Source organism: Sulfuritalea sp. (assembly GCF_031426875.1).
Classification (GTDB): Bacteria; Pseudomonadota; Gammaproteobacteria; order Burkholderiales; family Rhodocyclaceae; genus Sulfuritalea.
On the sequence record NZ_JASJPC010000049.1, the window covers coordinates 1 to 53,835 of the forward strand.

The window sequence follows — 53,835 nt, forward strand, 5'->3', positions numbered from 1 at the left end:
CTCGCTCCTACAGGGAATGCGCCTTTTCCTTGCGCCTTTTCCTTGTTGACTGACTGCTAGCCGCGCGGCGGATAGCGCTACGCAATCCGGGCCCGGCACGAGCTGCCGGGCTTTTCATGTCCCCTGGCCGCCAAAGTTGGCGCTGGCGCTACGGCGATGCGCGCCGCAGCATTCAAGAATTGGCCAAAAATCGGCTAAAAATCGACCGCCGATCGACCGCAATCTGGCGGTCCCCGACCCTCGCTGATTTGCAAATCCTGACGCAGGTCAGGATTTGTGTTCGCGGGCCATCGGAAGGCCCCGCCAATTGACAAAAGTCAATTCCCACACCTAGCTCATGGTTATTATCGCCGCAAACTTTTTCCGCTTGACCATTAAACCTTAAATCCCTGAAAGGATCTGTTATGAAGCATGCAAGACTCGCTGTCGCCGTTGCTGCCGTTCTTGGTTCCACCGCCGCCCTAGCCCAGCAGGCCGAAGGCAACTGGATGATGCGCATCCGCGCGGTGGATCTCCAGCCGATCAAGAAGTCCGATCCCATCCCTGCCCTGGCGCTTCCCGGCGACGCCGTATGGGTGGAACACAAGTTGATTCCCGAGGTGGACTTCACCTACTTCTTCACCAAGAACCTCGCCGCCGAACTGATCCTGACTTATCCGCAGAAGCTCGACGTGCAGGTCAACGGCGTCGGCAAGGTCGGCACCTTCAAGGCCCTGCCGCCGACGCTGACGCTGCAGTACCACTTCGCGCCCGAAGCGAGCTTCCGTCCCTACGTCGGCGCCGGCATCAACTACACGCTGATTTCCGGCGTGGACCTGCCGGTGGTGAATACCCTGACCGGATCCACCTCCGACCTGAGCAACTCCAGCCTCGGCGGCGCGCTGCAGGTCGGCTTCGACTACAAGATCGGCAAGAACAGCTATATCAACTTCGACATCAAGAAGACCTACATCCGGGCCGACCTGATGGTGGGCGGCGCCAAGGTCAGCAAGCTGACGCTCGACCCGGTGCTGGTCGGCATCGGCTACGGCTTCAGGTTCTAAGCCTTACCTGCGGCAAGGCAAAAGGCCACCTGCGGGTGGCCTTTTGCTTGACGGCGCGACGCGCGTCGCCGGCGGCGAGCGCTATACCGACCCCAGCCAGAACGCCACATCCCGCTTGAGGAACTCGTCCCAGGGCATGTAGTGGGAACCGTCGCAGGAGAAGGTCAGGCCGACCATGCCGTTGAACAGGTTCAAGGTGCCGGTGCGCAGGTAGAAAGTCTCGTCGATGAAGCGCAGCGAGCTCAGCGTGTCGAGAATGGCGCGGATGCGTTCCTTGGGCACCAGCGCGTCGGACGGATAGGGGTGTTTCGGATAGACCAGGCAGGTGTCGGGATCGACCAGCGCCTGGATGTCGAACAGACGGTAGCGATAGGGATCGTCGAGCGTCCAATACACGGCGCGGCTGCTCGAAAAGTGCAGCATGATGTGGTACATGCCGTGATCGACCATCAGCTCCTCGACGACGCCGAGCACGGTGCCCAACTGGCGGTCCATCTCGCTCTCGCTGCGGGTCTGGTGGAAGACCTGGCTGCGGATCGACGGGTCGCCGCGCAATTGCCGCCACTGGTGCTGTTCCTCGAAGCGCGCCCGCGTCAGCGGCAAGTCATGGAGATAGAAATCGGCGCCGAGAAAACCCACCGCGGCACCGGTGGCGCTGCGCACGATCTGGATCGCGGTCAGCCCGGGGCGCCGCTCGCGCAGCGTGATGTAGGAGCGCGACAGCAGGAAGCCCGTGGCCGGCTGGGATTCGCGCATATAGGGACGATGCGAGCGATTGCGGCCGAAATCGGCCTCGCTGACGCCCGCGGCGCCGACATTGTCGGAAATCTGCACGCCATCGATATTCATGACGTAAAGGTAGCGGCAATGCGGCACGCCGGGGAACAGGCGGCCCAGCTCGGCGTTGAGCGCGGCGCGGCTGCCCCAGGCCGCGGCGACGGCCTGCGCCGCATCGCGCAGCGGTTCCTCGATGATCTTCTTCAGCGCCGCGCGTTGCAGGGCAACGCTCTCCTGAAGGGTATTGCCGGCATTCAGCATGATGCGCAAGCTTACCAATTCAACATTTCGCGCCCATTAATTCTACGCATGGCAGGCATCACCCTGATTTTCAGGGCAATCGCATGAACGCGGGAAACACCGTCTCCTCCCCCTTCAAGGGGGGCGAGGAGGGGATTCGCGACGCATGCGTCGCGCCGCCGCAGCCGGCTGGCTGTGCAAAGTCAGCCGTGGTCCGCGCAGCGGCCGGGAGGGGGATGGGGGACGAAACGGGCGTTCCGTCGGCGTGTCGCCATCGGTTTGCCCCATCCCCACCCCAGCCCTCCCCTTGAAGGGGAGGGAGTTGGCGCTTCATGCGATTGCCCTGCCCTGATTTTCGCCCAGGCGTCGAAATCGTCGGAAACTGTATATTCTCGTTTTCTCCCCGACCGACGAGTTACAAGTCATGCACCTGCGACCCGATACCGCGCTGCCCCGGCGCTCGATGCAATGAGCAAGGACTCCCCTGCCCCGGGTTTCCGGCGACGCATGTATGCCAGCCCCATGCAGTTCGTGCGCGACTTGTATTGCGCGCTGACGAAGCTGCGCCCCGTACTCTCGCTGTCATTGAAGTCCGGAATTGCCGCGGATTTTCGCGAACGCATCATGATGGTCGTCACCGGCGTCAATCGCTGCCGGCATTGCGCCTATGGACACGAGTTTCTTGCCGCGCTGGCGGGCGTTTCCAAGTCGGAGATTTCCCGCCTGCTGGCGCAGGACCTGACGAGTTCCCCGGCCGACCAGATTCCCGCGCTGCTGTTTGCCATGCACTGGGCGGAATCCGACGGGCGGCCGGACAGCGCGGCGAAATCCGCTCTGCGAGCCCGCTATGGCGTCGAGGTCGCGCGCCAGATCGAAGCGGCCACGCTGATGATCCACATCGGAAATCGGATCGGCAATACCTTCGATTACCTGCTCAGCCGAATCTCGGGCGGACGCTTCGGACTGCTGACCAGTGAACGCTGATCCGGTCTGCCTGACGGGCGCCGTGCCAGGCGATTTCGCGGTGAGCGTGGCGGAAATCGCCACGCCGCAGCCGCTCACCGATTACCTCGCGGCGATGAAGCTCGCCGACGCCGAGGCCACCGCGCGGCTGGGCAGCCACATGCTGCTGTCGTGGTATGACCGCGACCGGGATTTCGAATCGCCCCAGCATGCCAGCGAATGCCACGCGGCCGGCGCCATGCCCGGCTATGCGGTCTATGGCCTGCACCACGGCGCCACGCTGATGGTGGACATCGAACAGGGCCGCTTCGTTTTCTTCTATTTGCCGCTGGATTGACCCATAGCGCCGTGTCGCCATCCGCTACGGCGAGGAGAGCGTTCTTTGCTCGACCGCCTTGTAGCGCAGGGGCTTCATCAGCGCCAACTCTTGTCGCGGGCCGCGCCCTACTCCGTCCTTAGCGCTTCGACCGGATCGAGCAGCGCCGCGCGCCGCGCCGGCAACACGCCGGCCGCGAGGCCGATGGCGGCGGCCAGGGCTTCGGCCAGCAGCACGAATGATATCGGCGTATGCACCGGCAGCGCCGGGACGAAGAGGCCGATCAGCTGCGCCAGGCCGATGCCGAGCAGCAGGCCGACCAGGCCGCCGATCGCCGCCAGCGCCACGGCCTCGCCGAGGAACAGGCCGAGGATGGTCTGGCGCCGGGCGCCGAGCGCCACCAGCAAGCCGATCTCGTTGGTGCGTTCGGTGACGGCGATGGTCATGATGGTGACGATGCCGACGCCGCCGACCAGGAGCGAAATGCCGCCCAGCGCGCCGACGGCCATGGTCAGCACGTCGAGGATGCCGCCCAGCGTGGCCAGCATCTCTTCCTGGCTGATGATGGTGACGTCGTCGCGGCCGTGGCGGGCGATGATGACCTCCTTGATCGCGGCCGCCACGCCGGCGGCGGGCACGCCCTCGGCCGCGGCGACGCTGATTTCATTGAGGCCGGCGCGATTGAACAGTTCCAGCGCGCGCGCCGCCGGAATGAAGGCGGTGTCGTCGAGATCGATGCCGAGGAACTGGCCCTTGGGCTCCATCACGCCGATCACGCGGAACTGCAGGCCGCCGATGCGCACGCGCGCGCCCAACGCATTCTCGGCGCCGAACAGCTCGTTCTTCAACTTTGGCCCCAGCACGACCTGGGCGCGGGCCGCGCCGGCCTCCTCCTCGGGCAGGAACTGGCCGCTCCTGACCTTGCCCTTGAACACCGTCAGCATGCCCGGCCCGACGCCGTAGACCGAGACGCGGCGCAGGCGGCCGTTGCCGCTGACTTCCGCATTGCCGAACACACTGGGCGTGACGGCAATCACGTTGGGCAGGCGTTTCAGGGCCTCGGCATCCTCCAGCGACAGCGGCCGCGCGCTGCTGGGCAGCCCGGTCATGGCGCCGCCTCCGGTCTTGGTGCGCCCCGGATGGACGCCGACGACATTGGTGCCGAACTGGGTGAATTCCGCCAGCACGTAGCGATGGATGCCCTCGCCGATCGACGTCAGCAGGATCACCGCGGCGATGCCGACGGCAATTCCGAGCAGGGTCAGGAAGCTGCGCAGTCGCTGGGCGCTGATGGCGCGGATGGCGAGCGACAGAAAATCGACGAAGACCACGTCAACCTACTTTCCGCAGATGACGCAGATTTCCACAGACAAACATTCTCGAATTCTTTGAGCCCTCGCGGCCCTGGTAAGCAATGAATTGAACATGCCAAGCTCCTTGATCTATCTGCGTAATCTGCGAAATCTGCGGATCAACTGTCTTTTCCAGGTTCAATGCTTCATCAGCGCTTGCACGGGATCCAGCCTGGCCGCGCGCCGCGCCGGCATGATGCCGAACAGCATGCCGGTGCCGAGCGCCGTGCCGAGTGCCGCGATCACCGCCCAGTCCGGCGGATAGGCGGGAAACACCGGGTACATCTGACGCAGCACGAAGGCGCCGAAAAGGCCGAGGCCGTATCCGGTCAAGGCACCCACCAGCGACAGCATCGCGGCTTCGGCCATGAAGGCGTTGCGGATCGTCGCCGCACGGGCGCCGAGCGCCTTCAGCAGGCCGATTTCGGCGGTGCGCTGGGTCACCGCCACCAACATCACGTTCATCACCAGGATGCCGGCCACGGCCAGGCTGATCGCGGCGATGCCGGCCACGGCGGCGGTGAGCGCGCGCAGCAGCTTGTCGAAGGTGGCCAGCACGGCATCCTGGGTGATCGCCGTGATGTCTTCCTCGCCGCCGTGCCGCAGCTTGAGGCTGGCAACGGCTTCGCGCTTGACGGCCTCGATGCCGTCGCGACTCCTGGCTTCGATGAGGATGCGAAACAGGGTGCTGGTATTGAACAGGCTCTGGGCGACGCTGACCGGGATGAAGACCACCTCGTCGGTATTCAGGCCGCCCACCCCCTGGCCGGTGGCCTTGAGCACGCCAACGACGCGCAGGCGCCGGTCGCCGAGGCGGACCAGTTCGCCCACCGCGGAGCGCCCGGCAAAAATTTCCTCCTGGATCTTGGCGCCGATCACGGCCACGGGCGCGCCGCGGCTCCAGTCGGATTCAGGCAGGAAATGGCCCTGCGCCATCTTGAAGCCGCGTATGTCGAAATAGGTCGAGGTAGTGCCGGCCACCACGACTTCGCGCAGCCGGCCATTGGCGTTGATCTCCGAGTTGCCCGCGGTCAGCGGCGCCACGCGCCGCACCGAGGGCAACCGCGTCAGCGCGAACGCGTCGTCCACCGTCAGATCGCGCGGCGTCGTCGTCAACGCATTGGCCGGACTGAAACCGCCGGTGGCCGAACGTCCCGGCAGGATGATGACCAGATTGCTGCCCAGCGCGGAAAACTGCTCGACCACGTAGCGCCGCGCGCCGTCGCCGAGCGAGGTCAGCACCACCACGGCGGCGACGCCGATGGCCATGGCCAGCACCGACAAGGATGTACGCAGCGGATAGCCGGCTGCCGCATCGCGGGCGAAGCGCAGGACGTCGGCGTTACGCATCAGGCCGCGCCCGCCACCGACCGCGCGCTGTCGCTTTTCAGCTCACCATCCTCCATCATCAGTTGACGGCGGGCGCGGGTGCCGATCTTCGGGTCATGGGTGACGATGATCAGGGTCATGCCACGTTCATTGAGGGCTTCGAGCAGATGGATCACGTCGTCGCCGGTGGCGCGGTCGAGGTTGCCGGTCGGCTCGTCGGCCAGCAGCACGGCAGGCTGCATGATGGTGGCGCGGGCAATCGCGACGCGCTGCCGCTGGCCGCCGGAAAGCTGGTCGGGCCTGTGGTCGGCGCGCTGGTCGAGGCCGAAATCCTTGAGCGCCTGCTTCACGCGCTGCGCCCGCTCGGCCGCAGGAATCCCGGCCAGCATCATCGGTAGCGCCACATTCTCCGCGGCGGTCAGGCGCGGCACCAGGTGGAAGCTCTGGAACACGAAGCCGATGCGCCGGCTGCGCACGGCGGCCTGCTCGTCCGGGGACAGCGTGGTGACGTCGCGGCCTTCGAGATGGTAGGAACCCGCGTCGGGCCGGTCGAGCAGTCCCAGCAGGTTGAGCAGCGTCGATTTGCCGGAACCCGACGGCCCCATGATCGCCACATATTCGCCGGGGTCGATGGCGACGTCGAGCCCGGTCAGCGCATGCACCACGCTGTCGCCGAGATGGAAGACGCGCTCGATGCCGGCGAGCTGGATCACCGCCATGCTATTTAGATTTTTCGTTCGCCGTGGCCGCCGTGGCCCTAGCGCCAACTTTCACGCCCTCGCGTTCCAGCGAGACGACGATGCGCTCGCCCTCGGCCAGGCCTTCGACGATTTCCGTGAATTCCCAGTTGGCGGTGCCGATCTTGACCTTGCGCTCTTCGAGCTTGCCGCTTTCCGCGTTCAGCACCATCACGCGGCCGCCCTCGATCAGCGCCGCGGTGGGCACCCGCAGCACGTTGGCGCGCGTGGCGAGCACGATCTCGACGTCGGCGCTGTAGCCGACCAGCAGACCGCCGCTCGCCGGCATGTCGAAGTCCACCTCGACATCGACGGTGCGCGCCTGTTTCTCGACGGCCAGGACATAGGGTGCGACGCGCCGCACCTTGCCCTGCAAAGGCTGCTTGGGCAACGCGTCGAGCGAGACGCGCACCGGCAGGCCGGCCTTGATCTTCGGCGCATCGATTTCATCCATCGGCGCGTTGATGTAAAGGCAGGTATCGTCGATCAGGTCGATCGCCGGCGGCGTCGGCACGCCAGGCGGCGAAGGCGTCGAGTATTCGCCGAGCTCGCCGACGATTTTCGCGACGATGCCGTCGAAGGGCGCGTAGAGCGTCATGCGGCCCTGCTCGACTTTCGTCACGCCGACCCGCGCCGAGGCCTGGGTGACATCGGCGCGCGCCGTTTCGCAGGCTGCGCTGCGGACATCGGCCTCGCTCTTCGCTGCATCCTCGCGCGCATCCGAAACGAAGCCCTTGTTCTTCAACGAAGTCTGGCGCTCGGCTTCGCGGCGCGAACTGGCCGCCGTGGTGCATACCTCCTTGACCCGCTGCGCGGACACCGCGCGCTGGGCTTCGGCCAGGGTCTGCTGCGCCTTCTGGTCGTCGTTCCAAAGCTTCATCAGCAGCTGGCCTTTCTTGACCTTGTCGCCTTCCTTGACGCCGAGGAATTCGATGCGGCCGCCCATGATGGTCGACAGCTTGGTGCGCTGACAGGCTTCGACCGTGCCGGCACGGGTATTGACCACCGTGGACTCGACGTTGCCGCGATCGACGGACTTCAGCACCACGCTGATCGGCTTGGCCCGCGTGGTCCACAGAAAGCCGCCGACGACGAGGACCAGAACCAGCGCCGCCGGCAGAATGCGGCGCAACAAAAAGGATGTATTCATGGCGCGTGATTATGCCGTGTTTGCCGCGGCCGCGCCCTTCCCCGGAAGGGATAGGGCGGGCCACCAGGAAAACTCAGCGCGCCACGGCCACCGCTTCGATCCAGGGCTCCAGGCGCTGGCCGAAAGCGATGGTGGCCTCGAAGCGCGCGCCGGGCTCGTCCGTCGTGCGCCGCTGGCTGCGCAGCGCCGGTTCCAGCGCCGGACGCAAGGCGTGCGGCACATTGATCTGCGAAACCGCCAGGGCGCTGAGATAGCCGCTGACGCGGGTCTGCTTGTCCCGCGTCACCGTCCGCGGCCGCAGCGTGGCCTTGACGATCAGGTAACGGCCGCGATCCGGGTATTTCGCGCGCAGGGCCGCGCGGTCCAGCCCGGCGTCGATGGCGAACAGCCGGCTGTTCGCGTTCTCCTCGCGCTTCAGCTGTTCCTGGGCGCGCTTGGCCTTGGCGGCAAACTCCTTGCTGTCGGCATTGGCCAGCAGCGCCGCCTCATGGCGCGCGACATTTTGCCGCGTGCGCTCCAGCGCCCGCTGCCAGGCCGGGCCGCCGAGTTCCAGCACCAGCAGCACTTCGCGCGGCAACTGGCGCTCGAAGCGGCGGCGCTCGGCCTGGTCGGCGGCCACGGCCGCGGTATCGAAGCCCAGTGCCGCCATGCGCGACTCGTCGAGCCAGTCCGGCGTGCCGCCGTTGGCGCCGAAACCCGAACCGAAATATTCGCCCGTGCTGGTTTCGATCACGCGCCAGTTCAGCGCCAGCGCCAGGCCGCTGTTCTCCCTGACCATGCCGCCGCGCCAGGGCATGGACAGTTCACGTTGCGAGAGCGTCATGCGGCTGTCCGCCTCGCCGCTGCGATTCAGATAGACGCCCACCAGCGCCACGGCATTGGCCAGCAGGATCAGCGCCGCGCCGGCCGCCAGGACCTTCCAGGGAGTGAGCTTCATGGCGCGGCCTCCGTGGCGCCATGCCCGACACGGCGCAGGCGTTTCAACACCAGCAGGATCAGGATCGCAGCCAGGCCCAGCACCAGGAAGAACAGGTATTTCGGCATGATCTCCCACCACCAGTCGAAGAACTTGGTGTAGAGGAATATGACGAAGAAAGTGATGCCGGTATTGACCATATCGGGCCACTGCCGGCGCGCGCCGATCCAGATCGCGAGGGCGCTGGCGACGAAGCCGGCGAGCTCGTAGGCGCCCTCGATGCTGCGCGCTTCGATGTCGTAGTTGGCCAGGTAGCTGCCGTAGCCCCAGTGGCCCAGCACCAGCATCGGCAGCAGCAGGCTGAGCAGGCCGAAAATCCGGTAGATGGCGGCGAAGCCCGACAGGCGGCGGTGTGCCAGCAGCGCCGGCACGGCGAACAACAGCGCCGCGACCGGGAAGAAATTCTCCGGCCGCTCGCCGAAATGCAGCCAGTAGATGCCGCCCCACTCGCCGACGCGCGCGGCGACGTAGGCGACCACGCAGCAGATGCCCGCCGCCAGCAGCAGACGCAGGTCGCAGGCATAGGCCAGCAGCAAGGCCAGCGCCGCCCAGGGCAACAGGGCGCGGTCGGTCGGCGTGATGTTGAATATCTGGCCGAGCATGGTCAGGTTCAGCACGAAGCAGGCGAAGGCCACCATCGCCGCCAGCTTGGTGAAATAGCCCGAGGCGTCGCGGGTCTGGATCCACACCGTCAGACCAAGGCTGGCCAGCGCCGCGCCGAGCAGGATCGCGACCTGGGCGGTCTCGTCGAAATTGCCCCAGAACTGGTAGAAGAGGAAGAACACGCTGGCCGCCAGCGCCAGCGCGCCGAGGAAGGAGGCCACGCGCATGCCCAGCGACAACTGCCTGGCCTGCGCGTCGCGGTCGATGTCGAAGCGCCCGGCGAAGCTCGCCAGCAGGGCGGCATGGTGCTCGCGCAGCGCCTGCTGCTGGGCCGGATCGAGGTGCAGCACGCCTTCGCTGTCGAGGCGTTCCAGCTCGACCTGGAAGATCGCGATCTCGTCGGCGCGTCGTTGCGCCTCGCTGCGAAGAGGGGTATTCATGGCCGGCGATTATGCCGCGTTTGTTATGATTCGGCTCTCTTTCACCGATTCGACGATATACATTGCAATGGTAAAAATCTTCGGCATCAAGAATTGCGACACCATGAAGAAGGCATTCGCCTGGTGCGAGTCCAATGGCATCAGCTACGAGTTCCACGACTACAAGAAACTCGGCGTGCCGCACGATCGCCTGGTCCAGTGGTGCCGCGCCATGGGCTGGCAGACGCTGGTCAATACCAAGGGCCCGACCTGGCGCAAGCTGACGCGCGAACAACAGGCGATCACCACCCAGGGCCAGGCCGTGGCGCTGATGATGGAACACCCGAGCGTGATCCGCCGCCCGGTGGTGGAGAACGACGCCGGACAGTACCTGGTGGGTTTCGACCCGACCATGTTCGACAGCTTCGTGCGCTGATGGATGCGGTGCACGGCTTTCTGCTCGAAGACCTCGACATCCGCGGCGCGCTGGTGCAGCTCGGCCCGTCCTGGGCGGCGATCGCCGCGCGGCGCAACTATGCGGCGCCGGTGCGCGACCTGCTCGGCGAGCTGGCCGCCGTCACGGCGCTGATCGGCAGCAACCTGAAGACTCCCGGACGCCTGAGCTTCCAGGTACAGGGCCACGGCCCGGTGTCGATGCTGGTGATGGACTGCAATGAACAACTGCATCTGCGCGGCATGGCGAAAAGCGAACTGGCGGCCGACGCCGAAGCCCATGTCGCCGGCGTCGCCGACCTGCTCGGCGACGGCCGCCTGGTGCTGACCCTGCAGCCGCAGTCGGCGCAGACGCCCTACCAGAGCGTGGTGCCGCTGGTGGGCAGCACCCTGGCGACGATCTTCGAGCACTACCTGGCGCAGTCCGAGCAGCAGCCGGCGCGGCTGTGGCTGGCGGCGACCGCCGACACCGCCTGCGGCCTGTTCCTGCAGAAGCTGCCGGGCGCCGACCTGCGCGACGCCGACGGCTGGAACCGCATCGAAACGCTGGCCGCGACGGTGCGCCCCGAAGAACTCTCGCTGCCACCCGAAATCCTGCTGACCCGGCTGTTCGCCGAGGAAAGCGTGCGCCTTTACCCGGCGCGGCCCGCCGCCTGGCACTGTCCGCGCGACGAGGAAAAGGTGCGCAACATGCTGCTCTCGCTGGGCCGCGAAGAAGTCGAGGCGATGCTCGCCGACGCCGAGGCGATCGCCATCGAGGACGAGATCTGCGGCCACGAATACCGCTTCGGGCCCGAGATCGTCGACGAGCTGTTCCCGCCCAGCGGCCGCATCCTGCATTAAGAGTTCATTTCAGTGGGAATCTTGCCCCGCGTTGAATCCAGGATCGGATGGATGCAAGGCGCAGTGCGCAGCCAATGGTTGGTCCCATTGGCAAGCACTGCAACGCCGCAGACGCCGATCCTGGCTTCAACCCGAAGGGCTGCAGGGCGTTGGGCGCGCTGCCACGTTGTCGGTCGCTTGCATGGATGTACCATTCGGCGCTCCCTCCGCCTCGCATCGCATCCCAACGCCCAGCAGCGCGGGGCAAGATTCCCACTGAAATGAACTCTCACATCGACATCAGCGAGGAAGCCGGCGTCCGCTACCTGCATTTCGGTTCGAGCTGGGTGCAGGGCGCGATGCGCATCGCGCGGCCCTTTGCGCTGGAGCTCGACTACACGCGCGAGATGATGGTGCCGCTGCTGCTGCACGGCGACGACTGGCCGCGCAAGGTGCTGCAGATCGGCTTGGGCGCGGCTTCGGTGACCAAGTTCCTGTATCGCCACCGGCCGCAGGCGAAGCTGACCGTGATCGAAATCGAGCCGCGTGTGGCCGCCGCCGCGCGGCAGTTCTTCAAGCTGCCCGAGGATGAGCAGCGCATCGACATCCGCTACGGCGACGGCGCCGACTTCGTCATCGCCAGCAAGCAGCGCTACGACCTGATCCTGGTCGACGGCTTCGACGCCGACGCCCGCACCGGCCGCCTCGACAGCGTGCCCTTCTATCTCGACTGCCGCGCCCGGCTGGCCGACGACGGCCTGCTATGCGTGAACCTGCTGTCGCGGCGCAAGGATTTCGGCAAGAGCGTCAAGCGCCTGGAAGAAGCCTTCGCCGGCCGCGCCATCGCCTTTCCCTCCTGCGACAGCGGCAATGCCATCGCGCTGGGCGCGGTCGGCGGGTCGCCAGCGCCAACTCTTGACGAGCTCAAGGCCGCCGCCAAGCGCCTGAAGCAGGAAAGCGGACTCAACCTGCTGCCGACCCTGACCCGCCTCGCGCAGTCGCGGCACCTGGCCGGCGGCACGCTGCAGCTATGACGCAAGCACACAAGGACCACCGCCGCGGCACGCTCTACATGCTGCTGGTGATCGCCATCTGGGGCGGCTTTCTGCCGGTCGGCAAATCGGCGCTGCAAATGGTCGATCCCTACTGGCTGACGGCGATGCGCTACGGCACCGCGGCCCTCATCTTCATCGGCCTGCTCTGGGTGCGCGAAGGCCGCGCGGCGCTCGCCACCGAAGGCCAGTTCTGGAAAATCGTGCTGTTCGGCAGCGTCGGCTTCGCCGGCTTCGGCGTCTGCCTGTTCGAAGGCCTCAAGCTGACGCGGCCCGAAATCAGCGGCATGATCCTCGCGCTGGGCCCGATCCAGGTCGCGCTGTTCCAGTGGTGGCGCACGCACCGCCGGCCCGACGACTTCACGCTCGCGGCAATCGCGCTGGCGCTGGTCGGCGAACTGTTCGTCATCACCTCGGGCGAATTCGCGCGCCTGACCGGCGGCGACGCGCGGGGCAACGGCCTGGTGTTCCTCGCCTCGCTGTTCTGGACCGCCTACACCCTGGGCGGGCAGCAGTTCCCCGGCTGGTCGCCGGTGCGCTACACCGCGCTGTCCTGCTCGCTGGGCTGGTTCGCCATCATGGCCGCGGTGGCCATCGCCACCCTGGCCGGCCACAGCCAGCCGCCGCGCGCCGAGCAACTGATCGCCGTCTGGCCGCAGCTCGCCTTCATCATCCTCTGCGTCTCGGTGTTCGGCATCCTGTTCTGGAACATGGGCGTGGCCAAGCTCGGCCCCCTCAACGCCGGCCTCTTCGCCAATTTCACCCCCGTCATCACCTACCTGATCGCCATCGCCCAAGGCCGCATCCCCGGCGCCCTCGAACTCATGGGCGCCGCCATCGTGCTGATCGCCCTGATAGCCAACAACCGCCACCAGCGCAGCAAGGTCGGGCGGATCGAAGTCTGAACAAGAGTTGGCGCTGGCGCCACGGCGACCGGCGCAGCTTCGGCAACACTGCCGACGACTCGGATGGCAAGCGGCATTATTGCCATCGGCATCGAAGCTGACTATGCTTGCGGAAAATTCGCCGGCAGCGCTCCGGCCCGGAAAAGGAGGAAGGGCAATGACCACCGCAACCGCCGAACACCGGCCGCCTATGCCACCCGCCGCCAGGGAATTTCCCCGGAGCGGGGGCGTACCGAAAAATCTGGAGCCGGGCGCCGCCCGGATGAAGCGGCTCGCGGCGCGCTGCGGCCATGCTTTGGCCTGCGTCCGCCATCGTGACTACCCGGCGCGCGGCCGGCACCTGACCACCGTGGAACCGATTATCGAAGAGCGCCCCTTACCGGGACCGCTGGCCGTGCGCAAACCAAAACTCGACGATCGCGCCATCGCAGAAAATACCAGGATATGAAAAACAGCCTATCTCCAAATCCGAAAACAAACTTCCATGCCTGGAAAATGACTGTCAGATATGGAAGTCTTTCAGCGGTGGATAAACGCTATTCGTTAGGCGGTCATCATTAAGTTACGTTGTAGAAAAATTCAAAAGGAGTTTTTATGACTAAAAGCATTGCTATTCAAAAAATAGATTTTACTTGCACCAAGTGTGGGGAGTGTTGCAAAAATCTCGACAAAAATAGGGTATTTATGCTTTTCCCTGTGGACATACCTAAGTTGACTAAAGCGTTAAATATCTCGCGAGAAGATCTTATTTCTAGATATATTGAAAAGTCATTAATTGAGACAAAGGAGGGAAATTATCTTGAAGTTTATTTTGTTAAGCCAGCAGCAAATGGTCATTGCCCATTTTTAAAGGAGGACAATTTATGTGGAGTTCAAGAACACAAACCTGAGCAGTGTATTAGAACGCCTTTTGGTATAGCTTGGAGTGAAAATCGTAATAGTCTTTACGAGTGCTTGAAAGAAGCAAACATTCCAGAGGAATATTCTACTGTAAATGTAGATAAAGAACTTTTTGAAACCCTTCGAGACGGCTACAGCGCTTAAATTAAGGAGAATCCATCATGTGTGTAATACCCCCAAAGGACATCGTAGATACCATAAAGACACTTGGCATTGAGCCAAAAAAATCTCAACAAGTGCAAGAGGAAAATAAAAGCATTCCTCAAAACAATAAAATAGCAATCGCTTTAAACCCCAAAACGCCCGCCTAACCTCGCGGCCAAGAGGGACGCCGCAAAAGCGCGGCGCCCCTCACCTTAACTACAAGGGCCTCACTGTATCCGGATACCCGGCGGGAGCCATCGAATATGGAGAGCTTCCCGTCAACGCGAAAGGAGCAGCAGAAAATGAGTATTCGCCCGTACAACATACTTGCAATCGCACTCACACTGTGGACGCAAGCCATACTAGGCTCGGCCTCGGCGGCGGGCGGAAATGATCGAATCACGGAACACAATATCCTGAGCACCGAAAAAGCGTTGGATGACGCACTGATGCAACGCAGCGTCGCTGCTTTTGTATCGCACCTGGCAGACAACTTTGTTTACTCGATAGAGCGGCCAGGACTATTTGGCAAGAGCGTCGTCAAAATGACACGTAGTGAATTTGAGGCAGGCCTTGCGAAGAATCTCCCGGCCACAAATTATCGTTCAATCAGTCATGAGGAAAGACAAATTGCTATTTCTCAAGACGGCCGAGAAGCCTCAGTAACACAAAAGAATATTGAAACAGTGACCGGGGGAGGAAAAGACATTAGGGCAATAGCAGTAGCTACGTATAAATATGAATTACGAGATGGTGCAATTGTCTTAACGTCGCTTGCTGAATCTAATCTAGAACGACAAGAGATGGAGGCGTCATTCTCTGTCGTAGATTTTGCTCCATACCGTGGCGATGGACCAGCATCGCTGGAAGGGGAGGCATTTGTAAAAACGGAAAATGGAGAAGTCAGAAATTGCAGTGGTGACGCTGTGTTTTTGGCGCCCTATACGCCATTTGATGTCGAAGTGATCACAGCTTTCCTATTTCACATTGACCTCGCCTTGAAGAAAGCCGGTCAAGCGGCGCCGTATTGGCGCGAATCAAGTTGTGACTCGCAAGGCAAGTTCGAATTCACAAATGTTCCTACGGGAACATGGATTGCGATCACAGCAGTGCGGTGGGGCAATAGTGGCCGTGTCATTGGCGGGCGTGCTGAAGGCGGGCAGCTTGCAAAGAAAATCATACTGCATCCTGGAAAGAACAGAATCGTTATGAATATGAAGAATCTTAAGGACCCGATATTCGGCTTCGATCTCAAGTGACCTGGAGTGGGCCGAGAAAGGATGTGCAGCGAAGGCGGTGGTTATTTGGTAATTGAGACTGACGACTCGGCGTTCGTTGAGCCTCACCATTTCGGGGTGCACTGGTGAGGAAAACATGGAACGCACTCCCAATGGTGTGAAAGGAGAAGTGAAATGACAAAAGAACACACTACAAAACACAAGCATGGTGATGGCACTAGGACTGAAACGAAGACGACCACCTACGATAGCGGCGGATCAAAATCCGTGACAAAGGACATAACGAATCGCACGCTATTAAATGATGGCAAGGTAATAAGCAGGACAGACATCGACAAGAACGGTAATTCCCGTACGAAGAAATATTGATATCGAGGTCGCAGTCTGACTTTCCGGGTGGCCTCGTCGAGCAAATGTCAGCTATGGTGTCGGCACGTTCGAGGCCCAACCCATCGGTCCCCGGACGCTGCGAGATAAAGCCGCGCAGCGCCCCTGCCCTTGAACGTTGGGCGTCAGATAATCACATGCCCGCCGATGCCTTGAACAGAACTGACTTCTCTATTTCAGGGAAAACTTTATGCCAGTTGCTCTTAATTGTCCTAGTTGTGGCGCTCCGATAAGCGAGAGTTCTGTGGTCGCACTGGCGCCCGTCTGCACTAATTGCCGTTCAGTGATAACGAGCGTTGGCGGTACCCTTGGATTGACGGGCACTTATGGCGTAAGCGATGCCACCATTACACAACGCCGTGTCGAAGCAGATTTGGCAGTATTACGCGAATATCAAGTCAAATACCGAGGAATGAAGGAGGCATGTCTCCAGCAGTTGGACTGGAGTGTGGAACGATACGCAAAACTTCCGCAAACCCCTGAGTTGTTGGCGCTGGAGAACGTCCCAGACTTTTGGGCGAGCCTAGGGAGTGGGCTCACGTCAGCGGCCGGTTGGTTATTCGGATCGACTATTGGCAGTTATGTATTCATGGTGGTGTACGACATCATCTTTCACTCTTTCCGACGCGCAGGCCTTACCCATACCCCCTCTTTCGCTTGGATAGAGCACATACCTTTCTTCGTCTTTGGAATTCCTGGCCCGGGTCGGAGATATTTAGAGCCTGAAAATCTGATTTTGAATTTGTTCGTCCTTGGAGGCTGCGTTGTGGTTGTTTTGGCTTGCCTCTTTCCCCACTTCAAAGCCAAGCGATCCAATGGCGATAGACCGAGGGAGAACGCTAGGCGTCAAAAGGCGCACCAAGAAGCCGTCGCCACTGCCTTGAAAGCCGCCGAGCCTCTCAAGGCAGCGGAGGATCACCGCCTTCGCGTTCAAATTCGCGAATTGGAAAGTTGCGCCAAGACAGTTAGCGACAAGGAGGCGGAAGTGCGTAGATTGCTGCCCACATGACGCCCAACGAATAGGGCGTAGCCGTGAGCCGCCATCCGGAGATCGCGGATACTCACCAGCCCCGGTGCCTTCAACCAATCGTACGTTGGCCGCCTTACTGCCTGCCTGATTGCGAGTGCTATCACTTTCTGCTATCGTTAGCCCGTGAACGCCAAGCACCGCAAAACGCTCATTGCCATCTTCGCGCGCCCGACGTCGGCGTCCATTCCGTTCGCTGACATCGAGGCCCTGATGAAAGCCCTTGGAGGCTGCATTTCGGAGCGCGAGGGTTCGCGCGTCAAAATCGAACTCAAAGGCGAGCAATGGCGGTGCCATCGGCCACATCCGGGCAAGGAAGCCAAACGTTATCAAGTCGAGGAAGCGCGAGAGCTTCTGGAGCGTGCAGGAGTAATGCCATGAACACTATGTCATACAAGGGCTATACCGCTCGTGTCGAGTACGACGAGCGGGACAATATTTTCGTCGGTCGCATTCTCGGCGTCCGCAGCATCATCAGCTTTCATGGGGAAACAGTTACGGAGTTGCGGGCCGAGTTTGAACATGCGGTCAAGGATTACCTTGCCGAGTGCAAGAAAGAGGGAGTTCATCCCGAGAAGCCGGCGTCCGGCAAGTTGTTGCTGCGCGTGCCTCCCGAGATTCATGGTCGGGCTCTGGTAGCCGCGCAGGCCGCAGGCAAGAGCCTTAACCAATGGGCTACCGAGGTTCTGCAGCAGGCTGTTCACCCGGCGCGCAAAGCCGCGCAGCGCTCCTGACCTTGAACGCCGGGCGTCACGCGCACTGCAGGTTCAGGCGGTAAGCGGATGAAGACTTACATAGCGCTGCTCCGGGGCATCAACGTCCTGGGCAAGAACTCCTTGCCGATGAAGGAGCTTGTTGCCCTGCGGGAGGGTATGGGCGCCAGAAGCGTCAGGACTTATATCCAAAGCGGCAATGTGGTATTCCAGAGCACGGAGAAGCACGCTTCGCCGCTTGCGACACGGCTGATGGATGAAATCAAGGAACGCTGCGGCTTTTCGCCCCAGGTGCTCATTCTCGGGCCCGATGCGCTGGAAAGGGCGATTGCACGGAACCCGTTTCCCGAGGGGGAAGCGGACCCGGTCAGTCTGCATCTTGGCTTTCTTGCCGCCACTCCGAGGAGCCGTGACCTGGGAAAACTCGACAGCCTCAGAAAACCGAGCGAACGTTTTCATCTCGGGGATGATGTCTTCTATTTGCATACGCCCGAAGGGTTTGGAAAATCCAGGCTCCCGGCCAGTGCCGAGAAATTGCTTGGCGTGCCGATGACGTATCGCAATTGGCGCACGGTATGCAAAGTCAGCGCAATGGCGAGCGAGTAGACGTCTTACGCCGCGCCCAGGCATGCGGTTCAGTGACCTTGGGCGCCACGCTTTCGCAGCGGTTATACAATGCCCCGAGGTCAGCCTTCCAACCCGCAATGCCTTGAAAGGAGAACCGAAAATGCCTACAGGTACAGTGAGATTTCATCGTGTGCTCCGCGCGCCCGCGGAGCGAGTGTATCGGGCCTTCCTGGACGCGGACGCCATGGCCAAGTGGCTGCCGCCCTACGGCTTCACGTGCAAGGTTCACCACATGGAAGCGAAGGTCGGCGGCAGCTTTCGCATGTCGTTCACAAATTTCACGACAGGAAACGGCCACTCCTTCGGCGGCGAGTATCTCGAATTGGTTCCCCACGAGCGGATTCGCTACACGGACAAGTTCGATGACCCGAACCTGCCCGGCGAGATGCAGGTGACGGTGGCCTTGAGCAAGGTGTCCTGCGGCACCGAAATCAACGTCGTGCAGGAAGGGGTCCCGGAAGTCATTCCGCTTGAGATGTGCTACCTCGGGTGGCAGGAATCCCTAGCGCAGTTGGCAACGCTCGTCGAACCCGAGATCCCGGACTGACGCGAAGATGAAGGAGACCTTGAAACCCGGCATCAGGTACGAGCACAAGTTCATCGTTCCGCCATCGAAAACCGTCCCGGCGCTTTATCCGGAGTCGGAGGAGTTCCTGGCGATGCCGGAAGTCTTCGCCACAGGTTTTCTGGTCGGCTTCCTCGAATGGGCCTGCATCAAGGCGATCAATCCCCATCTCGACTGGCCGCAGGAGCAAACGGTGGGAACCCACATCGATGTGAGCCACGAGGCGGCAACGCCGCCGGGCCTGGAGGTCACGGCGACGGTGGAGTTGATCGCGGTCGAAGGCAAGCGGTTGGTTTTTTCCGTCGAAGCCCACGATGGAATGGACCTGATATCCCGCGGCCGGCACGAGCGTTTCGTCATCGACAAGAAGAAATTCGATGCCCGGCTTGGCGCGAAAATGGGCGGCGCGTGAGTTGGCTGCGTAGCGAACGCCGCGCGATGGCTGCCGGTGCTTTGCGGCTGCCGGATCGGCGCCGTATCGCCAGCGCCAACTTTTGCGCCTTCAGGCCGTAAGGCTCTCCACCGCCGCCCTGCCCGCCGCGTAGCGCGTGGCATCCTGCTGCCAGCCGGCCGGCGGCGAGAGCCGCGCCAGCCGCGCCGCACGCAGCGGATCGGCAGCAGGCTGCCAGTTATCCAGCACCGTGGCGACGGCGTCGGGCGCATTGCAGATCAGCAGCACGTCGCAGCCGGCGTTCCAGGCGGCCTCTGCGCGCTGCACCATGTCGCCGGCGAAAGCGGCGCCTTCCATCGACAGGTCGTCGCTGAAAATCACGCCGTCGAAGCCGAATTCCTTGCGCAGTTTTTCCAGCCAGACCGGTGAGAAACCGGCGGGCCTGCTATCGACCTGCGGGTAGATCACGTGCGCCGGCATCACGGCGTCGAGCTTGAGGCGACGGTAAGGCGTGAGGTCGGGTTCCATCTCGGCCAGGCTGCGCTCATCGACCGGAATCGCCAGGTGCGAGTCGGCCGCGACCCAGCCATGGCCGGGGAAATGCTTGCCGCAGCAGCCCATGCCGGCGGCACGCAGGCCTTCGATCAGGGCGCCGGCGAGTTCGGCGACCGCAAGCGGGTCACGGTGGAAGGCGCGGTCGCCGATGACGCCGCTGGGACCCCAGTCGAGATCGAGCACCGGGGTGAAGGAAAAATCGACGCCGCAGGCGCGCAGTTCGGCCGCCAGCAGGTAGCCGAGATCGGCGGCAGCCCGACGCGCGGCGGCGGGATCGGTGTCCCACAGTTCGCCGAGGCGGCGCATCGGCGGCACATGGGTGAAGCCCTCGCGGCAGCGCTGCACGCGCCCGCCTTCGTGGTCGATGGCGATCGGCAGCGCCGGGCTGCGCAGGGCGTGAATCGCGGCGCACAGCGCGGTGAGCTGCTGCGGATCGCGGTAGTTGCGGGCGAACAGGATCACGCCGCCGACCAGCGGGTGGGCGAGACGCTGGCGGTCGAGGTCGGACAGTTCGAGGCCGGCGATGTCGATCATCAGCGGTCCGAGAGGCAGGCTGTTCATGGCTTCTCCAATATGACGAAGGCGACGGCATAGTCCTGCTCGTCGCTGATGGACAGGTGGGCGGTCAAGCCGCGTTCGGCGAAATGGGCGGCGAGTTTTGGCGAATAGCTGAAGGACGGTTTGCCGAGTTCGTCGTGGCCGACGGCGATCTCGGGTAGCAGCACTGGGGCACGCACGCCGGTGCCGAGCGCCTTGCCCAGCGCCTCCTTGGCGGCGAAGCGCTTGGCCAGGAAACGCGCGGGATCGAGGCTGGTGCGGCAGTCCTCGCGTTCTTCCGGCGCCAGCATCTTCTCCAGGCCGCGCTCGCCGTGGCGCTGCCAGTAGTCGGCCATGCGCGCGACGGCGACGATGTCGGTACCGATGCCGAAGATCATGAAAAAACCTGGTTAGCCACAGAGGACACAGAGATCACAGAGAAAACCAAAACAAGCAGCAGGAACTGTCGCCCGGATCGATGCCCGCAAAGCAACGACGGGAGGTGTTTCGCTTCCCTCTGCGTCCTCTGTGGCTTGAATTCCGGTTTTCCATCATCACCCACATTGCGCCTCGCGCAGCAGGCGCTTCATTTCGGCCACGGCTTCGCGCATGCCGACGAATAGTGCGCGGCTGACGATGGCGTGGCCGATGTGCAGTTCGCGGATGCCGGGCAGCGCCGCCACCGGCTGCACGTTGAAGTAGTTCAGCGCATGGCCGGCGTTGAAGCGCATGCCGGCGGCGCGGATCGCCGCGCCGGCGCTGCGTATCTTGTTGAGTTCGGCGACCACGGCCGGGCTCTCTCTGTCGCGGCCCTGATTGAAGAAGGCATGGGCGTAAGGCCCGGTGTGGATTTCGCAGACGCGCACGCCGATGCGGGCGGCGGCTTCGACCTGCGGCAATTCGGCGTCGATGAAGACGCTGGTGACGATGCCGGCGTCACGCAGGCGCGCCACGACTTCGCGCAGGCGGGCTTCCTGGCCGGCCACGTCGAGGCCGCCTTCGGTGGTGATTTCGTGCCGGCCTTCGGGCACCAGCATGGCCATCTCGGGCCTGACCTGGCAGGCGATGCCGACCATCTCGTCGGTGGCGGCCATTTCCAGGTTGAGCTTGATGTGGGTCAGTTCGCGCAGGCGCCGCACGTCGTGGTCCTGAATGTGGCGGCGGTCCTCGCGCAGGTGCACGGTGATGCCGTCGGCGCCGCCGAGGTGCGCTTCGACGGCCGCCCAGACCGGATCGGGCTCGTGGGTTTTTCTCGCCTCGCGCACGGTTGCCACGTGGTCTATGTTGACGCCTAGTTCGATCATGCTGCCTCCGTATGGCCACCCGCGGATAAGGGGATGATAGTCACAACTCCTGCAATTCGATGAAAACCCGTCGCGATTGCAGCGGCTTGCCGCCCAGGTGATGCGCGATCAAAGTCCGCATCAGTTGCCGGCTTTCGACCCGCGTGCGCGGATCGGTGTAGTCGTCGGCCGCCATGTCGAGCAGGGTCTTGCCGCGCAGGCGCGGCGCCTCGCCCGGCGCCGTATCGCTAGCGCCAACTCTTGCCACCGGCCCGCGTTCGATGAGGAAGGCGTATTCCTGCTCCGGCGCCACCGGCAGGCCGGTATCGACGTCGATGTCCAGCGTCAGGCCGTAGCCGAGTTCCTTCAACAGCGTCTTCTCGAAGCGCCGCAGTTCCGGCGCGTCGGCGCCGCCCGCGGCAAGGGCGTAAAGGGCAGCGGCATAGGCGTCGAACAGCGCGGCGTGGGCGTCCTCGCGCGGCAGCATCTTCAGCAGCAGTTCATTCAGGTAATAGCCGAGCAGCAGGCAGCGCCCGCCCAGCAGCGGCATGCCGCCGAGCCATTCGGCGCGGGCCAAAGTCTTGACTTCGCCGCCGCCGAACCAGCCCAGTTCCAGCGGCTGGAAGGACATCAGCAGGCCGCGCATGGCCGAACGCGGCCGCCGCGCCCCGCGCGCCAGCAGCGGCACGCGGCCGTGGTCGCGGGTGAACACGTCCACCACGAGGCTGGTTTCGCTGTAGGGATGCAGATGCAGGACATACGCCGCCTGCCCATCGACGCGCTTGCTCACGAAGGGGCTCTCCCCCCAGCCCCCTCGCCAGGCGAGGGGGTGACGCTGGTTCGCGAGCTGCGCTCGCTCCGTGTGGTTGGCGGCGCCGTCCTTGGGGCGGCCCGGCGGACGGCGCTCAATCGTAACCCAAAGATTTGAGCGCCCGCTCGTCGTCGGCCCAGCCGCCCTTGACCTTGACCCAGGTTTCCAGCCAGACCTTGCCGCCGAACAGGGTTTCCATTTCCTTGCGCGCGTCGGTCGAGATGCGCTTCATGCGCTCGCCGCCCTTGCCGATGACGATGGCGCGGTGGCCTGCGCGATCGACGATCACGGCGGCGTGAATCCGGCGCAATTCGCCTTCCTGTTCGAACTTCTCGATTTCCACGGCGATGCCGTAGGGCAGTTCCTCGCCCAGGTTGCGGAACAGCTTCTCGCGCAGGATCTCGGAAGCCATGAAGCGTTCGGAGCGGTCGGTGATGTCGTCCGCATCGAACACCGGCGGCCCTTCCGGCAGGTAGCGCGCCACGGTGCGCAGCAGTTCGTCGGTGCCGATGCCCTTCTCGGCCGACAGCGGCACCAGTTCGGCGAATTCATGCAATGCGGATACCTTGGCAATGAAGGGCAGCAGTTCCTTCTTGTCGGCCAGGCGGTCGATCTTGTTGATCACCAGCACGACCGGCGTGCCGGCAGGCAGCATGCGCAGGATCTCGGCTTCGCCGTTGCCCCAGTTGCCCGCCTCGACCACCAGCAGGATCACGTCGACGTCGGCGAAGGTCGAAGTCACGCTGCGGTTCATCAGGCGGTTCAACGCGTTCTTGTGGGTCATCTGGAAACCCGGCGTATCGACGAAGATGAACTGTGCATCGTCGGTGGTCAGCACGCCGTGAATGCGATGGCGCGTGGTCTGCGCCTTCTTCGAGGTGATGCTGACCTTGGCACCCACCAGGCGATTGGTCAGGGTCGATTTGCCGACGTTGGGCCGGCCGATGACGGCCAGGTAGCCGGTGCGGAACGCTGCGTTCATGATTTGATCTCGGCTATGGCGCGCTGTGCGGCCTGCTGTTCGGCAATGCGCCGGCTGGCGCCGGTGCCCGTGCTGCGTATGCCCAGGTCCGCAACGACGCATTCGATTTCGAACTGCTGGGCATGCGCCTCGCCGCTGGTCGCCAGCAGCGTGTAGCGCGGCAGGGGCAGGTGCCGCCCCTGGAGGATTTCCTGCAAGGCGGTTTTCGGATCCTTGCCGCTGTCATTGGGATCGATGCGCGTCATGGCCGGCTCGTACAGCCGTTCGATGACGCGGCGCACCGCATCGAAGCCGGCATCGACGTAGATCGCGCCGAACAGCGCTTCCAGCGCATCGGCGAGAATCGAGGGACGCCTGGAGCCGCCGCTCTTCAACTCGCCCTCGCCCAATTGCAGCAGTTCGCCGAGGCCCAATCCCCGCGCGATCTCGGCCAGGGTTTCCTGCCGCACCAGGCTGGCGCGCAGACGCGAAAGTTCGCCTTCCTTGAGTGCGGCAAAACGCTGGTAGAGGGCGGCCGCGACGACGCAGTTGAGCAGGGAGTCGCCGAGGAACTCCAGGCGCTCGTTATGCGAGGAACCGAAACTGCGATGGGTCAGCGCCTGGCGCAGCAACTCCGGCCGGCCAAAGCCGTGACCCAGGGCCGCCTCCAGGCGCTGTGGCTTCATTACTTGGCGCTGCTGCCCTCGAAATCGAAGACCAGGCTGGCATTGCCGAACAGGGGAACCTTTTTCGAATAGGCGAAGGTGATCACCAGCTCGCCGCCTTCCTTCGTAATTTCGATATCCGCCGGCGGCATGCTCTTGACGTCATCCATGTCGGCACGCCTGCCATAGGCTGCCCGCACCTGCGCCACAGTCGCATCCTTGAGGCTATTGTCGCCGGCAGTGCCCTTGATCGCCTTGAGCGCGTTGCCGTATTCGATCCAGGGCGGCACGGCCTTCATCGCCAGCAGGGCGACCATGCCCAGAGCCACGCCGATGAGCACCATACCGTTCAGGCTGAGACCACGCTGAAATTTCATGTTTGCCCCTAGTTAAACGAGCCGACCCGCTTCAGATCGGAAAAATTGAACCAGATGAAGAACGCCTTGCCGACCAGGTTCGCGTCGGGAACAAAGCCCCAGAAACGGCTGTCCTGCGAATTGTCGCGATTGTCGCCCATCATGAAATAGTGCCCGGGCGGTACCTCGCAACTCACGCCCTCACTATTGTAGTGACATTTGTCGGCGTACGGAAAGCGCACGCTTTGCTGCACGAAGGATGGCGCGTCGGCCTCGACCAGGATTTGATGGTCCACGCTGCCCAGGGTTTCGACGAAGCGCGGCGTGTAGAACAGGCGGTCGCGATCGAGATAATCGTCGGTCTTCTTCTGCACGATTTCCTTGCCGTTGACGCTCAGCTTCTTGTTGCGGTAGACCACCTTGTCGCCCGGCAAGCCGACCACGCGCTTGATGTAGTCGAGCGAAGGATCCGGCGGGTAGCGAAACACCACCACGTCCCCGCGCTGCGGCGAATTGAGCGCAACGACCTTCTTGTTGATCACCGGCAGGCGCACGCCATAGGTGTATTTGTTGACCAGGATGAAATCGCCCACCAGCAGGGTCGGAATCATCGAGCCGGAGGGAATCTTGAAGGGTTCCACGAGAAACGAGCGCAGCAGGAAGACCGCGAGAATGACGGGGAAGAAACTGCCGCCGTATTCGACCCACCACGGATCCTTGGCGTCCGGCGGGCGCTTCTTCCTGGCCCAGAAATAATCGAAGGCCCAGATGATGCCGGTGGCAACAACGAGTATGAAAAGTATCAGTGCAAAGTTCATTTGTCACCCACACGCAACACCGCGAGGAAAGCCTCCTGCGGAATTTCGACACTGCCGACCTGCTTCATGCGCTTCTTGCCGGCCTTCTGCTTTTCCAGCAGTTTCTTCTTGCGCGTGATGTCGCCGCCGTAGCACTTGGCCAGCACATCCTTGCGCATGGCCTTGACGTTCTCGCGGGCCACGATGGTCGAGCCGATCGCCGCCTGGATGGCGACGTCGTACATCTGGCGCGGAATCAGCTCGCGCATCTTGGCCGCCAGCTCACGACCGCGATACGGCGCATTGGCGCGATGCACGATCAGCGACAGGGCATCGACCTTGTCACCGTTGATCAGCACGTCGAGCTTGCACACGTCGGCGGCCCGATACTCCTTGAACTCGTAGTCGAGCGAGGCATAGCCGCGCGAAACGGACTTCAGCTTGTCGAAGAAATCCATCACCACTTCGGCCATCGGCATGTCGTAGGTCAGCTGCACCTGGCGGCCATGGTAGGCCATGTTCACCTGCGAGCCGCGCTTGCTCTCGCACAGGGTGATCACCGCGCCGAGATATTCCTGCGGCACGAAAATCTTGGTGGTGATGATGGGCTCGCGGATTTCTTCCATTTTCTGGACGTCCGGCAGCTTGGCCGGGTTTTCCACCTGGAGGGTGCTGCCGTCGCGCATCAGCACCTCGTACACCACTGTCGGCGCGGTGGTGATCAGGTCCTGGTCGAACTCGCGTTCCAGTCGTTCCTGCACGATCTCCATGTGCAAGAGGCCGAGGAAGCCGCAGCGGAAGCCGAAACCGAGCGCCTGCGACACTTCCGGCTCGTAGTGCAGCGAGGCATCGTTGAGCTTGAGCTTCTCCAGCGAGTCGCGCAGGCTGTCGTACTGGTTGGATTCGATCGGATACAGTCCGGCAAATACCTGCGACTTGATTTCCTTGAAGCCGGGCAAGGCCTGGGCGGCGCGGCGATCGGCGATGGTCACTGTGTCGCCCACCTTGGCGGCGTCGAGTTCCTTGATGCCGGAGATGATGAAGCCGACCTCGCCGGCGCGCAACTCGGGGCGGGTCACCGACTTGGGCGTGAACACGCCGACCTGTTCGCACAGGTGCTGCGAACCTTCCGCCATCAGCAATATCCTGTCCTTGGCACGCAGGGTACCGTCCACCACACGTACCAGCATCACCACGCCGACATAGTTGTCGAACCAGGAGTCGATGATCAGGGCCTTCAAGGGCGCTGCGGGGTCGCCCTTGGGCGGCGGGATGCGGGCGATGACGGCTTCCAGCACGTCATCGACACCAAGCCCGGTCTTGGCCGAACAGAGAATCGCGTCGGTCGCGTCGATGCCGATCACGTCCTCGATTTCCTGCCGCGCATTGTCGGGGTCGGCCGCCGGCAGGTCGATCTTGTTCAGCACCGGCACCACGTCGACACCGAGTTCGATCGCCGTGTAGCAGTTCGCCACGGTCTGCGCCTCGACGCCCTGCGAGGCGTCGACCACCAGCAGCGCGCCCTCGCAGGCGGACAGCGAGCGGCTCACCTCGTAGGAGAAGTCCACATGTCCCGGTGTGTCGATCAGGTTCAGGTTGTAGGTCTTGCCATCGCGCGCCGTGTAGCTGAGGGCCGCGGTCTGGGCCTTGATGGTGATGCCGCGCTCACGCTCGATATCCATCGAGTCGAGCACCTGCGCCTCCATCTCGCGGTCGGACAGACCGCCACAGCGATGGATGATGCGATCGGCCAGGGTGGATTTACCGTGGTCGATATGGGCAATGATGGAGAAGTTGCGGATGTGATCCATAGGAGCAATAAAAAAGGCGCTCATTCAAGCTCTTGAGCACCTTGGACGCATTGAAGCAAGAGGGAGATTTTAGCCCAAAGCACCCAAATACTCACGCACTTTCGCGGCGTCGAGAAAGTAGTGACAGAGCTCCCGGCCCTCGCCATCGGCCAGCACCGGCACCAGTTCGTTGTATTTCGCCTCGAGGACCGGATCGGCATCCACGTCCACCACCTCGATATCGAAAAACGGCACGTCCGGCTCGCTGCGCAGGATTTCCAGCGCAGCGAGCATGTCGTGGCACAGATGACAATAGTCGCGGCTGAACAGCCGCAACTGCGGCGGCTTATTTATCGGAGGGACTCTTGAGGGTAATGAAGGTCTGCGAGTCGCCACGCCGCACCAGCAGGGTCATGGCGCCTCCCTTTTCAACGCCCTGCAGCATGTCGTTGAACTGCGCCAGCGACTTGATGTCGGTCTGGCTGCCCTTGACGATCGCCGAGAGGATGATGTCGCCGGAGCGAAGTTCGGAACGGGCCCCGCCGTTCTTGACGTCCTCGACGATCAAGCCGTGCTGGATGCCCAGCGCCCGCTTCTGTTCCGCGGTCGGCACCGCCAGCACCAACCCGAGCCGGTTGGCTGCCTGGGGTTCGGCCGGCTTGCCGCTGCGGCCGGCAAGGCGCGTCTTGTTGTCGTCTTCGTCCGCCAATTCGCCGACCGTGACACCGAGGTCGCGGGTGGTGCCCTTGCGCCAGACCTGCACAACCGACTTGTTGCCGGGGCGGGTCGATCCCACCATGCGCGGCAGATCGGCGGACTCGTTCACCACCCTGCCGTCGAACTTGAGAATGATGTCGCCGACCTCGATCCCGGCCTTGTCAGCCACCGAGCCCTTTTCCACCGAGGCGACCAGCGCGCCCTGCGGCTTGCCGAGATTGAAGGACTCCGCCAGTTCCTTGCTCACTTCCTGGATGCCGATACCGAGGCGGCCACGGCTGACCTTGCCCTTGGCCTTCAACTGATTCTGGATGTCGATCGCCAGATCGATCGGGATCGCGAAGGAAAGGCCCATGGAACCGCCGGAACGGGAATAGATCTGCGAATTGATGCCGATCACCTCGCCCTTCAGGTTGAACAGCGGCCCGCCCGAGTTGCCCGGATTGATCGCCACGTCGGTCTGGATGAAGGGCACGTAGTTCTCGTGCGCCAGCGAGCGCCCCTTGGCGCTGACAATGCCGGCGGTAACGGTGTTCTCGAAGCCGAAGGGCGAGCCGATCGCCACCACCCATTCGCCGACCTTGAGCTTGACCGAATCGCCCAGCCTGGCCACCGGCAAATTGCTGGCTTCGATCTTGATCAGCGCGACGTCGGTGCGCTTGTCGGCGCCCAGCACCTTGGCCTTGAACTCGCGCTTGTCGGTGAGTTTGACCAGCACTTCGTCAGCCCCGTCGACCACATGCGCATTGGTCAGGATGTGGCCGTCGGCACTGACGATGAAGCCGGAACCCAGCGAACGGTTCTTGAACTCCTGCGGCACGCCGGGATGATTCGGAATCTGCCCCGGGAAGAAGCGGCGCAACAACTCCTGCGTTGCGTCGTCGCCATCGAAGGGAAACTGCGGACCGCCGCGGCGCCCCTTGATAACCTGGGTCGTACTTATATTGACGACCGTGGCGCCCTGCTTTTCGACCAGTTCGGTAAAGTCGGGCAGGTCGCGGGCGTATGCCTGCAAGGGCAGCGCCGCGCAACAAGCCAGTGCGAGAGAGACTACAAATTTCTTCATGATTGCTCCTTGAATCGTACTTCCCTGGTCTGAACCTGCAAGGAATACAGACTACCCTCGCGACGCGCACGCATTTCATTACGGCGCAACAAGGCGAGACCGCCGCCGAGACCCGCCAGCGTTCCCAATATGGCCCCCGCATCGCCGGCCAGCGACTGCCCGCCGGCTGCCCCGGCGATCGCCAGCAGCAAGGGCAGCACATAGGACATCAGAGACGCGCGCCACAGGGCGCCGCCGGCTACGGTCAGTTGCACGTGATCGCCCACGCGCGCGCCGATCGAATTGGCCACCTGGTAGCGGCGCGACGCGGCGGTCAATCCGAGCAGACCCGTCTGACAAGCGTCTGCGGTCTTGCAGTTGCCACAACTTGGGGCGCGCCCGGGCACTTCAACCCAGGCCTCGTCGCCGGACACGGCCACGACCACCGCTTCGCACTGGTTCATTTGCGTCTCCGTTCGACGCCGTCGCCGAGACGTCTGACGGCCAGTGCCGGTACCTCGCCCATGACCACCACGCGATGATCGCCCAGTTGGCGCCGGTACACATTGACCGGTCCCAGCGTGGTCACCGTCTCAGCGTCGCCGGCCGAGCCGCCGGGCTCGATGAATACCGAGATCGACGCCAGACCATCGGAGAACACCACGTGCAGGCTTTCCGGTTGCTCGGGAGCGCTCTGCCGCTTCATCGACGCCACCTTGCGGAAGCCCGGCAGCAGGGTGCGAAACATCCAGTCCATGTCGTCCGCTTTGAGCTCCGTCGTCCGCACCTGCTGTACTCGCACTTGTTCAGTATTGAAACGCGGCTGCAGCGCCCCATGTTCGAGCGGGCCACCGATCTTGACCTGGGTGAACACGAAGGACTCCAGCGTCTCGCCTCGCGCGTCGACCAGGTTGGCCTTCAGCAGCAAACCGCTGGCCGCGTCCATCCAGAACTCATGGCCATAGCGCAAGTCGTCGCGCGGCTGCAGCAATACCGCACGGCTCTTCAGCCCCGCGACACGTCCCTGTCCGCCACTGCGAATGGCATAGTGTTCGGGCAGGCTGCCCAGCCCGGCTGGCAGCAGGGCCGGGAATCCGCGCCCGATGGAGCGGTTCTCGATGATGACCAGCTTCTCGTCCGGAAAAAAGCATTTGACTTCGCCGCCGGCGCGGATGACCTCGCGCGGGCTACCGTCGAGGGCCTCGATGCGCTCGAATTCAATGCCATCTCGCAGCGAATGCGCTATGCGCGAGGTGTCGACCTTGCCGCCGCTGCGATAGACAAAAGTGCCGCTGTAGGTCAGCTCCCGGGACCCTTGCGCGATACGCTGCAACAAGGCCAGCCCATCGTCGGCGAGGGCCGGAACGGGAAGCAGCAGGACGGTGGACAGGAGCAGCAGCGAGGTGCGGACAAACGCCATCAACGACCCTCGCCCGATACGGCAACGGTGCGGATATTGCGCGCACCGCCGACCATGGCGCCGGCCGGCGCATAGGCCTGATGTGCCACCAGATACTCCTGCAGCCGCGGCGTCGCCTGCGCCACCACTGCCGCCTTGGTGCCGGCCAGGTTGCCGGTGCCTACGGGCATCGCGTCGCTACCGGGTGCCAGCGCCAGCCAGGCCACGACCGCAACGCCGGCAGCGGACGCCGCCAGAGCCAGGACCGGCCGCTGCCAATCGGCGCTATTTCGCCGTGCAGGCGCCATCACCGTAGGCTCGAGTTCAAGCGCCGACATAACGCGTGTCGTGACATCGACGTCGAGTTCCCGTTCACCCCGCAAGGCCGCGCCGATCAATTGGCAATCGCACCATTGACTGCGCAGATCCTCGCTGCGGCGTATCGCCCGCAGCGTTTCGGGAATCTCCTGGACGTCGAGCTCGCCATCCATCAGGGCAGAAATTCGTGTCTTCATGTTCTCACCATCGTTTATCCGGGGCCGCATCGAGCAGAGGCCTCAATTTCGCCGAAATCGCGTCGCGTGCACGGAAGATCCGCGAACGTACGGTTCCAATCGGGCAGTCCATTACCTTGGCTATTTCCTCGTACGACAATCCATCTATTTCGCGCAAGACGATCGCCGTGCGCAAATCCTCCGGCAGCGCTTCCATCGCCGCATTTACCGTCTGGCCGATCTGCTTGGTCATCAACAGGCGCTCGGGAGTATCGCTGTCGCGCAGCAGCTCGGCTTCGTCATAGCCTTCCGCCTCCTCGCTATCCACCCCGGTCGTCGCCGAAGCGCGCCGGCCATGGGTGATCAGCCAGTTCTTTGCGGTATTGACGCCAATCCGGTACAGCCAGGTATAAAAAGCGCTGTCATTGCGAAAACCCGGCAAGGCCCTATAAGCTCGAATGAAACTGTCCTGAACAATATCCTCCACCTCGGCTGAATCACGCACCATGCGCGAAATCAGACGCGCAAGCTTGCGCTGGTACTTGGCAACCAGCAGGCCGAAAGCCTGCTTGTCACCAGCCTGCACCCGCTCGACCAATATCCGGTCTGCTTCGCGATCTCCCATGGGCTTTGCCGTTTATTCTCGCCAGATAAATTGCGCGGCTTCACTTTGGCCGCAAGCGAGTATAACAAGTCACTCAGCCCACATTCGTCACCGTTTCGGCTGCTGCAGCTCAGCCGCTGCCGACAATGACCGGGGCCTGTGCAAATAGTTCCACACTCCGAGCAGTGATATAGTCCCGCCCCATGAATCCAGCCGCCATTCAGCATTTCGACGTCCTCATCATCGGCAGCGGGCTGGCCGGACAGTCGCTGGCCCTGCGGCTCGCGGACAGCCGCCGGGTGGCCCTAGTCACCAAAAAGATGCTGGCGGACTCGGCCTCGGCCTGGGCGCAAGGCGGTATCGCAGCAGTTCTCGACCCCGCCGATACGATCGACGCCCATGTCAGCGATACCTTCACGGCCGGCGCCGGCCTGTGCGATCCGACAGCCACCCGCTTTGTGGTCGAGCACGGTCGCGAGGCCATCGACTGGCTGATCGCACGGGGTGTTCCCTTCACGCCCGACGATTCCTCGCTGGGCTTTCACCTGACACGCGAAGGCGGCCACGGCCAGCGCCGCATCATCCATGCCGCCGATGCAACCGGCACCGCCGTGCAGGAGACCTTGACCGAGCTGGTGAGGAAGCACCCCAATATCACCGTCATGGAACGGCACATCGCGGTCGACCTGATCACAGCAGCCAAACTCGGCCTGCCACGCAATCGCTGCCTCGGCGCCTATGTGCTGGATATCGCCCGCGACCGGGTACTGACCCTGGGCGCCAGCCACACGGCGCTGGCCACGGGCGGCGCCGGCAAGGTCTATCTCTACACCACGAACCCCGACACGGCCACCGGCGACGGCGTGGCCATGGCCTGGCGTGCCGGCTGCCGGGTGGCGAACATGGAGTTCATCCAGTTCCATCCGACCTGCCTGTATCACCCGCACGCCAAGTCCTTCCTGATTTCGGAAGCCCTGCGCGGCGAGGGCGGCCTGTTGCGCCTGCCCGACGGCACGCGCTTCATGCCCGACCATGACAGCCGCGCCGAACTTGCGCCGCGTGACATCGTCGCCCGTGCGATCGACTTCGAAATGAAGCGCCATGGCCTCGACTGCGTTTTTCTCGACATGACGCACAAGTCGGCGGAGTTCCTCAAGGATCACTTTCCGACCATCCTCGCGCGCTGCCTGCAACTGGGAATCGATATCACTCGCGAACCCATTCCGGTGGTGCCTGCGGCCCATTACACCTGCGGCGGCGTGGTCACCGATCTTGCCGCGCGTACCGATCTGAACGGGCTCTATGCGATCGGCGAAGCCACCTTCACCGGCCTGCACGGCGCCAATCGGCTGGCCTCCAATTCGCTGCTCGAATGCGTGGTGTTTTCCGCCGCAGCGGCACAGGACATACTCGCCGCACCGGTGGAACCGTTGCCGCATCTACCGCAATGGGACGAGAGCCGAGTACGTGACGCCGACGAGGAAATCGTCATCTCCCACAACTGGGCGGAGCTGCGCCGCTTCATGTGGGACTACGTCGGTATCGTGCGCACCAACAAGCGGCTGGAACGCGCCCTGCACCGTATTCGTCTGCTGGAAAAGGAAATCGACGAGTACTACGTGAACTACCGGGTGGGCAACGACCTCATCGAGTTGCGCAACCTGGTGCTGACGGCTCACCTGATCGTCAAAAGCGCGCTGCGCCGTCACGAAAGCCGCGGACTCCACTTCAGCCGCGACTACCCGGAAACCCTGCCGCGCGCACTGGACACGGTACTTCACCCGCGCTAGACCAGAGCGGGCAGCAGCTCAGGCCGGTTTCGCCGGTGCGGAGCGCCAGCGCAGCCAGAGCCGCAACTGGCGAAAATCTTCCTCGGTCAGACTGTCGCCAGGCAGCGTCAGCGAGCGCAAGCGGCCGTGCTGCCGATACAGCAGCACGATCAGGAAGGACAGCACCAGCGTATGCGGATGCACCGTGGCCTCGCTCGCCGTGCCGTCAGCGTCAACTGTCTGCAGGCGACCGTCGCCACCGAGCACCAGACCCGCGACCGGCAGCAACCGGCGCAGGCGCGCCAGGGACGCGCCGACCAAAAACAGGAGCAGCGCCGCCAGCCACGAAGGAACATGGCTGGCCAGCACCGCGGCGGCAGCGGCAAGGTGGGCCAGCGACTGGATGACCAGCAGCTGCCGCGACGACTTTATGGAAACAGAACGGGTGGCGACCTGCTTCATCGCCCGGTCGACCTAAATGCGGCGGAAGACCAATGAGCCGTTGGTGCCGCCGAAACCGAAGTTGTTCTTCAGCGCCACATCGATCTTCATCGATCTTGCGGTATTGGCGCAGTAGTCCAGATCGCACTCCGGATCCTGGTTGAAGATGTTGATGGTCGGCGGCGATACCTGGTGATGCACGGCGAGCACCGTGACCACGGATTCGAGGCCACCGGCGCCGCCCAGCAGGTGGCCCGTCATCGACTTGGTGGAATTCACCACCAGTTTCTTCGCCGCATCGATGCCGAAAGCCAGCTTGATGGCCTCGGTCTCGTTCTTGTCACCGAGCGGCGTGGAGGTGCCATGAGCATTGACGTACTGCACTTCGTCGGCATTGATGCCGGCGTTCTTCAGCGCGTTGACCATGCTGCGCCGCGGACCGTCGGTGTCCGGTGCGGTCATGTGGTAGGCGTCGCCGCTCATGCCGAAACCGGCCAGCTCGGCGTAGATCTTTGCGCCGCGCGCCCTGGCATGTTCGTATTCTTCGAGCACCATCACGCCGGAACCTTCACCGAGCACGAAGCCGTCGCGATCCCTGTCCCAGGGACGACTCGCCGTCGCCGGATCGTCGTTGCGCGTCGACAAGGCCTTGGCCGAGGCGAAGCCGCCGACCGCCAGGGGCGTTGTCGTCGCTTCGGCGCCGCCGCATACCATCACATCGGCATCGCCGTACTCGATCATGCGCGCACTGATGCCGATGGCGTGCAAGCCCGTGGTGCAGGCCGTGACTACCGCAATATTCGGCCCCTTCAGACCCAGCATGATCGAGAGGTTGCCCGAGATCATGTTGATGATGGTGCCGGGAATGAAGAAAGGCGAAATCTTGCGCGGCCCGCCGGCCAGGTAGTCGTCGTGCGTGTCTTCGATCATCGGCAGACCGCCGATGCCCGATCCGATGTTCACGCCAATGCGATCGGCGTTTTCGGCGCTGACCTCGATCCCGGAATCGCGGAAGGCCTGGATGCCGGCCGCCATGCCGTAATGGATGAAGGTATCCATCCGGCGCGCTTCCTTGGCCGACAGATAGGCGGCAACATCGAAACCCTTTACCTCACCCGCAATGCGCGCCGCAAAGGCCGATGCATCAAAGCGGGTGATCGGCCCGATGCCGCTCTTGCCGGCAGTCAGGTTGCTCCAGGCTTCTGGAACGCTATTGCCAACCGGCGAGACAAGGCCCAGACCGGTGACGACCACACGGCGTCGCGACACGATGAACTCCGAGAAAAAGGATTGGAACGGGTTTGAAATTACTTCTTGATGTTGGCGTTGACGTAGTCAATTGCCTGCTGCACGGTGGTGATCTTTTCTGCGTCCTCGTCAGGAATCTCGCATTCGAACTCCTCTTCCAGCGCCATGACCAGTTCGACCGTGTCGAGCGAATCGGCACCGAGATCGTCCACGAAATTGGATTCGTTCTTGATGTCGGCTTCATTGACGCCCAGTTGCTCGGCGACGATCTTCTTGACGCGTAGTTCGATGTTCTCCATCTTGAAACTCCTTCCCTATGTTGTTCGGGTGGTAAAAACCTGCTTATTTTAACAAAAACACCGGCTCCCTCGCGGGTTTGACATCCGGTCAAGCCATGTACATGCCGCCGTTGACATTCAGTGTGCTGCCTGTGATGTATCCGGCGCGCTTCGACGCCAGAAACGCCACGGTTGCGGCGATCTCGTCGGGCTGTCCGAGACGGCCCAGCGGAATCTTGCCGAGCAGGGCGTCGCGTTGTGCCTCGGGCAGCGCTCGCGTCATGTCGGTATCGATGAAACCCGGCGCCACGCAGTTCACCGTGATGTTGCGGCTGCCGAGTTCCTGCGCCAGCGCGCGGCTCATGCCGGCGACGCCGGCCTTGGCGGCGGCGTAGTTGGCCTGGCCAGGATTGCCGGCTTCGCCGACCACCGAAGTAATGTTGATGATGCGCCCGAAGCGCGCCTTCATCATGCCACGCATGACCAGCTTGGACAGACGGAACACTGCCTTGAGATTGGTCTCGATGACCAGGTCCCATTCGTCGTCCTTCATGCGCATGGCGAGATTGTCGCGGGTGATGCCGGCGTTGTTCACCAGTATCGAAACCGCGCCGAATTTCTTCTCGATCTCACCGATCAGCGCTTCGCAGGCCGCTGCCTCGGTGACATTCGCCGCCGCGCCCCAGCCGGTGACACCGGCTGCATCCAGCGCCTTCTGGATCTCGGCTGCTCCCGCGTCGGTGGTCGCGGTGCCGACCACGGTCGCGCCCTGCGCCGCCAGTTCCAGCGCAATGGCGCGGCCCAGGCCGCGCGAAGCGCCCGTCACCAGGGCAATCTGTCCTTGCAACTCAGCCATATCAGTTTTCCTTTACGACTGTCAGCGCTGCATCCACGGCCGCCAGGTCATTCATGGCGCCGCCGTTGAGGCTGTCGACGCAACGCTTGACCAATCCGGACAGCACCTTGCCGGGGCCGCATTCGAACACATGGCTGACACCGGCGGCCTGCATCGCCTGCATGGTCTCGACCCAGCGCACCGGCGAGGCCGCCTGGCGCACCAGTGCATCCCTGATCGCAGCCGGATCGGCAAGCTGCGCGACGTCGACATTGTTGATCACCGGGAACTTCGGCGCGGCAAAGCTCACATCCGCAAGACGCGATTTCAGCGCTTCCGCGGCCGGCTGCATCAGCGAGCAATGGAAGGGCGCCGATACCGGCAGCATCAGGGCGCGCTTGGCGCCTTTGGCCTTGACCAGTTCCGCCGCCCGTTCGACCGCCGCCTTGTGGCCCGCGATCACGGTCTGCTTCGGCTCGTTGAAATTCACCGCCTGCACCACCTGTCCCTGCGCCGCCTCGGCACAGGCGTCGATCACGGCCGCGGCATCGAGGCCCATCACCGCCGCCATCGCTCCCTCACCGGCCGGCACGGCAGCCTGCATGGCCTTGGCGCGCAGTTCGACCAGCGGCACCGCATCCTTTAACTGCAGCACCCCGGCCGCCACCAGCGCCGAATACTCGCCCAGGCTGTGTCCCGCGACCAGAGCCGGCTGCGCGCCCCCCTTTTCCAGCCACAGACGATAGACGGCGATACCTGCGGTCAGCATCAGGGGCTGGGTGTTGACGGTCTGGTTCAGCGCCTCGGCCGGACCTTCGCTGACCAGTTGCCACAAGTCGCGGCCGAGTGCGGCCGACGCCTCGTCGAACGTGGCGCGGACTACAGCCGCATCGCCATAGGCGGCCATCATGCCGAGCGATTGGGAACCCTGGCCGGGAAACACTAATGCAAATTTCATGTTGATTTTCTCGAGTTCAGAACTTGAGCAGGGTCGCGCCCCAGGTGAAGCCGCCACCGACACCTTCGAGCAGCAGATGCTGGCCGCGCTGGATTCGACCGGCGCGTACCGACTCGTCGAGCGCCAGCGGAATCGATGCCGCGGACGTATTGCCGTGATGCCCTACGGTCACGATGCAATTCTCCGGTGCGATATGGAGCCGCTTCGCCGTTGCCTGCATGATGCGCACGTTGGCCTGATGCGGAATCAGCCAGTCCACCTGGGCAGCGGTCATGCCTGCGGCGTCCAGCACTTCGTTGCCAACGTCGGCCAGAACCTTGACGGCAAACTTGAACACGGCCTGCCCGTCCATGCGCAGGAAGGGATCGCCGGTGACCACGCCGCCGCAAAGCTGGCCCGGCACCGAAAGGATGCCGTGATGGCTGCCGTCGGCGTGGAAGGCGCTGGACAGCAGGCCCGGCTGGTCTGACGCTTCCAGAACCACGGCGCCGGCGCCGTCGCCGAACAGCACGCAAGTGCCGCGATCCTTCCAGTCGAGGATGCGCGAAAAAACTTCGGCGCCGACCACCAGCGCGCACTTGTGCGAGCCGGAACGAATGAACTTGTCGGCGATCGTCAACCCATAGACGAAGCCGCTGCAGACTGCCTGCACGTCGAAGGCCGCCGCGCCGTTGATGTTGCCCAGCTTGCTTTGCAGCAGGGCCGCCGCGCTCGGAAACACGTAGTCGGGCGTCGAGGTCGCGACAATGATCAGATCGACGTCGGCAGCCGTGCGTCCGGCCGCCTGCAACGCATGGCGGCTGGCTTCCAGCGCCAGATCGCTGCTGGTGACGCCCGCCGCAGCCAGATGGCGGCTGCGAATGCCGGTGCGCTCGACGATCCACTCGTCCGAAGAATCGAGTCCGTGCGCGGCGATCAACGCCGCATTGCTGACGGGCTCGCCCGGCAGATAGCTGCCGGTACCGCTGATTCGCGTATATATCATCACTCGACTTTCATTGATCGCAGAGAGTCGGCGCAGGCGCGCTCTGCGTACCCGAAATTTCGCTTCGCGGGGAGGCAACGGCTGCCATGCGAGCGGCGATGGCCTCCGGCAGGCGCTGCCGGGCTTCTTCGGCCGCCTTTTCCAGCGCGCAGCGGAACGCCAACTGATCGGCCGAGCCGTGGCTCTTGACCACGATGCCCTTGAGGCCGAGCAGGCTGGCTCCGTTGTAGCGACGCGGATCGAAGCGCTGGCGAAACGACTTCAGCACGGGCATCGCGACCAGGGCCGCCAGTTTGGTGAAAATGTTGCGAGAGAACTCTTCCTTGAGTCCGCCGCCTATCATGTGGGCCAGGCCCTCGGCGGCCTTCAGGGTGACATTCCCGACAAAGCCGTCGCACACCACGACGTCGGCCGTTCCCTTGAAGATGTCATTGCCTTCGACGTTGCCGACGAAATTCAGGTCGGTGGCGCGCAGCAATTCTGCGGCACGCTTGACGGCGTCGTTGCCCTTGATCGCTTCCTCGCCGATATTCAGCAGGCCCACGCTGGGCCGTTCCTTGTGTTCCAGCGCCGACACCAGCAGGGAACCCATGATGCCGAACTGCAGCAGGTGTTCCGGGGTGCAATCGACATTGGCGCCGAGATCCAGCACATAGGTGCTGCCGCGCTGCGACGGCAGGATGGAGCAGATGGCCGGCCGGTCGATGCCGGGCAGGGTTTTCAGCACGAAGCGCGATACCGCCATCAGAGCGCCGGTGTTGCCGGCCGATACCGCCGCATCGGCCGCCCCCTGCTTGACCAGATCGACGGCGACGCGCATCGAGGAATCCTTCTTGCCGCGCAACGCACTGGCCACGGCCTCGTCCATCTCGACCACTTCGGAGGCATGACGGATCGCCAGACGCGCGCCAAATTCGGCAGCCTCGCGCTCCACCTGCGGACGCAGGACATCCTCGCGGCCGACCAGGATGGCGGCGCAATCGGTGTCATGACGCAGGAATTCAAAAACAGCGGGCAGCGTCACCGACGGACCGTGGTCGCCGCCCATGCAATCCACCGCGAGGGTGATCGACATCCCAGGGCTCTTTATATAAAAACGGCCGGACGCGCAGCGCGCACCCGGCCGGATTCAACAAAGTGGATTATTCGCCCTTGGCCTTTACCACCTTCTTGCCGCGATACACGCCGGACGGCGAGATATGGTGGCGCAGATGAACCTCGCCCGTGGTCGGCTCGACGGCCAGCGGCGGGTTGGTCAGAAAATCATGCGCACGATGCATACCGCGCTTGGATGGGGACTTCTTGTTCTGTTGCACAGCCATTTCGCTACTCCTTGTTTAGCTACGGCCTAACGTCCGCTGGCGCGGGCATTAGCCTTCTCTGAAACTTCGCTTTGCTACGTTTTAGTTGCGGCCGCCTCGCTTAACGCCGATGGGGCTGGCGTTAGCCTTCTCTGAAACTCCGCTTTGCTACGTTTTAGTTGCGGCCGCCTCGCTTAACGCCGATAGGGCTGGCGTTAGCCTTCTCTGAAACTCCGCTTTGCTACGTTTTCAATGCTTCTTAAAATCAGCCAGCGCCGCAAACGGCGATGCGCCATGTCCTGTTGCGTTCGCCGAAGGCGCTTCGCACTGCTCATGTCGCGGCGCGATGGGCAGCGCCAGCAACACTTCATCCTCAACCAGCGACAGTACCGCCAGCGCCTTTTCGGCTGTTATGGCATCCGCACTGTCATCGACCAGATCGTCGTCCGGCCAATCCTCCCCCGGCGCCATCAGCTGCAACCGGCTGCTGATAGCCAGCGGGAACTTCACGCCGCCCAGACATCGCTGGCAACACAGCACCGGCTCGCCTGCGATATCCACCTGCAACCACGACTTACCTGCGTCGTCCCGCCATCCTTCGAGGCGAACCGACAGAAAACCTTCGCTTGTGACCAGAACGTCTGCCAGCCGCGGCAATTCAGTCAGACCCACGCTGCGTTCCAGCACACCGCCGCTGCGCGCGAATTCAAGGCAATCGAGAACTGTTCCGGCAATCGAATCAGACACAGTCAAGCGCTCGCGCGACACAAACAGTGAATGCTATCATGTTCGACCCTCCTTTTTCAAGCCTGAAACATGCCTCGCCTGCTCGTTCTTGCCTCAACCTCGCCCTTCCGCCGCGAACTCCTGACGCGCCTGCAGCTCCCTTTTGAAACCATTGCACCGGATACCGACGAATCGGCCCTGCCCGGAGAAGCACCCGCGGCCACCGCAACGCGCCTGGCCGAGGCCAAGGCCCGCGCCGTCATGCAGCGCTATCCCGACGCGCTGATCATCGGCTCCGACCAGGTCGCAGCCCACGGCAACGAACGCTTCGGCAAACCGGGGAGGCGGGAGAATGCCATCGCCCAGTTGCGCCTGATGCGCGGAAAAGAAGTGGTCTTCCATACCGGATTGTGCCTTCTCGACAGCCTGAGCAACCGGGTACAAGTGTCCTGTGTCGACACGCATGTCGGCTTTCGCGACCTCAGCGACACCGAAATCGCAGCTTATCTCGACAAGGAAGACGCGCTGAACTGCGCCGGCAGCGCGAAATCCGAAGGACTGGGGATCTCCCTGCTCAGCTATCTGCGCGGGGACGACCCCAACGCCCTGATCGGCCTGCCGCTGATCGCCTTGTGCGGCATGTTGCGCGCCGCCGGTGTGGCACTGCCGTGATGCGCAGCAAGCCGCTCTAGCCGATGGCCGGCACACTCTGGCTGCTGCCGGTCGCCCTCGGCGACACGCCATGGGAGAACTGCCTGCCGGCAGCCACCCGTGACGCGGCCTGCCGCCTGACCCATTTCGTCGCGGAAAATGCCAAGACGGCGCGCGCCGAACTGAAACGCATCGGCCATCCGCGGCCCCTGCGCGAACTGACCATCGAACAACTGCCCGAAGCCCCCTCGGCCGCCGACATCGAGCGCCTGTTGGCACCGCTGCAGACTGGTCATGACCTGGGATTGATGTCCGAGGCCGGCTGCCCGGCGGTGGCCGATCCCGGTGCCCTGCTGGTGCGCCGCGCCCACGAACGGGGCCTTATCGTCAAGCCCCTGGTCGGCCCCTCCTCGCTGCTGCTGGGGCTGATGGCTTCCGGACTGGACGGCCAGCGCTTCGCCTTCCACGGCTACCTGCCTGCGCGCGAACCCGAGCGCAGCCGCCGCATCGTGGAACTCGAAGGCGAATCGACGCGCCTGCGGCAAACCCAGATATTCATCGAAACGCCCTACCGGAATCAGGCCTTGTTCAATACCTTGCTGCTGGCCTGCAAACCGAAGACGCGCCTTTGCCTGGCGACCGACCTGAGCCTCTCCAGCGAGCAAATCGCCACGCGCCGCATCGCGGACTGGAAGGCGACCGCAACGCCACAACTGGACAAGCGCCCCACCGTGTTTCTGCTGCTTGCCGACTGAGGCGCTGTCGGCGACCGGAAGCAAGAGCGGCTAAGCGCCCACGGTCACCCGTGCCGGCCCCGACTCCAGGCGACCAACCACCGCGGCCGCGGCAAAACCTTCGGCACGGAACACCTCCAGCACGGCGTCGACCGCTGTCGGATCGCAGGCCACCAGCAGGCCGCCGCTGGTCTGCGGATCGGTCAGCAGCGCGCGTTGCATGGTCGTGATCGCGGCGTCCAGCGTGACGTCATCGCCGTAGGCGGTCCAGTTGCGCGCCGAGGCGCCGGTGATATAGCCCGCCGTCGCCAGTTGTTCCACCCCGGCCAGCATCGGAATCGCCGCCATGTCGAGGGATGCCGTGAGCTGGGCGCCGCGGCACACCTCCAGCAGGTGGCCGAGCAGGCCGAAGCCGGTTATGTCGGTCAGGGCATGCACGGTATCGAGATTGGCCAGTTGCCGGCCCGGCGTGTTGAGCTGGGTGGTGCTGGCGATCATCGCGGCATAGCCCGCGGCATCCAGCGCCCCCTTCTTCAGCGCCGCCGACAAGACGCCGACGCCGAGCGGCTTGCCGAGGACCAGCACGTCGCCGGCGCGCGCGCCGGCGTTGGTCTTGACCTTGTCGGGGTGTACCAGGCCCATCACCACCAGGCCATAGATCGGTTCGACGGAATCGATGGTGTGGCCGCCGGCGATCGGGATGCCGGCCGCGGCGCAGACGCTTTCGCCGCCCTCGAGGATCTTGCCGATGACCTCGATCGGCAGCTTGTCGATCGGCATGCCGACCAGGGCCAGCGCCATGATCGGTGTGCCGCCCATGGCATACACGTCGCTGATCGCGTTGGTGGCGGCGATGCGGCCGAAGTCGAAGGGATCGTCGACGATGGGCATAAAAAAGTCCGTCGTCGCGATCAACGCCTGCTGGTCGTTGAGGCGATACACCGCGGCGTCGTCCGCGGTTTCGATGCCTACCAGCAATTCCTTTGGTACCGGAAAGTTGCGCACGCCGCGCAGGATTTCGGTCAGCAAGCCGGGAGCGACCTTGCAGCCGCAGCCGCCGCCATGGCTGAACGAAGTAAGACGGATCGGATTGGCGGAAAGCTTGTTGGAATTCATGGGTTCAATTACCTTTTCAAGTCCAGAAGGCTGCGCACGGAAGCGCATTCGTGTGTCGGGGAAAACAGGGATACCTGCTCGGCGCAACGCCGGGACAGGCTCGCGTAGTAGTCCGGATCGTGCATCGCGGTCGAAATCAGCTCGGCCAGACGCGCCGCATCGCCGACCGGAAACCAGCCGGGATAATCCGCGCCGAGCATGCCGCGGTTGCCGGCAATGTCGCTGCCGAGTACCGGAACCCCGCTGGTCACGGCCTCGATCAATACATTGGCGCCCCCTTCCATCAGCGAGGGCAGCAACAACAGGTGGCAGCGCTTGATGCGCTGCCGCGTCGCCGCCTGTGACAGGGCGCCCAGCGCACGATAGCGCGGATCGGCGGCGGCCAAAGCGTGCACCTCGGCGGCGAGCGCCGGATCGAGGTCGTTGCCGATATGAAACAGCCGCAGCGGCAGTTCGGCCGGCAGGCGGCGCAAGGCGCGCACTGCCGTCAACGGGTCCTTCTCGGGCCGCAGGTGGCCGACCAATGCCAGATCGAAATGGCGCCGGCTGCGCCGCCCTGGCACCAGCGGGCGCGCCGACTGGTAGATGATCCGCGCCTTCGCCGCGTATTCGGGCGGCAGGGCCTGGATCCCCTCCGCCTGCAGCACCACCAGGTGGCTGGCCAGCGCCAGAGAGCGCTGCGCGCTTTTGTCGACCGCGATGTCGCGGTAGAGATCGGTGCCGGTCAGCACCACGATCAGCGGACGCTCGGGATGACGCTCGGCGAAGGCGGCGATCGAAGCCGCCGAGCGACGGGCATGGAGGGCAATCAGAAAGTTGGCGCTGGCGCCACGCCACTCCTGCTCGATGCGCACCTGGGCCAGAGATGCCAGGCAGTGCGCCCAGCGTCGCGCGGTATGCCAGTTGCCGTTATTGGCACTGGCCAGCGCGGGGCTGATAATGGCGACGGATGGAGGTGCACTCATGACAATGCCGGATATCAGAATCGCTGGGAAAGTAGCCTTGGCCGAGGCGTTGCAGGATGCCCGCGATTATACGGTGCGCCTGCTTGACGCCTGCGCTGACTGGCCGGCGGCGGCAATGCCCGATCCGCTGCGGGTGCCCTGCCTGACCATCATCAACCCGCCACTGTGGGAAATCGGCCATGTCGCCTGGTTCGCCGAATACTGGTGCCTGCGCCAGCGCGGCGCGAACCAGCCGCCGGCCCCTTCGCTGCTGGCGGATGCCGATCGCTGGTACGACTCGCGCACGGTCCCGCATGACAGCCGCTGGCAGCTCGACCTCCCCAACTGGCAGACCACCCGACGCTATCTCGAAGACACGCTGGCCGCCGCGCTGGATGCCTTGCACAAGCTGCCCGAGACCGATGCGGCGCTTTATTTCCATCGCCTCGCGCTGTTCCACGAGGACATGCACGACGAAGCATTCTGCTATATGCGGCAGACGCTGTGCTGGCCCCATGCCGATGGACTGGCCGCGCTGCCGCCGGCAGCCGACATCGAACTGACCGGCGGCGAGTTCCTCATGGGCAGCTCGCCGACAGCCAGGGGCTTTGTCTTCGACAACGAAAAATGGGCGCATCCGCAGCGCATTGCCGATTTCGCGATTGCGGCGACGCCGGTGCGGAACTCCGACTACCTGGCCTTCGTCGAGACAGGCGCTTATCGAGAGCCACAATGGTGGTCGGCGGACGGCCTGGCCTGGCTCGCCGCCACCGGGCAGACCATGCCGCACTACTGGCGCCGCGAACAAGGCCACTGGCAGCAGCGCCGCTTCGAGCGCTGGATAGCCCTGGCGCCCGAGCAGCCGGTGATTCATCTGACGGCACATGAAGCCGAGGCCTGGTGTCGCTGGGCCGGCCGCCGCCTGCCGAGCGAAGCGGAATGGGAATATGCGGCGCGGCACGCCGCTGCCTTCGACTGGGGCACTCAGGTCTGGGAATGGACGGCCAGTGCCTTCGCGCCCTACCCGGGTTTCAGCCCCGACCCTTACGCCGAATACGCCGCGCCGTTTTTCCACACCCACCGCAGCGTGCGCGGCGGCTCTTTCGCGACCCACTCGCGCATGCGCAACTCGCGCTATCGCAACTACTACGAGCCGCAGCGCGACGACATCTTCGTCGGCTTTCGCAGTTGCCCGCTCCGTTAGCCGCCCAAACGCTGCAGCAGGAACAACGCCACAAAGCCGCAGCCGATGGTGAGCAAGGTGTTGCGCCAGACAGCGGCAACCACGATGGCCACCAGACCGGCCCACAGGCGCAGGTTGCCGCTGCCGAGAACCAGTTCGCCCTGCATCAGCAACAGTTCCGGTGTGGTGAGCGCAGTCAGCGCCGCGATCGGGACGAAGGGCAGCAGGCGCCGAAACCAGGGCGGCGGCTGGTAGTGCCCTTCCGCCGCGATAAAGGAGTAGCGGATGGCGAAGGTCAACAGGCCGCAGACCAGCATCAGGAGCCAGAGATTCATGCCGCCTTCCTCGTCATGGCCGCGCCGACGATCAGTCCGGCCAGTGCGGCGATGAACAGGCCGATCTTGTAGGGCAACGCGGCGAGGACAACGGCTACGGCACCCGCCGCAACCGCGGCCGCCAGCAGCGCGCGGCTGTCTATCATCGGTACCACGATGGCGATGAAGGTCAGCGGCAGGGCAAAATCCAGCCCGAGATCCGAAGGCAGTTGCGCGCCGATCAACACCCCCGCCAGCGTCGCCACCTGCCAGCCGGCCCACAGGCCGAAGCCGGAGCCGAACAGAATCCAGTGCGCATGAGGTGAGCGCGGCTGCGCGGCATCGTCAAGCAAATGCGGAATTGCCGCGGCATAGGCTTCGTCGGTCAGCAGGTAGGCCAGCAGAATTTTCCAGCGCCGCGGAAGTTTTGCCAGCAGCGGCGCCACCGATGCGCTGTAGAGCGCGTGGCGCAAATTGACCAGGCCCACCGCGCCGGCGGTAAGCAGCAGTGGCGCGCCGGCACCGACCAGTTGCGCGAGCAGGAACTGGGCCGATCCGGCGAAAACAATCGAGGACATGGCCATCGCCGCCAGCGGCGGAATGCCGCTTTGCAGCGCGACCACGCCATAGATCACGCCGAAGGGCGCCACGCCAACCAGCAGCGGCATGACCGAGCGCAAGCCGAGAGCGCACGCCTGGGTTCGGTTCATCCTAAAAATCTCAATTCAATCCGCAGATGACGCAGATTACGCAGATAGAACAAAGAAGTGGCCGATGCCCACGGCGTACCCGGCAGGTGGTACGACCTGTCCAAGTAACGCCCTGATCCATCTGCGTCAATCGGCGAAATCTGCGGATCAAATGCTTCTTGCAGGTTCATTTCCTTGCCGGCAGATTGACCAGCACGATGCCGCCCACCACCATTGCCGCGGCGGCGAAGAAGTGCAGGCTCGGTTGGTCGCCCATCAGCACCATGCCGAAACCGACGCCGAACAGCGGCGTCAGGAAGGAGAACACCAGCAGCCGTCCGGCAAGATAGCGCGTCAGCAGCCAGAACCACGCCAGATAGCTGATGCAGGCGACGATCACGATCTGGTAGGCCATGGCCCAGAGAGTTGGCGCTGACAGCACGCCGATGCCACGCTCGCCGACCAGCCAGGACAACGGGAACATGACCGCGGCCGACACCACCAGTTGATACAGCAGCACCTTGGTCGCCGTCACCCTGGCCAGTGCCGTGGCGCGGATCAGCACCGTGGTCGCCGCCCAGAACAATGCCGCCAGCACGCCGAAGAAATCGCCGAGCAGGCTGCCGCCCGCGGCCTTGTCGATGAAGGCCGTAACCAGGCCGGCAAAGGCCAGCAGCACGCCGGCGCCCTGGCGCCAGCCCATGCGCTCGCCGGGCACGAAAAAATGCAGCCCGAGTACCGTGAAACAGGGCGCGGTGTACAGGAACACCACCATGCGCGAGACCGTGGTCAGATCGACGCCGACGAAAATGAAGACGAATTCGAAGCCGAACAGCAGGCCGGCCAGCAGGCCCGGGCGCAGCGAGCCGTCGCGCGCGACCAGGGCGATACCGCGCCAGCGCGCCCAGGCGTAAACGAGAACGGCGCCGAGTCCCGAGCGCAAACCGGCCTGCAGGATCGGACTGATCTCGGCGGTGGCGAATTTCATCGCCACCTGCTGGAAGCCCCAGATGGAGCACAGCAGCACCATCAGGCCGAATGCCGCCGGACCCGGCGCGATGCGCTGATTCATGGACCTTCCCCCCATCCCCCTTCCCAGGGAAGGGGGCGATCATGGTTCATCCCGCCGCAAGCGGCATGATTCCGGACGCTTGGCTGCGGCCGCCTTGGGGCGGCCCAGCGACGACCGCTCATGCCGCCACCGGTCTCAGCGGCGGCAGGCGATGGCGCCGCCGCGCGTCGTTGCAGGCCTCGTCGCCACCGCCCACGGCAGCCAGCGGCGCGAACTCGTGGCAGGCTTGCGGACGAAACTCGTAAATGGCGCAGGACACCGCATCGCCGATGCGTCCGCGCAAGGCAATGCAGCGCAAGGGTGCGCTCGCCGTGCCGCACATGCATGCCAGTTGCGCACCGATCGGTTCGGTCAGCCCTACCGGCACCCGCCCGCCCAGCATGTCGTCGACTTCATCGCTATGAAACGAAACGCGGTAGGTGGCGCAACAGGCGCCACAATGCTGGCAGGGACTCACAGCGCCTTACAACAGGGACTTTCCGAGCCACCAGGCCACGGCGGCGATCAGCGCGCTGGCGGGAATGGTCAGGACCCAGGCCCAGACGATGCTGCCCGCCACGCCCCAGCGTACGTTGCTGGGCCCCTTGGACGTGCCGACGCCGACGATGGCGCCGGTGATCGTATGGGTGGTGGACACCGGAATGCCCAGCATGGTTGCCGTGAACAGGGTAATCGCACCGCCGGTCTCGGCGCAGAAGCCGCCTACCGGGCGCAGCTTGGTGATGCGCTGGCCCATGGTCTTGACGATGCGCCAGCCGCCGAACATGGTGCCCAGACCCATCGCCGTATAGCAGGAGAACACCACCCACATCGGTACCGATTCACCTGACTTCGAAATACCTGCGGCGATCAGCAGCATCCAGATGATGCCGATGGTTTTCTGCGCGTCGTTGCCGCCGTGGCCGAGACTGTAAAAGGCCGCCGACACCAGTTGCAGGCGGCGGAAACTCTTGTCCACCTTGCGCGGCGTACTGCGGTTGCACAGCCACGACACCACCACCATCAGCGTGCCGCCAAGGATGAAGCCGAGCAGCGGCGCGATCAGGATGAAGGCCACCACCTTGCCGATGCCGGCCCAGACCAGCGAGCCGGTGCCGGCCTTGGCTATTGCCGCGCCGGCCAGGCCGCCGATCAGGGCGTGGGACGAGCTCGAGGGAATGCCGTAGTACCAGGTGATGATGTTCCAGGCGATGGCGCCGATCAGCGCACCGAACACCACGTAATGATCGACGATGGCCGGATCGATGGTGCCCTTGCCGATGGTGCTGGCCACCTTGAGCTGGAATATCGCGATGGCCACGACGTTGAAGAAGGCCGCCCAGGCCACCGCGTGCTGCGGCTTGAGGACGCCGGTGGAAACGATCGTGGCGATTGAATTTGCCGCATCGTGAAAGCCATTCATGAAATCGAAGACCAGCGCCAGCAGCACCAGCACCACGATCACCGTGAGACTCATCTCGACCGCTTGCATGGCAGCCGCTCAGGAATTCTCGAGGATGATGCCCTCGATGATGTTGGCCACGTCCTCCGCCCGATCGGTCACGGACTCCAGCAGCTCGTAGATGCCCTTCATCTTGATCAACTGGCGCACGTCGGCCTCTTCGCGGAACAGCTTGGTGATGCCGGTACGCATGGCGCGGTCGGCGTCGGACTCGAGTTGGTCGATTTCGCGGCATAGCTTGAGCATGGCCGGCGCATTGTCCATCTTGTTGAGCAGGATCACAGCAGACTTCACCCGCTCGCAACTGGAAGCGACAATGTCCGAGAGCTGCCTGGCTTCCGGCGTCAGCTGACGGATGTCGTAGAGGTACATGGCTTCGGCGAAATCCTGGATCAGGTCAAGGATATCGTCCATGCGCATGATCAACTGGTGGATCTCGTCGCGATCCAGCGGCGTATTGAACGAGGTGTGCAGCAGCGCAATAGTCTCGTGGGTGATCTTGTCGGCCGTGGTTTCGATCTCGTCGATGGCCTGCACATGCTGGGCCAGTACATCGGGGCCCTTGCCCAGATCATCGACCAGGGCCACCAGTTGCCGTCCGCCCTTGACGATCAGATCCGCATGCGCATTGAACAAATCGAAGAACTTCGCCTCTTTGGGCATCAATTTCGAAAACATCGGGCACCACCGCTGGCAAAAAAACGTGCGAATTTTATCAGCTTCCGACGCCGCGCCGCGCCCGGCATACCAGTCCGTCCAACTGGTAGAATTCGTATCCGGCGCTTCCGCCGGCTTATTTTTCGGCCAGAGTTTTCCATGAAACGCAACCGCCTTCCTCGTCGCGCCCGCCAGACGCCCGATTCCGAATTGCTCACGCGCCTGGCAACCCGACTCAGCCAATCCTCGAACCGGATCGAGGACGCTTACTGGGAAGTCCGCCTTGCGACGCACATAGACCACCTGCTGGCCGACAACGGGGAAGAAACCCTGATCGCCGTGCTGGACCATCTCTATAACGGCGGCTCGCGCGCCTACGACGAACTGGCCGACATGATCGAATCCTGCGCCGAAACCCGCCGCGTCGAAGCCGGCGGAGGGCTCGATACGGTGATGATCGCGGCGCCGGTGCTGGCCTGGTCGCGCTTCCAGATACCGTCGGGGAACATTCCCGCGGCGCAGCTGGATGCCCTGCGGGTTCATCTGCAGGCCCACGTACTCGCCGCCGACGCCAAGCTCAGCCTCTCCGATGTTCTCTACAGCCCCGACCAGTTGCCGCAAAACTATGCGGACACCGCAGATCTCGCGGGCAAGCTGGCCAAGGCCGCGGTTCATGGCCGCAACCTGAAATTCGACCCGGCGCAACTGCCTGAGACCATGAACTTCCTCTCCGACACCCGCTACCTGGTCGGCGCCGTCGCCGCTCCGCGCGGCGCGGCGCTGTTCCGCTGGCAGGAAGATGACGGCGATCCGGCGGAATCCTTCAAGCAATGGACAATGCAGGGCGGCGAAGCGCTGCGGCCGCTGCTGCCCGCCTGCGCCCTCGAATTCATGCCGGTGCTGGCCTACCATGCCGCCGTGCGCGATGCCGACCGGGCCTCGCGTCCCTGGTCGCTGCGCGCCGCGGTGGCCTTCCTGCAAACCGTGCTGAATCAGCCGGCGGGCGAATTGCGCGCCGTGGTGGCGCCTTTTCATGATCGCCAGCTCGAGGAATTCCGCATCGGCTTCACCCAGCGCGGCAACAGCGACGTGCTGCATGGCGTGGTCTGGCCGCTGCTCGAACACGAAGACGAGACCAATGACGCGCCGACCCAGATCGAAGCCGCATTGCGGGAGTCTGGCGTGACCAACGTGCTGATGCTCGACCAACGCTTCCCGCTCGAATTCTGCGACGACTGCGGCGCCCCGCTCTATCCGAATCCCGAGGGCGAACCGGTGCACGCGGAACTGCCCGAAGAACAGGCCGAAACCGCGCCGCGGCATCTGCACTAACACGAGAATCCGACGTACCCCGTAGGAGCGAGCTTGCTCGCGATGGCAGCGCCATGCACCAAGGCTTATCGCCAGCAAGCTGGCTCCTACAAAGTCGGCGCTGGTGCGACGGCGCTTAGAACCGGTAAGGCGTAGCGTCCAGTCCCGGATCGCGGCCGGCAACCAGATCGGCCAGTAATCGCGCCGAGCCGCAGGCCAGGGTCCAGCCCAGCGTACCGTGACCGGTATTGAGCCACAAGCCGGCCAGCCCGGCACCCGCCATGTCGCCGATCAGCGGCACGTTGCCGGGTGTCGCCGGACGCAGCCCGGCCCAGTAGCTGACCTCGCTCACCGTCGCCAGCGCCGGAAAGATCTGGCGCGTGCGCAGCAGCAGCGCAGCGCAGCGCGGGGCGTTGAGCGACGTGTCGTAGCCATTGAACTCCGCCGTGCCGGCCACCCGCAGCGATCGGCCGAGGCGCGAGATGACGATCTTGTGCCCGTCGTCGGTGAGGCTGACGGTCGGCGCGATTGCCCCGTCCGGCAAGCTCAGCGTGGCCGAATAGCCCTTGGCCGGATAGACCGGCAGGTGCAGGCCCAGCGGCCGCAACAGCAAGGGCGAATAGCTGCCCAATGCCAGCACGGTCAAGTCTGCCGCCAGGGTTTCACCCGAAACCAGGCGCACGCCGCTCAGCCGGCCGCCTTCGCGCAGCAGCGCCTGCACCGTCTCGCCTTGACGGAAACGCACGCCGCGCGCCGCCGCATGCCGTGCCAACGCCTCGGTGAAGCGCCGCGCATCACCCGATTCGTCGCTGGCGGTATAGGTTCCGCCCACCACCGGAACCCGCGATCCTGCCAAAGCGGGCTCTATGGCCAGGCATTGCGCCGCCGTCTGCGGCACCCGCTCGCAACCGAATTCGCGCATCAGCGCCGCCTGCGGCAAGGCATGCTCGAATTCACCGGGATCGGTATAGAAATGCAGGATGCCGCGTTCGAGATGGTCGTATTCGAGCGCCAGTTCCCGGCGCAAGGCCTGCAGCGCGGCGCGGCTGGCCAGCCCGAGCCTGACGATGGCGCCGAGATTGGCGCGCGCCCGCGCAGCCGTGCATTCGCGCAGGAAGCGCAGGCCCCAGGCCCATTGCGCCGGATCGGCGCGCAGGCGCCACAACAGGGGAGCATCTTCGCGCCCCAGCCATTGCAGCGCCTTCAAGGGAGCGCGGGGATTGGCCCAGGGTTCCGCATGGCTGACCGAGATCTGTCCGCCGTTGGCGAAACTGGTCTCCTGCGCCGGCAGCGGCTGACGGTCGATCACCGTCACCTCGTGCCCCTCCGCCGCCAGGTACCAGGCACTGGTCACGCCGACGACGCCGGCGCCGAGCACGGTCACGCGCATCGAATCGTTCCGGTCCCAACCGGGGACGCCTGGCCGCAAAGCGGCGTTCGAGGCGTGCAAAGCACCATCACCGTCGCAAGCTGCGGGAACATGATTTTTTGCCTGTGCGGCTTGATCTCGCTCATCGTGGGCCGCATTATAGTCAGCCCCCGGAGACGCTCATGAGCAAAAAGATCAGCAAAACCGCAGCCGAATGGCGCACGCAACTCACGCCCATGCAATACCACGTCACCCGCGAGAAGGGCACCGAGCGCGCCTTCAGCGGCGAATACTGGGACTGCAAGGACCCGGGAATCTATCGCTGCATCGGTTGCGGCGAGCCGCTGTTCGAGTCGGCGGCGAAATTCGATTCCGGCTGCGGCTGGCCCAGCTTCACCGCCCCGATCGAGCCGGACGGCATCGACGAGCTTGCAGACACCAGCCATGCGATGCGCCGCACCGAGGTCGTCTGCAGCACTTGCGGCGCCCATCTGGGCCACGTCTTTCCCGACGGGCCGGCGCCCACGGGATTGCGCTACTGCATAAATTCAGCTTCGCTGAATTTAACCATTGACGAGCCATCCCCCATCCCCCTTACCGAGGAAGGGGGTAACTGATTTGCTCGCTGCGCTCGATTGGCACCCGGCTGCCGCCATATAATTCACCCCATGAAATTCCTCTTCGACCTGTTTCCCGTCATCCTCTTCTTTGCCGCGTTCAAGGCCTTCGACATTTACATCGCCACCGGCGTGGTGATCGCCGCGACGATGGCGCAGATCGGCTGGGTCTGGCATCGCCACGGCAAAGTGGACACCATGCTCTGGGTCAGTCTCGGACTGGTCGTGGTGTTCGGCGGTGCGACGCTGATCCTGCATGATGAAACCTTCATCAAATGGAAGCCGACCATACTCTACTGGCTGTTCGCCGTGACCCTGTTCGGCTCCGCGCAGTTCTTCGGCAAGAACCTGATCCGCGCCATGCTGGAAAAGCAGGTGGAACTGCCCGCAGCGCTCTGGAGCCGGCTCAACTTTGCCTGGATCGGCTTTTTCGCGGTAATGGGCGTGGTCAATCTGTGGGTCGCGTTCAACTTCAGCACCGATACCTGGGTCAGTTTCAAGCTCTTCGGCGGCATGGGCCTGATGATCGTCTTCATCATTCTGCAAGGCGTGGTCCTCGCCAGATACCTGCCCGACGAGAAGGACCCGTCCTCTTCCCACCCGGAAGCTCCATCGGAGAAGTCATGATGCTTTATGCCATCGTCGGCGAAGATGTGCCGAACAGCCTCGAACAGCGCCTTGCCAGCCGTCCTGCCCACCTCGCCCGCCTGGTCGAACTGGAGGCGGCGGGGCGCATGGTGGCGGGCGGCCCCTTTCCCGCGATAGACAGCGCCGATCCCGGCCCTGCCGGCTTTGTCGGCAGCCTGATCGTCGCCGAATTCGATTCCCTGGAGGCGGCACAGACCTGGGCCGACGCCGACCCCTATGTCGCCGCCGGCGTCTATGCCCGCGTCACAGTGCGCCCGTTCAAGCAGGTGTTCCCCAGATCATGAGCGTCATCGATGCCATGCGCGCCAGCCTCGCCGCGCTCGACCCGGTCTCCATCGAGATCATCGACGACTCGGCCAAGCATGCAGGACACGCCGGCGCCAGGAGCGGCGGCGGCCATTTCCGGCTGCAAATTGTCTCGCCGCGCTTCGCCGGTTTCAGGACAATGGAAAGACATCGCTTGGTGTATGATGCGCTCGGCCCGCTGATGAAGCGGGAAATTCACGCACTCAGCATTACCGCGAAAACTCCCGACGAACCATGACAACCCCCGCCCATTCAGGAACCACGATGAACCGTACTCTCCGTCACGCCCTCCTGCTCGCCTTTGCCGTTTCGGTCGGTGCAACGCCTGCCCTGGCCCAGAAGAAGGCCGAATCCGCGACATTCGCCACGGTCAATGGCAAGGCCATTCCCAAGCTCCGCGCCGATGCGCTGATTGCCGGCCAGGCCGCGCAGGGCCAGCCCGATTCTCCGGAACTGCGCAAGGCCGTCATGGAAGAACTGGTGCGCCGCGAAGTGCTCACCCAGGAATCGATCAAGAAGGGCTTCGACAAGAAACCCGAGGTTCAGGGCCAGATCGACCTCGCCCGTCAGGGCGTGCTGATCGGTGCCTACCTCAACGAATATGTGCGCACCCATCCCGTCACCGACGACCAAGTCAAGAAGGAATACGAGGAGATCCGGGCCAAGCTCGGCAGCAAGGAGTACAAGGCCCGTCATATCCTGGTAGAGAAGGAAGACGAAGCCAAGGCCATTATCGAAAAACTGAAGAAGGGCGCCAAGATCGAGGACCTGGCCAAGGACTCCAAGGATCCGGGCTCCAAGGAACGCGGCGGCGACTTGGGCTGGGCCAACCCCGCGTCCTTCGTGCCGCCCTTCTCGGCGGCCATGACCAAGCTGGAAAAAGGCAAATTCACCGAAACCCCGGTGAAGAGCGACTTCGGCTGGCATGTGATCCTGCTCGAAGACACGCGCGAACTCAAGTTGCCGGGCATCGACGAAGCCAAGGGCCAGATCGGCCAGCAACTGCAGCAGCGTCAGGTGCAAAAGCACATCGACGATTTGCGCGCCAAAGCCAAGGTCGACTGAGTCACTCGGCCAGCATCAATAAAAACGGGAGCCG

General features: G+C 63.7%; 68 protein-coding genes. 27 read left to right on the top strand and 41 right to left on the bottom strand.

What is annotated here, in order from left to right; genetic code table 11:
• Positions 1–404: 404 nt before the first annotated feature.
• A complete protein-coding gene (locus RMO95_RS19010) occupies positions 405–1,043 on the top strand; it encodes an OmpW family outer membrane protein (protein WP_310452241.1) in 639 nt (212 codons plus the stop codon).
• Between the two features lie 81 nt (positions 1,044–1,124).
• Here RMO95_RS19010 and RMO95_RS19015 read toward each other — a convergent pair whose 3' ends face one another.
• Positions 1,125–2,081, bottom strand: coding sequence for a hypothetical protein (locus tag RMO95_RS19015; protein ID WP_310452321.1), 957 nt, complete (start codon positions 2,079–2,081; stop codon positions 1,125–1,127).
• Positions 2,082–2,528: 447 nt separating this feature from the next.
• Between RMO95_RS19015 and RMO95_RS19020 the strand changes: the two genes are divergently transcribed.
• Both RMO95_RS19020 and RMO95_RS19025 read left to right on the top strand, forming a co-directional pair.
• The gene (locus tag RMO95_RS19020) at positions 2,529–3,044 is read left to right on the top strand and encodes a carboxymuconolactone decarboxylase family protein (protein WP_310452242.1); all 516 of its coding nucleotides are present in this window, start codon (positions 2,529–2,531) and stop codon (positions 3,042–3,044) included.
• Positions 3,034–3,360 (top strand): AF1514 family protein, encoded by a 327-nt coding sequence (locus RMO95_RS19025; RefSeq protein ID WP_310452243.1) that lies wholly within the window; start codon positions 3,034–3,036, stop codon positions 3,358–3,360. The genes RMO95_RS19020 and RMO95_RS19025 overlap by 11 nt, the downstream gene beginning before the upstream one ends.
• Positions 3,361–3,467: 107 nt before the next feature.
• Here the strand turns inward: RMO95_RS19025 and RMO95_RS19030 are convergent, their stop codons facing one another.
• The 6 genes from RMO95_RS19030 to RMO95_RS19055 all read right to left on the bottom strand — a co-directional run bounded on the left by RMO95_RS19030 (position 3,468) and on the right by RMO95_RS19055 (position 9,926).
• Positions 3,468–4,670 (bottom strand): ABC transporter permease, encoded by a 1,203-nt coding sequence (locus tag RMO95_RS19030; RefSeq protein WP_310452244.1) that lies wholly within the window; start codon positions 4,668–4,670, stop codon positions 3,468–3,470.
• 159 nt (positions 4,671–4,829) lie between these two features.
• Entirely contained in the window at positions 4,830–6,041 is a 1,212-nt protein-coding gene (locus RMO95_RS19035) for an ABC transporter permease (protein WP_310452245.1), read from the bottom strand.
• Positions 6,041–6,733, bottom strand: a complete 693-nt coding sequence (locus RMO95_RS19040; protein WP_310452322.1) for an ABC transporter ATP-binding protein — start codon at positions 6,731–6,733, stop codon at positions 6,041–6,043. Before RMO95_RS19040 ends, RMO95_RS19035 begins: the two co-directional genes overlap by 1 nt.
• A gap of 7 nt (positions 6,734–6,740) precedes the next feature.
• The gene (locus RMO95_RS19045; protein ID WP_310452246.1) at positions 6,741–7,907 is read right to left on the bottom strand and encodes an efflux RND transporter periplasmic adaptor subunit; all 1,167 of its coding nucleotides are present in this window, start codon (positions 7,905–7,907) and stop codon (positions 6,741–6,743) included.
• 73 nt (positions 7,908–7,980) lie between these two features.
• Entirely contained in the window at positions 7,981–8,844 is an 864-nt protein-coding gene (locus RMO95_RS19050) for a DUF4824 family protein (protein WP_310452247.1), read from the bottom strand.
• Positions 8,841–9,926 carry a DUF2157 domain-containing protein gene (locus RMO95_RS19055; protein ID WP_310452248.1) on the bottom strand — a complete coding sequence of 362 codons (1,086 nt, stop codon included), beginning with the start codon at positions 9,924–9,926 and terminating at the stop codon, positions 8,841–8,843. The genes RMO95_RS19050 and RMO95_RS19055 overlap by 4 nt, the downstream gene beginning before the upstream one ends.
• Before the next feature lie 67 nt (positions 9,927–9,993).
• On the opposite strand from RMO95_RS19055, the gene RMO95_RS19060 reads away from it, so the two are divergent.
• The 14 genes from RMO95_RS19060 to RMO95_RS19125 all read left to right on the top strand — a co-directional run bounded on the left by RMO95_RS19060 (position 9,994) and on the right by RMO95_RS19125 (position 19,150).
• Positions 9,994–10,341 carry an ArsC family reductase gene (locus tag RMO95_RS19060; protein ID WP_310452249.1) on the top strand — a complete coding sequence of 116 codons (348 nt, stop codon included), beginning with the start codon at positions 9,994–9,996 and terminating at the stop codon, positions 10,339–10,341.
• Complete coding sequence (locus RMO95_RS19065; protein WP_310452250.1) at positions 10,341–11,201, top strand: Hsp33 family molecular chaperone HslO; 861 nt, start codon at positions 10,341–10,343, stop codon at positions 11,199–11,201. Before RMO95_RS19060 ends, RMO95_RS19065 begins: the two co-directional genes overlap by 1 nt.
• A 260-nt stretch (positions 11,202–11,461) precedes the next feature.
• Positions 11,462–12,214, top strand: coding sequence for a fused MFS/spermidine synthase (locus RMO95_RS19070; RefSeq protein WP_310452251.1), 753 nt, complete (start codon positions 11,462–11,464; stop codon positions 12,212–12,214).
• Positions 12,211–13,137: a DMT family transporter gene (locus RMO95_RS19075; protein WP_310452252.1), complete on the top strand. Its 927-nt coding sequence runs from the start codon at positions 12,211–12,213 to the stop codon at positions 13,135–13,137. Before RMO95_RS19070 ends, RMO95_RS19075 begins: the two co-directional genes overlap by 4 nt.
• A 157-nt stretch (positions 13,138–13,294) precedes the next feature.
• The gene (locus tag RMO95_RS19080) at positions 13,295–13,585 is read left to right on the top strand and encodes a hypothetical protein (protein WP_310452253.1); all 291 of its coding nucleotides are present in this window, start codon (positions 13,295–13,297) and stop codon (positions 13,583–13,585) included.
• Positions 13,586–13,731: 146 nt separating this feature from the next.
• Positions 13,732–14,181, top strand: coding sequence for a YkgJ family cysteine cluster protein (locus RMO95_RS19085; RefSeq protein WP_310452254.1), 450 nt, complete (start codon positions 13,732–13,734; stop codon positions 14,179–14,181).
• 302 nt (positions 14,182–14,483) lie between these two features.
• Positions 14,484–15,440: a nuclear transport factor 2 family protein gene (locus RMO95_RS19090; protein WP_310452255.1), complete on the top strand. Its 957-nt coding sequence runs from the start codon at positions 14,484–14,486 to the stop codon at positions 15,438–15,440.
• Between the two features lie 153 nt (positions 15,441–15,593).
• Positions 15,594–15,788 (top strand): hypothetical protein, encoded by a 195-nt coding sequence (locus tag RMO95_RS19095; RefSeq protein ID WP_310452256.1) that lies wholly within the window; start codon positions 15,594–15,596, stop codon positions 15,786–15,788.
• Between the two features lie 262 nt (positions 15,789–16,050).
• Positions 16,051–16,815, top strand: a complete 765-nt coding sequence (locus RMO95_RS19100) for a hypothetical protein (protein ID WP_310452257.1) — start codon at positions 16,051–16,053, stop codon at positions 16,813–16,815.
• Between the two features lie 144 nt (positions 16,816–16,959).
• Positions 16,960–17,214, top strand: a complete 255-nt coding sequence (locus RMO95_RS19105) for a type II toxin-antitoxin system HicA family toxin (protein ID WP_310452258.1) — start codon at positions 16,960–16,962, stop codon at positions 17,212–17,214.
• Entirely contained in the window at positions 17,211–17,567 is a 357-nt protein-coding gene (locus tag RMO95_RS19110) for a type II toxin-antitoxin system HicB family antitoxin (RefSeq protein WP_310452259.1), read from the top strand. Before RMO95_RS19105 ends, RMO95_RS19110 begins: the two co-directional genes overlap by 4 nt.
• Before the next feature lie 48 nt (positions 17,568–17,615).
• Positions 17,616–18,152 (top strand): DUF1697 domain-containing protein, encoded by a 537-nt coding sequence (locus RMO95_RS19115; protein WP_310452260.1) that lies wholly within the window; start codon positions 17,616–17,618, stop codon positions 18,150–18,152.
• A gap of 121 nt (positions 18,153–18,273) precedes the next feature.
• Positions 18,274–18,720, top strand: coding sequence for an SRPBCC family protein (locus tag RMO95_RS19120; protein WP_310452261.1), 447 nt, complete (start codon positions 18,274–18,276; stop codon positions 18,718–18,720).
• Between the two features lie 7 nt (positions 18,721–18,727).
• Positions 18,728–19,150, top strand: a complete 423-nt coding sequence (locus RMO95_RS19125; protein ID WP_310452262.1) for a thioesterase family protein — start codon at positions 18,728–18,730, stop codon at positions 19,148–19,150.
• Between the two features lie 90 nt (positions 19,151–19,240).
• Here RMO95_RS19125 and nagZ read toward each other — a convergent pair whose 3' ends face one another.
• The 15 genes from nagZ to rpoE form a co-directional block, all read right to left on the bottom strand.
• Complete coding sequence (gene nagZ, locus RMO95_RS19130) at positions 19,241–20,236, bottom strand: beta-N-acetylhexosaminidase (protein ID WP_310452323.1); 996 nt, start codon at positions 20,234–20,236, stop codon at positions 19,241–19,243.
• A gap of 5 nt (positions 20,237–20,241) precedes the next feature.
• Positions 20,242–20,619: a holo-ACP synthase gene (gene acpS, locus RMO95_RS19135; RefSeq protein ID WP_310452263.1), complete on the bottom strand. Its 378-nt coding sequence runs from the start codon at positions 20,617–20,619 to the stop codon at positions 20,242–20,244.
• Between the two features lie 156 nt (positions 20,620–20,775).
• Positions 20,776–21,525, bottom strand: a complete 750-nt coding sequence (locus RMO95_RS19140; protein ID WP_310452264.1) for a pyridoxine 5'-phosphate synthase — start codon at positions 21,523–21,525, stop codon at positions 20,776–20,778.
• Between the two features lie 40 nt (positions 21,526–21,565).
• On the bottom strand, positions 21,566–22,294 hold the full coding sequence (gene recO / locus RMO95_RS19145; RefSeq protein ID WP_310452265.1) for a DNA repair protein RecO: 729 nt from the start codon (positions 22,292–22,294) through the stop codon (positions 21,566–21,568).
• Between the two features lie 115 nt (positions 22,295–22,409).
• Positions 22,410–23,297, bottom strand: coding sequence for a GTPase Era (era, locus tag RMO95_RS19150; protein ID WP_310452266.1), 888 nt, complete (start codon positions 23,295–23,297; stop codon positions 22,410–22,412).
• A complete protein-coding gene (rnc, locus tag RMO95_RS19155) occupies positions 23,294–23,962 on the bottom strand; it encodes a ribonuclease III (protein ID WP_310452267.1) in 669 nt (222 codons plus the stop codon). Before rnc ends, era begins: the two co-directional genes overlap by 4 nt.
• Positions 23,962–24,318 (bottom strand): DUF4845 domain-containing protein, encoded by a 357-nt coding sequence (locus RMO95_RS19160; RefSeq protein WP_310452268.1) that lies wholly within the window; start codon positions 24,316–24,318, stop codon positions 23,962–23,964. The genes rnc and RMO95_RS19160 overlap by 1 nt, the downstream gene beginning before the upstream one ends.
• Positions 24,319–24,326: 8 nt before the next feature.
• Positions 24,327–25,115 carry a signal peptidase I gene (gene lepB / locus RMO95_RS19165; protein ID WP_310452269.1) on the bottom strand — a complete coding sequence of 263 codons (789 nt, stop codon included), beginning with the start codon at positions 25,113–25,115 and terminating at the stop codon, positions 24,327–24,329.
• Complete coding sequence (gene lepA, locus RMO95_RS19170; protein WP_310452324.1) at positions 25,112–26,905, bottom strand: translation elongation factor 4; 1,794 nt, start codon at positions 26,903–26,905, stop codon at positions 25,112–25,114. Before lepA ends, lepB begins: the two co-directional genes overlap by 4 nt.
• A gap of 69 nt (positions 26,906–26,974) precedes the next feature.
• Positions 26,975–27,280 carry a glutaredoxin family protein gene (locus tag RMO95_RS19175; protein WP_310452270.1) on the bottom strand — a complete coding sequence of 102 codons (306 nt, stop codon included), beginning with the start codon at positions 27,278–27,280 and terminating at the stop codon, positions 26,975–26,977.
• Positions 27,231–28,667, bottom strand: coding sequence for a DegQ family serine endoprotease (locus RMO95_RS19180; protein ID WP_310452271.1), 1,437 nt, complete (start codon positions 28,665–28,667; stop codon positions 27,231–27,233). Before RMO95_RS19180 ends, RMO95_RS19175 begins: the two co-directional genes overlap by 50 nt.
• Entirely contained in the window at positions 28,664–29,110 is a 447-nt protein-coding gene (locus tag RMO95_RS19185; RefSeq protein WP_310452272.1) for a SoxR reducing system RseC family protein, read from the bottom strand. The genes RMO95_RS19180 and RMO95_RS19185 overlap by 4 nt, the downstream gene beginning before the upstream one ends.
• Positions 29,107–30,066: a MucB/RseB C-terminal domain-containing protein gene (locus RMO95_RS19190; RefSeq protein ID WP_310452273.1), complete on the bottom strand. Its 960-nt coding sequence runs from the start codon at positions 30,064–30,066 to the stop codon at positions 29,107–29,109. Before RMO95_RS19190 ends, RMO95_RS19185 begins: the two co-directional genes overlap by 4 nt.
• Positions 30,066–30,560, bottom strand: coding sequence for a sigma-E factor negative regulatory protein (locus RMO95_RS19195; protein ID WP_310452274.1), 495 nt, complete (start codon positions 30,558–30,560; stop codon positions 30,066–30,068). Before RMO95_RS19195 ends, RMO95_RS19190 begins: the two co-directional genes overlap by 1 nt.
• A 4-nt stretch (positions 30,561–30,564) precedes the next feature.
• Positions 30,565–31,164, bottom strand: coding sequence for an RNA polymerase sigma factor RpoE (gene rpoE, locus RMO95_RS19200; protein WP_310452275.1), 600 nt, complete (start codon positions 31,162–31,164; stop codon positions 30,565–30,567).
• A 182-nt stretch (positions 31,165–31,346) separates the two neighbouring features.
• On the opposite strand from rpoE, the gene nadB reads away from it, so the two are divergent.
• Positions 31,347–32,933 (top strand): L-aspartate oxidase, encoded by a 1,587-nt coding sequence (gene nadB / locus RMO95_RS19205; RefSeq protein WP_310452276.1) that lies wholly within the window; start codon positions 31,347–31,349, stop codon positions 32,931–32,933.
• An 18-nt stretch (positions 32,934–32,951) separates the two neighbouring features.
• Here the strand turns inward: nadB and RMO95_RS19210 are convergent, their stop codons facing one another.
• The 9 genes from RMO95_RS19210 to RMO95_RS19250 all read right to left on the bottom strand — a co-directional run bounded on the left by RMO95_RS19210 (position 32,952) and on the right by RMO95_RS19250 (position 39,726).
• A complete protein-coding gene (locus RMO95_RS19210) occupies positions 32,952–33,374 on the bottom strand; it encodes a protein YgfX (RefSeq protein WP_310452277.1) in 423 nt (140 codons plus the stop codon).
• A 12-nt stretch (positions 33,375–33,386) separates the two neighbouring features.
• Positions 33,387–34,622, bottom strand: a complete 1,236-nt coding sequence (fabF, locus tag RMO95_RS19215) for a beta-ketoacyl-ACP synthase II (protein WP_310452278.1) — start codon at positions 34,620–34,622, stop codon at positions 33,387–33,389.
• A 38-nt stretch (positions 34,623–34,660) separates the two neighbouring features.
• On the bottom strand, positions 34,661–34,900 hold the full coding sequence (acpP, locus tag RMO95_RS19220; protein ID WP_310452279.1) for an acyl carrier protein: 240 nt from the start codon (positions 34,898–34,900) through the stop codon (positions 34,661–34,663).
• Between the two features lie 88 nt (positions 34,901–34,988).
• Positions 34,989–35,735: a 3-oxoacyl-ACP reductase FabG gene (gene fabG, locus RMO95_RS19225; RefSeq protein WP_310452280.1), complete on the bottom strand. Its 747-nt coding sequence runs from the start codon at positions 35,733–35,735 to the stop codon at positions 34,989–34,991.
• Between the two features lies 1 nt (position 35,736).
• Positions 35,737–36,672 carry an ACP S-malonyltransferase gene (fabD, locus tag RMO95_RS19230; protein WP_310452281.1) on the bottom strand — a complete coding sequence of 312 codons (936 nt, stop codon included), beginning with the start codon at positions 36,670–36,672 and terminating at the stop codon, positions 35,737–35,739.
• A 16-nt stretch (positions 36,673–36,688) separates the two neighbouring features.
• Positions 36,689–37,657 (bottom strand): beta-ketoacyl-ACP synthase III, encoded by a 969-nt coding sequence (locus tag RMO95_RS19235; protein ID WP_310452282.1) that lies wholly within the window; start codon positions 37,655–37,657, stop codon positions 36,689–36,691.
• 10 nt (positions 37,658–37,667) lie between these two features.
• Positions 37,668–38,732 (bottom strand): phosphate acyltransferase PlsX, encoded by a 1,065-nt coding sequence (gene plsX / locus RMO95_RS19240; RefSeq protein WP_310452283.1) that lies wholly within the window; start codon positions 38,730–38,732, stop codon positions 37,668–37,670.
• Between the two features lie 67 nt (positions 38,733–38,799).
• The gene (gene rpmF, locus RMO95_RS19245; protein WP_041099239.1) at positions 38,800–38,979 is read right to left on the bottom strand and encodes a 50S ribosomal protein L32; all 180 of its coding nucleotides are present in this window, start codon (positions 38,977–38,979) and stop codon (positions 38,800–38,802) included.
• Between the two features lie 228 nt (positions 38,980–39,207).
• Positions 39,208–39,726, bottom strand: coding sequence for a YceD family protein (locus RMO95_RS19250; protein ID WP_310452284.1), 519 nt, complete (start codon positions 39,724–39,726; stop codon positions 39,208–39,210).
• Positions 39,727–39,774: 48 nt separating this feature from the next.
• Between RMO95_RS19250 and RMO95_RS19255 the strand changes: the two genes are divergently transcribed.
• Both RMO95_RS19255 and RMO95_RS19260 read left to right on the top strand, forming a co-directional pair.
• Positions 39,775–40,356 (top strand): Maf family protein, encoded by a 582-nt coding sequence (locus RMO95_RS19255; protein WP_310452285.1) that lies wholly within the window; start codon positions 39,775–39,777, stop codon positions 40,354–40,356.
• Between the two features lie 23 nt (positions 40,357–40,379).
• Positions 40,380–41,090: an SAM-dependent methyltransferase gene (locus RMO95_RS19260; protein ID WP_310452286.1), complete on the top strand. Its 711-nt coding sequence runs from the start codon at positions 40,380–40,382 to the stop codon at positions 41,088–41,090.
• 30 nt (positions 41,091–41,120) lie between these two features.
• Here the strand turns inward: RMO95_RS19260 and selD are convergent, their stop codons facing one another.
• Together selD and senB are read right to left on the bottom strand one after the other, a co-directional pair.
• The gene (gene selD, locus RMO95_RS19265) at positions 41,121–42,185 is read right to left on the bottom strand and encodes a selenide, water dikinase SelD (RefSeq protein ID WP_310452287.1); all 1,065 of its coding nucleotides are present in this window, start codon (positions 42,183–42,185) and stop codon (positions 41,121–41,123) included.
• A gap of 8 nt (positions 42,186–42,193) precedes the next feature.
• Complete coding sequence (gene senB, locus RMO95_RS19270; RefSeq protein ID WP_310452288.1) at positions 42,194–43,150, bottom strand: selenoneine biosynthesis selenosugar synthase SenB; 957 nt, start codon at positions 43,148–43,150, stop codon at positions 42,194–42,196.
• Positions 43,151–43,154: 4 nt separating this feature from the next.
• Between senB and senA the strand changes: the two genes are divergently transcribed.
• Entirely contained in the window at positions 43,155–44,333 is a 1,179-nt protein-coding gene (senA, locus tag RMO95_RS19275) for a selenoneine synthase SenA (RefSeq protein ID WP_310452325.1), read from the top strand.
• On the opposite strand, the gene RMO95_RS19280 is transcribed toward senA, so the two are convergent.
• The 7 genes from RMO95_RS19280 to RMO95_RS19310 all read right to left on the bottom strand — a co-directional run bounded on the left by RMO95_RS19280 (position 44,330) and on the right by RMO95_RS19310 (position 48,506).
• Positions 44,330–44,647: an AzlD domain-containing protein gene (locus RMO95_RS19280; RefSeq protein ID WP_310452289.1), complete on the bottom strand. Its 318-nt coding sequence runs from the start codon at positions 44,645–44,647 to the stop codon at positions 44,330–44,332. The genes senA and RMO95_RS19280 overlap by 4 nt on opposite strands.
• The gene (locus RMO95_RS19285; RefSeq protein ID WP_310452290.1) at positions 44,644–45,336 is read right to left on the bottom strand and encodes an AzlC family ABC transporter permease; all 693 of its coding nucleotides are present in this window, start codon (positions 45,334–45,336) and stop codon (positions 44,644–44,646) included. Before RMO95_RS19285 ends, RMO95_RS19280 begins: the two co-directional genes overlap by 4 nt.
• Positions 45,333–45,506 carry a hypothetical protein gene (locus RMO95_RS19290; RefSeq protein WP_310452291.1) on the bottom strand — a complete coding sequence of 58 codons (174 nt, stop codon included), beginning with the start codon at positions 45,504–45,506 and terminating at the stop codon, positions 45,333–45,335. Before RMO95_RS19290 ends, RMO95_RS19285 begins: the two co-directional genes overlap by 4 nt.
• Positions 45,503–46,387 (bottom strand): DMT family transporter, encoded by an 885-nt coding sequence (locus RMO95_RS19295; RefSeq protein WP_310452292.1) that lies wholly within the window; start codon positions 46,385–46,387, stop codon positions 45,503–45,505. Before RMO95_RS19295 ends, RMO95_RS19290 begins: the two co-directional genes overlap by 4 nt.
• Before the next feature lie 118 nt (positions 46,388–46,505).
• Positions 46,506–46,844: a YkgJ family cysteine cluster protein gene (locus RMO95_RS19300; RefSeq protein WP_310452293.1), complete on the bottom strand. Its 339-nt coding sequence runs from the start codon at positions 46,842–46,844 to the stop codon at positions 46,506–46,508.
• A gap of 6 nt (positions 46,845–46,850) precedes the next feature.
• The gene (locus RMO95_RS19305) at positions 46,851–47,858 is read right to left on the bottom strand and encodes an anion permease (protein ID WP_310452294.1); all 1,008 of its coding nucleotides are present in this window, start codon (positions 47,856–47,858) and stop codon (positions 46,851–46,853) included.
• 9 nt (positions 47,859–47,867) lie between these two features.
• The gene (locus RMO95_RS19310; protein ID WP_310452295.1) at positions 47,868–48,506 is read right to left on the bottom strand and encodes a DUF47 domain-containing protein; all 639 of its coding nucleotides are present in this window, start codon (positions 48,504–48,506) and stop codon (positions 47,868–47,870) included.
• Between the two features lie 138 nt (positions 48,507–48,644).
• On the opposite strand from RMO95_RS19310, the gene RMO95_RS19315 reads away from it, so the two are divergent.
• A complete protein-coding gene (locus tag RMO95_RS19315) occupies positions 48,645–49,817 on the top strand; it encodes a DUF2863 family protein (protein WP_310452296.1) in 1,173 nt (390 codons plus the stop codon).
• Between the two features lie 115 nt (positions 49,818–49,932).
• On the opposite strand, the gene RMO95_RS19320 is transcribed toward RMO95_RS19315, so the two are convergent.
• A complete protein-coding gene (locus RMO95_RS19320; RefSeq protein WP_310452297.1) occupies positions 49,933–51,186 on the bottom strand; it encodes a D-amino acid dehydrogenase in 1,254 nt (417 codons plus the stop codon).
• 161 nt (positions 51,187–51,347) lie between these two features.
• Between RMO95_RS19320 and msrB the strand changes: the two genes are divergently transcribed.
• Genes msrB through RMO95_RS19345 form a run of 5 tightly spaced genes read left to right on the top strand, consistent with a single transcriptional unit; the run spans position 51,348 to position 53,801 of the window.
• On the top strand, positions 51,348–51,782 hold the full coding sequence (gene msrB / locus RMO95_RS19325; protein WP_310452298.1) for a peptide-methionine (R)-S-oxide reductase MsrB: 435 nt from the start codon (positions 51,348–51,350) through the stop codon (positions 51,780–51,782).
• Positions 51,783–51,833: 51 nt separating this feature from the next.
• Entirely contained in the window at positions 51,834–52,409 is a 576-nt protein-coding gene (locus RMO95_RS19330) for a septation protein A (RefSeq protein WP_310452299.1), read from the top strand.
• The gene (locus RMO95_RS19335) at positions 52,409–52,714 is read left to right on the top strand and encodes a YciI family protein (RefSeq protein ID WP_310452326.1); all 306 of its coding nucleotides are present in this window, start codon (positions 52,409–52,411) and stop codon (positions 52,712–52,714) included. The genes RMO95_RS19330 and RMO95_RS19335 overlap by 1 nt, the downstream gene beginning before the upstream one ends.
• Positions 52,711–52,974: a BolA family protein gene (locus RMO95_RS19340; protein ID WP_310452300.1), complete on the top strand. Its 264-nt coding sequence runs from the start codon at positions 52,711–52,713 to the stop codon at positions 52,972–52,974. Before RMO95_RS19335 ends, RMO95_RS19340 begins: the two co-directional genes overlap by 4 nt.
• A 26-nt stretch (positions 52,975–53,000) precedes the next feature.
• Complete coding sequence (locus RMO95_RS19345) at positions 53,001–53,801, top strand: peptidylprolyl isomerase (RefSeq protein WP_310452301.1); 801 nt, start codon at positions 53,001–53,003, stop codon at positions 53,799–53,801.
• Positions 53,802–53,835 lie beyond the last annotated feature (34 nt).

Coding starts and splice junctions, on each gene's coding strand:
- RMO95_RS19010 (WP_310452241.1), top strand. CDS start 405: ATGAAGCATGCAAGACTCGCTGTCGCCGTTGCTGCCGTTCTTGGTTCC.
- RMO95_RS19015 (WP_310452321.1), bottom strand. CDS start 2,081: ATGCTGAATGCCGGCAATACCCTTCAGGAGAGCGTTGCCCTGCAACGC.
- RMO95_RS19020 (WP_310452242.1), top strand. CDS start 2,529: ATGAGCAAGGACTCCCCTGCCCCGGGTTTCCGGCGACGCATGTATGCC.
- RMO95_RS19035 (WP_310452245.1), bottom strand. CDS start 6,041: ATGCGTAACGCCGACGTCCTGCGCTTCGCCCGCGATGCGGCAGCCGGC.
- RMO95_RS19045 (WP_310452246.1), bottom strand. CDS start 7,907: ATGAATACATCCTTTTTGTTGCGCCGCATTCTGCCGGCGGCGCTGGTT.
- RMO95_RS19050 (WP_310452247.1), bottom strand. CDS start 8,844: ATGAAGCTCACTCCCTGGAAGGTCCTGGCGGCCGGCGCGGCGCTGATC.
- RMO95_RS19055 (WP_310452248.1), bottom strand. CDS start 9,926: ATGAATACCCCTCTTCGCAGCGAGGCGCAACGACGCGCCGACGAGATC.
- RMO95_RS19060 (WP_310452249.1), top strand. CDS start 9,994: ATGGTAAAAATCTTCGGCATCAAGAATTGCGACACCATGAAGAAGGCA.
- RMO95_RS19065 (WP_310452250.1), top strand. CDS start 10,341: ATGGATGCGGTGCACGGCTTTCTGCTCGAAGACCTCGACATCCGCGGC.
- RMO95_RS19070 (WP_310452251.1), top strand. CDS start 11,462: ATGAACTCTCACATCGACATCAGCGAGGAAGCCGGCGTCCGCTACCTG.
- RMO95_RS19075 (WP_310452252.1), top strand. CDS start 12,211: ATGACGCAAGCACACAAGGACCACCGCCGCGGCACGCTCTACATGCTG.
- RMO95_RS19080 (WP_310452253.1), top strand. CDS start 13,295: ATGACCACCGCAACCGCCGAACACCGGCCGCCTATGCCACCCGCCGCC.
- RMO95_RS19085 (WP_310452254.1), top strand. CDS start 13,732: ATGACTAAAAGCATTGCTATTCAAAAAATAGATTTTACTTGCACCAAG.
- RMO95_RS19090 (WP_310452255.1), top strand. CDS start 14,484: ATGAGTATTCGCCCGTACAACATACTTGCAATCGCACTCACACTGTGG.
- RMO95_RS19095 (WP_310452256.1), top strand. CDS start 15,594: ATGACAAAAGAACACACTACAAAACACAAGCATGGTGATGGCACTAGG.
- RMO95_RS19110 (WP_310452259.1), top strand. CDS start 17,211: ATGAACACTATGTCATACAAGGGCTATACCGCTCGTGTCGAGTACGAC.
- RMO95_RS19115 (WP_310452260.1), top strand. CDS start 17,616: ATGAAGACTTACATAGCGCTGCTCCGGGGCATCAACGTCCTGGGCAAG.
- RMO95_RS19120 (WP_310452261.1), top strand. CDS start 18,274: ATGCCTACAGGTACAGTGAGATTTCATCGTGTGCTCCGCGCGCCCGCG.
- RMO95_RS19125 (WP_310452262.1), top strand. CDS start 18,728: ATGAAGGAGACCTTGAAACCCGGCATCAGGTACGAGCACAAGTTCATC.
- acpS (WP_310452263.1), bottom strand. CDS start 20,619: ATGATCTTCGGCATCGGTACCGACATCGTCGCCGTCGCGCGCATGGCC.
- RMO95_RS19140 (WP_310452264.1), bottom strand. CDS start 21,525: ATGATCGAACTAGGCGTCAACATAGACCACGTGGCAACCGTGCGCGAG.
- era (WP_310452266.1), bottom strand. CDS start 23,297: ATGAACGCAGCGTTCCGCACCGGCTACCTGGCCGTCATCGGCCGGCCC.
- rnc (WP_310452267.1), bottom strand. CDS start 23,962: ATGAAGCCACAGCGCCTGGAGGCGGCCCTGGGTCACGGCTTTGGCCGG.
- RMO95_RS19160 (WP_310452268.1), bottom strand. CDS start 24,318: ATGAAATTTCAGCGTGGTCTCAGCCTGAACGGTATGGTGCTCATCGGC.
- lepB (WP_310452269.1), bottom strand. CDS start 25,115: ATGAACTTTGCACTGATACTTTTCATACTCGTTGTTGCCACCGGCATC.
- lepA (WP_310452324.1), bottom strand. CDS start 26,905: ATGGATCACATCCGCAACTTCTCCATCATTGCCCATATCGACCACGGT.
- RMO95_RS19180 (WP_310452271.1), bottom strand. CDS start 28,667: ATGAAGAAATTTGTAGTCTCTCTCGCACTGGCTTGTTGCGCGGCGCTG.
- RMO95_RS19185 (WP_310452272.1), bottom strand. CDS start 29,110: ATGAACCAGTGCGAAGCGGTGGTCGTGGCCGTGTCCGGCGACGAGGCC.
- RMO95_RS19190 (WP_310452273.1), bottom strand. CDS start 30,066: ATGGCGTTTGTCCGCACCTCGCTGCTGCTCCTGTCCACCGTCCTGCTG.
- RMO95_RS19195 (WP_310452274.1), bottom strand. CDS start 30,560: ATGAAGACACGAATTTCTGCCCTGATGGATGGCGAGCTCGACGTCCAG.
- rpoE (WP_310452275.1), bottom strand. CDS start 31,164: ATGGGAGATCGCGAAGCAGACCGGATATTGGTCGAGCGGGTGCAGGCT.
- nadB (WP_310452276.1), top strand. CDS start 31,347: ATGAATCCAGCCGCCATTCAGCATTTCGACGTCCTCATCATCGGCAGC.
- RMO95_RS19210 (WP_310452277.1), bottom strand. CDS start 33,374: ATGAAGCAGGTCGCCACCCGTTCTGTTTCCATAAAGTCGTCGCGGCAG.
- acpP (WP_310452279.1), bottom strand. CDS start 34,900: ATGGAGAACATCGAACTACGCGTCAAGAAGATCGTCGCCGAGCAACTG.
- fabG (WP_310452280.1), bottom strand. CDS start 35,735: ATGGCTGAGTTGCAAGGACAGATTGCCCTGGTGACGGGCGCTTCGCGC.
- fabD (WP_310452281.1), bottom strand. CDS start 36,672: ATGAAATTTGCATTAGTGTTTCCCGGCCAGGGTTCCCAATCGCTCGGC.
- RMO95_RS19235 (WP_310452282.1), bottom strand. CDS start 37,657: ATGATATATACGCGAATCAGCGGTACCGGCAGCTATCTGCCGGGCGAG.
- plsX (WP_310452283.1), bottom strand. CDS start 38,732: ATGTCGATCACCCTCGCGGTGGATTGCATGGGCGGCGACCACGGTCCG.
- rpmF (WP_041099239.1), bottom strand. CDS start 38,979: ATGGCTGTGCAACAGAACAAGAAGTCCCCATCCAAGCGCGGTATGCAT.
- RMO95_RS19255 (WP_310452285.1), top strand. CDS start 39,775: ATGCCTCGCCTGCTCGTTCTTGCCTCAACCTCGCCCTTCCGCCGCGAA.
- RMO95_RS19260 (WP_310452286.1), top strand. CDS start 40,380: ATGGCCGGCACACTCTGGCTGCTGCCGGTCGCCCTCGGCGACACGCCA.
- selD (WP_310452287.1), bottom strand. CDS start 42,185: ATGAATTCCAACAAGCTTTCCGCCAATCCGATCCGTCTTACTTCGTTC.
- senB (WP_310452288.1), bottom strand. CDS start 43,150: ATGAGTGCACCTCCATCCGTCGCCATTATCAGCCCCGCGCTGGCCAGT.
- senA (WP_310452325.1), top strand. CDS start 43,155: ATGCCGGATATCAGAATCGCTGGGAAAGTAGCCTTGGCCGAGGCGTTG.
- RMO95_RS19280 (WP_310452289.1), bottom strand. CDS start 44,647: ATGAATCTCTGGCTCCTGATGCTGGTCTGCGGCCTGTTGACCTTCGCC.
- RMO95_RS19285 (WP_310452290.1), bottom strand. CDS start 45,336: ATGAACCGAACCCAGGCGTGCGCTCTCGGCTTGCGCTCGGTCATGCCG.
- RMO95_RS19290 (WP_310452291.1), bottom strand. CDS start 45,506: ATGAACCTGCAAGAAGCATTTGATCCGCAGATTTCGCCGATTGACGCA.
- RMO95_RS19295 (WP_310452292.1), bottom strand. CDS start 46,387: ATGAATCAGCGCATCGCGCCGGGTCCGGCGGCATTCGGCCTGATGGTG.
- RMO95_RS19305 (WP_310452294.1), bottom strand. CDS start 47,858: ATGCAAGCGGTCGAGATGAGTCTCACGGTGATCGTGGTGCTGGTGCTG.
- RMO95_RS19310 (WP_310452295.1), bottom strand. CDS start 48,506: ATGTTTTCGAAATTGATGCCCAAAGAGGCGAAGTTCTTCGATTTGTTC.
- RMO95_RS19315 (WP_310452296.1), top strand. CDS start 48,645: ATGAAACGCAACCGCCTTCCTCGTCGCGCCCGCCAGACGCCCGATTCC.
- RMO95_RS19320 (WP_310452297.1), bottom strand. CDS start 51,186: ATGCGCGTGACCGTGCTCGGCGCCGGCGTCGTCGGCGTGACCAGTGCC.
- msrB (WP_310452298.1), top strand. CDS start 51,348: ATGAGCAAAAAGATCAGCAAAACCGCAGCCGAATGGCGCACGCAACTC.
- RMO95_RS19330 (WP_310452299.1), top strand. CDS start 51,834: ATGAAATTCCTCTTCGACCTGTTTCCCGTCATCCTCTTCTTTGCCGCG.
- RMO95_RS19335 (WP_310452326.1), top strand. CDS start 52,409: ATGCTTTATGCCATCGTCGGCGAAGATGTGCCGAACAGCCTCGAACAG.
- RMO95_RS19340 (WP_310452300.1), top strand. CDS start 52,711: ATGAGCGTCATCGATGCCATGCGCGCCAGCCTCGCCGCGCTCGACCCG.
- RMO95_RS19345 (WP_310452301.1), top strand. CDS start 53,001: ATGAACCGTACTCTCCGTCACGCCCTCCTGCTCGCCTTTGCCGTTTCG.